This is a genomic window from Thermomonospora sp. CIF 1, from assembly GCF_001896795.1.
Taxonomy (GTDB): domain Bacteria; phylum Actinomycetota; class Actinomycetes; order Streptosporangiales; family Streptosporangiaceae; genus Thermomonospora; species Thermomonospora curvata.
The window spans coordinates 1-57,361 of the sequence record NZ_MOYN02000020.1 but is presented as its reverse complement, the minus strand read 5'-3'; the positions used below and the strand labels follow the sequence as shown (position 1 = coordinate 57,361).

Genomic DNA, 57,361 nt, shown 5'->3' with positions numbered 1-57,361 from the left:
GAGCCCCGGCCGCAATGGAATTTTCGGGCCTGTCGTCTCCCGTGGCCGGAATGCGCGGGAGCGGCGGCGCGGTCTGAGCGCACGCCGCCGGGAAAACCACGTCACAAGCGAGCCGGGCCGTCCGGCGACGGCCTCTTCCACGCCACGGGACGAACCCGGTGACATGGAACCCCACCGCCGTGGGCCGGTACGCGACGCCGTTGGCGCGTACCGGTCCACGGCGGTGCGCAGAGAACCTCCCCCCGAAACGTGCGGGACACCGGGACCTGGTCCGCGTGCGGATCGAAGAGAGGTTCCGTCTCCAGCGCCCCGGCGGCGCGGCTCAGACCACCGCGGGCTGCGGGCCGGTCAGGGCGGGCTGCGGCGCGGTCACCTCCTCCAGCACCTCCGACAGCCGGTCCAGGGAGCGGGCGATCCACGGCAGGCCCGCCGGGTCGGGCGCGTGCAGGGCCTGCAGTCGCTGCTCCTCGCTCTCCCCGTACAGCAGGGAGGTGGCCACGCGCAGCCGCAGCGCGGTGTCCGGCTCGCCGAACGCGCTGCCCGGCAGCGTTCCCACCCCATGGCCCTCTAGCAGCAGCTCGGCCAGCTCGGGGCCGGTGCGCACGCCGCGGTCGGCCAGCGGGCCGGCCAGCGGCGAAAAGTCCGGATACAGGTAGAAGGACGCCTGCGGCTGCGGCACCCGGCAGCCGGCCGCGGCGAAGCGGGCGGCGACCGCGCGGGCCACCGCGGCGTGCAGGCGGCGGCTGCGGTCGACGTGCTCGGTCAGCTCCGGCGGCTCGCTGAAGGCGTAGGCGGCGGCGTGCTGGACGGGCGCCGGCGCGCACGACCAGATCTCGCTGCCGATGCCCAGCAGCTCGGCGCGCAGCCGGTGGCCGAGCGGGCTGTCGGGCAGGCGGGCCACGCCCAGCCGCCAGCCCCCGGCCGCCAGGTGCTTGCTCAGCGCGGTGGTGATCACCGTCCGTTCCGGGGCGAACAGCGCCGGGGAGGACACCGCGACGGCCGGGTCGTGCACCAGGTCGCGGTAGATCTCATCGGAGATGATCAGCAGGTCCAGTTCCCGGGCCGCCCGGCACAGCCGCCGCACGGTCGGCTCCCCGGCCAGCCGTCCGGTGGGGTTGTCCGGCAGGGTCACCACCACCGAGCGGACCCGGCGTCCGGCGCGGCGGGCCCTGGCGACCTCCTCGGCCAGCAGGTCCGGGTCGGGCACTCCGCCCTCGTCGGGCGGGGTGGGCACCGGCAGCGCTCCGGCGCCGGTCAGCGCCGCCTGCGCCGCGTAGCTGACCCAGCTGGGGCACGGCAGCGCCACCTCGCCGCCGAGCGCCAGCAGCAGCCCGAACAAAAGCGCCTTGCTGCCGGGCCCGGCCACCACGAGCTCCGGATCGGTGGGCAGGCCCCGGCGCGTCCAGTAGCCGGCCGCCGCCGCCCGCAGCTCGGGCGAGCCGGCCACCGGCCCGTAGGAGTTGCGGCCGGCGGCCTTCGCCAGCTCCCGCGTCAGCGCGGGGTGCAAGGGCAGGCCGGCCTCGCCGAAGCCCAGCGGCAGCACCGCGACCCCCTCACGCCGCTTGCGCTCGATCGTCTCGTTGACGGCGAGGGTGGCGGAGATCCCGGTGCGCCCGGAAGACGGTTCGGAAGATGCAGATCCCGTGCGATCAGGAAAGGGCATGACTGCTCCAAGGCATGACGGGACGGAGGCTCGGTGCAGGAAGGCCCCCGTCGAACCCATTGCAGCGGGTCCGGGAACCATCGTTCACTCCCGTGGAGCATCATCACAAGCGAGTCTTCTCGAGGGAGAGCATAAGATTTTCTTATGCTCGATCTGCGCAGGCTGCGGCTGCTGTGCGAGTTCTCCCGCCGGGGCAGCATCGCGGCCACCGCCGCCGCCCTGGGCTACACCCCCTCGGCGGTCTCCCAGCAGCTGGCCACCTTGGAACGGGAGGCCGGCACCGCGCTGCTGGACCGCACCGCGCGCAGCGCCGAGCTCACCGACGCCGGCCGCCGCCTGGTGCGGCGCGCCGAGGAGATCTTGAACCTGGTGGAGGCCGCCGAGGCCGAACTGTCGGCCGAGTCCGGCATCCCCTCCGGCCGGGTGGTCATGACCGCCTTCCCCACCGCCGCCGTCGCCTTCGCCCCCGCCATCGCCCGCAGCCTGGCCGACCACTCCCAGCTGACCTTCGTGCTGCGGCAGAGCGGAACCGGCGCGGGCCTGACCCAGGTGCAGTCGGGGGAGGCCGACATCGCACTGGTCGACGACTGGACCGGGACGCTGGTCGACCAGGCCCCGGCCACCTTGCAGTTCTTCCACCTGCGGCACGATCCGCTGGTGCTGGTGCTGCCGCCCTGGCACCCGATGGCCGACCCCGCCGAGCCGCTGGACCTGCAGGAGCTGCGGGACGAGCCGTGGATGGCCGCCCCGCCCGGCGAGCCGTCCCGCCAGGCGGTGGACCGGCTGCTGGAGAGCGTGGGCGGAGCGCCGTCGGTGGCCTGGGAGTTCGAAGGTCTGCACACGCTGGTGAACCTGGTGGCCCGGGGCATCGGCATCGCGGCGATGCCCGCCCTGGCGCTGGTGGGCGTGGGCGCCTCGGTCGGGGTGCGGGAGATCCCCGACTCCTCGCTGGCCCGCCAGGTCTACGCGGTCGCCCGCGCCTCCAGCGTGCGGCGCCCGGCGGTGGCGGTGGCCCTGCGGGCGATCTACGCGGCGGCCCAGGAACCGCTGTCCCGCCCTCGCTGAGCCGACTCGGCCTCGTCCGCCTGGACGAAGCCGGGGCCTGCGGCAGCCGAACCGGCCTTGCCGCTCCCGCGACCGGGGGACGGCGCAGGCGCGCGGGAAACCCTCGCTCGGCGGAGCCGGTGAACCAGGGCACGTCCGCCGCCCGAACCGGCAAGACGGGAGGGCGGCGGTGACGGCGGACTATACGCAGGCGGGAGAAGTGGGCGGATTCGGCGTGAATGGCGAAGATCATCGCGTACGGTGGTGCGGACTCCTCACGCAACCTTCCCGGCCGACTCGGGGACCTGCCGCACCATGCCTGAGACCGATCAGCGGACCGCAAGGCCGACCGTCCGCCCGCCGCACGGCTTCGAACTGCCCCCGCTGACCGTGATGCTGCGGTGCGCGCTGCCGCGTTTCATCGAGGGCGTCATCGCCCCGGTCGCCGTCTTCTACGCCGCGTTCGTCCTGCTCGGGCTGAACGGCGGCCTGGTGGCGGCGGTGCTGTGGGTCTACGGCGGCATCGCCTGGCGCAAGGTCCGCGGACACCCGGTGCCCGGCATGCTGCTGCTGGCCGCCCTCGGCGTGACGGTCCGCGCCGCGCTGGCCGCGGCCACCGGCAGCCCGGTGGTGTACTTCCTGCAGCCCACCTTGGGGACGCTGCTGGTCAGCATGACCTTCCTGGCCTCGGTGCCGCTCAACCGGCCGCTGGCGCAAAAGATCGCCACCGACATGGTGCCGATGCCGGAGGCGTTCTTGCGGCAGGAGCGGGTGCGCCGCTTCTTCCTGCGGATCTCGCTGCTGTGGGCGCTGGTGTTCGCCGCCAACGCCGCGATCAGCCTGTGGGTGCTGTTCCACGAGTCGATCGGCACCTACCTGTGGGTGCGCACCGGGCTGGTGACGGCCCTGGGCGCGGCCGCGGCGGGGGTCTCGATCCTGGGCTTCAACCGCTGCCTGCGGCATGTCGGCGCGGCCCCGGCCGCGCTCTGAGCGGCACGGGCCGTTTCGTCCCGAACCTTCCGCTCGGTCGGGGCGTCTGTACAACCGGGCGAAACTTACCGCCAAGAGCGTGAAGATCGGGACACAAGGGAGAACGAGTGAGCGGCAAGGGCAGGCTCTGGCTGGTCGTGGCCGGGGGCGCGGGCGCGGTGACCATGGCGGTCGCCGGCTGCGGCGGAGGCGGCGTCGCCGGCCTGGGCGAGGCCGAGAACGCCGTGGTGACGATCACTCCCGCCAACGGCACCGGCCAGGTCAAGCCGGACGCGCCGATCGAGGTCAAGGTCACCGACGGCAAGCTGGACGGCGTCACCGTCACCGGCGGGTCCGTTCCCATCACCGGCACGCTCAGCGCGGACCGCACCCACTGGCGGGCGGACCGCACCCTGGTGCCCGGCACCTCCTACACGGTGTCGGTGCGCGTCCGCGACGGCGGCAAGACGACCTCGGCGACCAGCACGTTCACCACGCTCAAGCCTCGGCAGACCTTCGGCATCGCCGACGTCACCCCCAACATCCGCGGGGAGAAGGTCGGCGTGGGCATGCCGATCATCGTCCGGTTCGACCGTCCGGTCACCAACAAGGCCGTGGTGGAGCGGGCATTGGAGGTCACGCCGGAAAAGCCCGTCGAGGGCGCCTGGCGGTGGATCGACTCCCAGCAGGTCATCTACCGGACCAAGACCTACTGGCAGCCGCACCAGAAGGTGCGTTTCACCGCCCGGCTGGCCGGGCTGCAGGGCGCCCCGGGCGTCTACGCCACCGAGGACAAGTCCTACACCATCGAGATCGGCCCCAAGCAGGTCATCACCGGCGACATCAACAAGCACCACGCCACCGTCTACCGGGACGGCAAGAAGCTGCGCACCATGCCGTTCAGCGCCGGCAACGGCACCACCCGCGAGTACACCACCACCAGCGGGGTGCACCTGCTGATGGAGAAGGCCCACCCGGTCAAGATGACCGCCCCGGGCCGCAAGCCCGGCGACCCCGGCTGGTATGAGCAGATGGTCGACTATGCGGTGCGCATCTCCAACAGCGGCGAGTACTTCCACTCGGCGCCCTGGTCGGTGGGCGCGCAGGGCAGGGCCAACGTCAGCCACGGCTGCCTGAACCTGAGCCCGCAGAACGCCAAATGGCTCTTCGGGATCGCCCAGCGCGGCGATGTGGTGAAGCTCACCGGCACCAGCCGGCAGCTCGAGTGGGACAACGGCTGGGGCTACTGGCAGCTGTCCTTTGAGGAGTGGAAGGAGGGCAGCGCGCTCACCTGAGCCCCGGCGGATACGGCTCCGAAAGCCCCCGGATGAAAGATCCGGGGGCTTTCGAACGGATAAGGGGCGATGGGGCCGACGGCAACACTTCGATCTCGACCGGCCGGAATCCCGCCGGTCGGGACATGCTCGTCGAGTTTTGTCGCTAATGTCTGTCCGGTAACCGGCGGGGTCTTGGAGGTTCACGGTGCGACTGCGTGGAATGGGGGCTGCGGGGGTCACGGGAGTCGTGGTGCTGTTCGCCTCGACCGCCTGCTCCGGGGGAGAGGGCAAGGGGACGGGCAGCACCGTCGCCGGCCAGGAGGACGCCGCAGCGCCCGAGGTGACGATCACCCCCGCCACCGGCACCACCCGGGCGGCCCCCGAGGACGGTGTGGTGGTCAAGGCGGCCAACGGGACGTTGGAACAGGTTGCCGTCACCATCAAGGGCAAGCCGGTGGAGGGCCGCATGTCGGCCGACAAGACCGTCTGGAAGTCCCGGACGCTGATCCCCGGCGCCGTCTATGAGGTCTCGGCGGTGGCCCGCAACGACAAGGGCAAGACGACCACGGCCACCAGCCGGTTCAAGACGATCAAGGCCGCCAGCCCGCTGACGATCGTCGACATGATCCCGATGCCGGGGGAGAAGGTCGGCATCGGCATGCCGGTCACGCTGACCTTCAACCGGCCGATCCCCGATCGCGCCAAGAAATATGTGGAGCGGGCGCTGCAGATCCGCTCCACCAAGCCGGCCGTCGGCGCCTGGTTCTGGATCAACGACCGGCAGGTGATCTTCCGGACCAAGAACGGCCAGTACTGGAAGCCCAACCAGACGGTCGCGGTCCGGGCCAACCTGGCCGGCATCAAGATCGGCAACGGTGTTTACGGCATCAGCGACTTCGGCCGCAAGTTCCGCATCGGCGACGCGCACGTCTCGATCGCCAACGCCAAGACCAAGCAGATGGTCGTCAAGGTCAACGGCAAGACCGTCAAGAAGACGCCCATCAGCGCCGGCAAGGGCGGCCGGGTCGTCAACGGCGTCGACACCTACCTGACCACCAGCGGCATCCACCTGACCATGAGCAAGCACCGGGTCGAACGGATGACCTCGGAGTGGATGGGCGTCGACCCCAAGGACAAGGCCAACGGCGGCTATGACCTGCTGCTGCCGCACGCGGTGCGCATCTCCAGCAGCGGCGAGTACGTGCACGCCAGCCCCGACCGCTACTGGGCGTTCGGCCGCGTCAACGCCAGCCACGGCTGCATCAACACCCCGCCGCCCTTCGCCGAGTGGTTCTACAACCTCACCTACCGCGGCGACATCGTCATCGTGACCGGCACCACGCGCCGCCTGCCGTGGAACAACGGCTGGAGCTACTACGAGATGCCCTGGAGCCAGTGGGTCAAGGGCAGCGCCCTGGACCGCGAGGTCAGGACCGGCTGACTCGATTCCGCTCTCATCCGCCCGGCCCTTGCCTTCGAAGGGCTGGGCGTCGCTTTCTTTTCACCGGAATTCTTTGAGCCGGTTGCCGCACTGGGAAATGGGGGTGTGCTCAGCCTTTCAGCGGACGCGGGTTTGCAGGGCGCGGCGGGATGATCAAGGGCGCAGCACGGTGCAGTGGGTCGTGCCGTGGGCCAGGATCTTGCCCCGCTCATCGGTGATGCGGGCCTCGGCGGTCGCGGTGGTCCGTCCGCAGTAGAGCACCCGGCCCTCGGCGAACACCTCACCGCCGCCGATGCGCAGCGGGCGGACGTAGTGGATGTTCAGCTGCAGCGTGGAGCAGAACGCCCCGGCGGGCATTTCGGTGTGCAGGGCGAGCCAGGCGGCGCTGTCGATGAGGGAGGCGGCGAGTCCGCCGTGCACGCCGCCCGTGCCGTTGCCGTGGTATTCGGCGGGTTCGAGCGCCACGACGACCCGGCCTTTTTCCGCCTCGACCCCGCGGATGCCGAGCAGGCGTGACATGGGAGCGGCGGGCAGCTCGCCGGAGAGCATGGCCTTGACCGCGTCGATGCCCTCCATCGACAGCGCCTTCAGCAGCCCGGCGTCCGGATCCTCCCAGGTGACGGTACGGGTTCGGGTTGCGTCGCTCATTCGGCCCTCCTGGCTCGACGGACGATGGGGCGTATCGCGCGCCGATCACTGAACCTTTTCCAACACGACGTTCTCGCAGGCGGGGACGGGGCCTTGGAGCCGGGGACGATGTCGTGACCTGCCACGTCGTGACCTCGGATACCGCCTGAACTCCCGTCTTCGGTGCCTAAGGCCATGTGTTGGCAAAGGTTCACTCGGCCGGCCGGTGACGGACTCTGCCGTCTGCAGGACGCCGGCCGTGCGGACTTGCGGGATGCATCGCCACCGCCCACCTCACTTCACTAGTGAAGTAAGGGTGATCGCCGCCGTGCGCCTCTGTCAAGATCTGCACATGCCCGAGCCCGACGAGCGCCTGTACTTCCTGCTGCAACGCGCCGCCCACCGGCTGCGCACCATCGCCGACCGGCGCTGCCTGGCCGTCGCCGGGATCACCACCGCGCAGCTCGGCGCCCTGCTCGCCGTCCATGACCGGCCCGGCATCACCCAGCAGCAGCTCGCCCGGACCCTGGGCCTGCGCGAATCGGCCGTCACCGCACTGGTCGCCCGCTTGATCGCGGCTGATCTGATCATCCGCGACCCTCATCCGCACGAGCACCGCGCCGTGGCGCTGCACCTGTCCGAACACGGCGCCGCCACGCTCCGCGCCGTCCGTCCGGAGATCGACCGTTTCAACGCCGAGTTGCGCGCCGTCCTCGGCGACACCGCCTTCACCCAGACCGCCATCGCTTTGAACAAGCTCGCTTACGGCGACTCCGACCCCGTTTAAGGGGGCGTGAGAGAACGCCGTGAACCATCGGCCGCCGAACTTGCACTGAACCTTTTCAACACGACGTTCCCGCAGGTGGAGGCGGGGGTCTCGGAGTCAGGGACAATGCCGTGACCTGCAATGTCATGGTCGCGGACGTCGCCGGTGCTCCCGTCTCCGGTACCTAGGATCACGTGTTGAAAAAGGTTCACTGATGGGCGGAGCGGCTGCGGACGAGACGACGGGGAATCCGGCCGACGGCAGGTCGATGAGCTTTTCCTCCACGGTTTCGGACGCCTGTCGCTGCGTCCTTCTCAAAAGGCGGACCAGCGGTCGGAATATCCGTGGGGAAAGGTCTTGCTAGCCGCAGGGCACGAAAAGGCGGCGGTTGAGTTTCGACGGCCCCCGTCACCCCCTATGTAGAGTTACGACATACCTGGTTATAGAGATTGAAGGCAGACCCCTGACCCGGCTGGCCATCGGCATCCGGTTCGCGCTCGGGTTGATCCGTGCGGCGCGTTCGGTTGGACATGCCCGTGCCGGGGGCGGCCCGCAGCAGCAATGACAAGCTCTTTTACACCTACGACGTCCTGGGCCGGAAGACCGCGCTGCGCTCCGGCTCGGCCAACGGCCCCTTGCCGGCGACCTGGGTGTATGACACCGTCCGCAAAGGCGCGCTGACCTCTTCCACCCGTAAGGGCACCGGCCCGGACGGCAACACCTACGACTCCACCATCAAGGTCAACAACTACGACGTCCTCGGCCGTCCCCGTTCGGTCACCTACACCATCCCCAGTGTCGAAGGCGTGGGCACCAGCTACACCTTCGGCACCAACTACCACCTCGACGGCACCGTCCAGTCCCTGGGCATGCCGGCCGCCGGAGGCCTGACCGGTGAGGCGCTGGTCTTCACTTACGACGACTATCGGCGGCCGACCCGGTTGACCAGCAACCTGGCCACCTACGTCAACAACACCCTCTACACCCCCACCGGCAAGCCGCTGCAGTACGAGCTGGGCAACACCACCGGCAAGCGGGTCTGGCTCACCACCACCTGGCAGTACGGCACCCAGCGGCTGGCGTCCTCCCGGGTCGACCGGGAGAACATCACCGGCAGCGACCGCCACGCCGTCTACGACTACGACGACGCCGGCAACATCACCTCCATCACCGACACCGCTCTGGCCGGCACTGAGATCCAGTGCTTCGGCTACGACTACCTGCGCCGCCTCACCGACGCCTGGACCCAGGCCGGTGGCGCCTGCGCCGACGACCCCGCCGACGCCACCATCGGGGGCCCTGCTCCCTACCGGTTCACCTACACCTACGACATCGCCGGCAACCGCACCCAGGAGAAGCAGTACGGCGCCGGTGCCAATGGCGGTGCACTACAGGCCACCCGCACCTACGCCTATGCCGGTGCCAGTGGCGTGGACCCGTCGGTGACCGGCCACATGCTCGGTGCCGTCACCCAGACCGGCACCAGCCCTTACAGCGGGCCCGCAGTCACCGAGACCTACAAGTACGACGCCGTCGGCAACACGGTCGAACGCAAGATCGGCAACCGTACCCAGACCTTCACCTACGGCGCAGAGAACGAGCTCACCAAGGTCGTCGACGCCGGCGCCCCCAACAGTGCCGACGACGGCACCACCACCTTCGTCTACACGGCCGATGGCGAGCGCCTCATCCGCCGTGACCCCACCGGCACCACTCTCTACCTGCCCGGCACCGAGGTGAAGCTGCCCAAGGGCGGCACCACCGCCACCGGCACCCGCTACTACGCCCACGGCGATCAGATCGTCGCCATGCGCACCCCCTCCGGGGTCACCTACCTGGCCCCCGACCACCAGGGAACCAGCCAGGTCACCGTCGACGCGGCCGACCTCACCAAGGTCTCCCGCCGCCACTACACCCCCTATGGCCAGACCCGGGCCACCACCGGCACCTGGCCCGCCTTCTTCGACAAGGGCTTCGTCGGCGGCACCAACGAGACCACCGGTCTCACCCACCTGGGGGCACGCGAATATGACCCCAACACCGGCCGTTTCCTGACCGTCGACCCGCTGCTCAATCTCGAATACCCGCAGAGCTGGAACGGCTACACCTACGCCAACAGCACCCCCGTCACCCAAAGCGATCCCGAAGGACTGGACGGTCCGCTCCGGGGCAACAGGGAGTGCTACTACTCAGGGAAGAACTGTGATGCGCCGGTGCCTGATGGCGGCTGGGACGGCGAACTTCGTAAGTACCCCAAGTACTTCCCCCCGATGCCAACGGGGAAGCAGAGGTACGACGAGTACCGTAGGCGCCTCACTGTCATCAGAGAAGCTCCGTACGACAATCCGGAATCTCTGAAGATGCGCATTGAGGCCGAGCTCGCCTTCTGCACTGAATATCCCGATGACGAACTGTGCGGCGGCGGCAAGGTCGATGTTCACGAAGCCCTTCAAGCGCTCGGCATGGCCGGGATGGACATCGCCGACATCGCCGACGGTCTTCTCTATGCAGCAGAAGGGAGATGGAAGGAAGCGCTCCTCTCCGGGGCGTCCGCCATTCCCTTCCTCGGTTCCCTGGCCACTGCCAGACGACTGGGCCGGGCAAGCAGGTCCTGCAATAGCTTCCTGCCCGGCACTGAGGTCCTCATGGCCGATGGCACCACCAAGCCCATCGAGGAGCTTCAGGTGGGTGACGAAGTGGTCGCCACCGACCCCGAAACCGGTGAGACCAGGGCCAAGAAGGTCCTGGCCACCATCGCCGGCGAAGGACCTGAGGACCTTGTGGAGATCACCGTCGATGTCGACGGCCCTCGTGGAGACAAAACGGGCCTGATCGTCGCCACGGACGAGCACCCCTTCTGGGCCGACGGCTTCATCCGCCGCTGGGTCGACGCCGAGAACCTGCGGCCCGGCATGTGGCTGCGCACCAGTTCGGGCACCTACGTCCAGGTCACGGCGGTCCGCACCCGCACCAGCCCGCACCAGCGCGTCCACAACCTGACCGTCGCCGACACCCATACCTACCATGTGCCGGCCGGCGGCACCTCGGTACTGGTCCACAATGGTGGAAAGGCCGGTCGGGCGAGATTTATCTTTGGCGTGCGGTCACTGCTCCCGAGCTCAGGTACATCATGAAGAATCGATCCTGGAAGAGCCCGAACGGGGTCAAGTACTTCTCCTTTACGGAGCGTGGAGCTGCTGAATATGCGCGGAGGGCTTACCGTGACTTCCCCGAAGGGGGGCCGTATGCCATGATCCGGACCAAGGTTGAACTTGCGGATCTCCCAGAGGGGGCTCGAATGACGTACACGGCCGATGTCATTGACGGTGGCGTTGCTCTCAATGATGAGGAATTGAAGATTCTGGGGAGGCCGTCGATCATGCCGAGCATGAGCATTGATGTGGGTTGCAAATGAAGTATGTGATCGCTTCAGGGCTGGCGAGAAACTTTGAGACGTGCCGAGAGTTCTTGGGGCACATAAAGGGGCTGGAGATCAGATTCGGATCATCTCCGGAAACGGGTTGGGACTGTGATGCCGAGATCGTGTGGTTTCCGATCGCCCACGATCGCTATGGAGGATTTCCAAAAACAGGTGTCGCCCAAGTCCTGGATAACAGCCGCTTCGACGGAGCTCCGGGAATCGTCTTGGCGACGCCTCCCTTGATGAGGGGTTCCGCATCGAATGCTGATCAGGACGCCGAGGACGAGAGGCAAGTGCTGGAAATTCTACGCTCGTGTGTAGCGGCGTTCGTCGACGAGTTCGGTCGCGATGATGAATCAAAGATTCTGATCCATTTTGAGGGCTCCGGCATAGCCCGGCCGAATCTCGAGCCTACGCTGAAGGCTCTCGAAAAGTTCCTCAAAGAGGAGGGGTACGAATAAAAACCGCGTCCAGAGGTTCTCTGAACGGAAGAGTGCGCGGGCAAGTGCCAAAGGACTGAGAGGGCGCCGGATTTCACAAGGGGCGATCAGCCCTAGCCATCGGGCCGTGCCCGTTCGACGTTCTCACTGGTGGGACGGCAAGCCATGTGCCCGATCATGGAAGATGGATCCCAAGTTCACAGAAGGCAGGCAGCGCTTCGCAGGTCTTCATGGGCCGAGCGGTGGTGGCGCAGGAGGCGGCCGACGCCCCGTAGCTGTCCGCTGGCGGGTCGGCGCAGTGAGGTTTTCTCAGCGAAATTGAACGGGACACACCAGGGCAAAACATGCATCAGGGATGTTGAACGTGTTGGAGGGACGCTGCGCCATCGCCCTCTGAAAGCCACAAAGCCCCTGGCAGGAGCTCTCTTTACCACCAGAACGAGCCACTGCCCACAGGCTTTGCGTTGGTTCCCGATCATGCCATGCTCGACGCCTCCCGTCCCGTGGTTGAGCACCAGGCCCGGTTGCCGGCCGCTCGCCGTCGGATCGGCACCCCACGCGGTTCCCGGGGCTTGGGCCCGTTCTGCCAGGCCATGCCGGTGGCGCGTCGGCTTCCGGCATGGCACCGACGTGCCCGCCCCGACCCGCGATGCCGGCATCTGGCAGGCCACCGGCTACCGGCCTCTGCATGAAGGCATCACCGTCTCTCCAGGCGGGTGCCCACCTTGCATCAGGTCTTGGCCCACTGCCGCAAGGCAGGGCTTCGGCCCGTGACCTTGGATGGGATGCTCAGCTTCTGTGACCGGGCCACTGGCACCACCGAGGACGGTAACGACCTGCGATGCCCGGGGCAGGGCCCACCGTTGTGCGGGCAATGCTTCTGTTCCTTGCCGCTCCGGACGGCATCCCATTGAGGGTTTGCGATGTCGAACGCGGCAGCGCACACGATGTGTACACCGCCCGCCTCCACGCTTTGCCGGCGTTGTATCCGGCTGCCGCGGCGGGGCTGGTGGCATTGGCCGGTGTGGGCTATGTGGGGGCCGGGATCGGCATCCGCACTCCACGCCGCCCGCGTCCGACATTTCCAGCTCGTTGAATGCCGGCATTCGTGCTTATAACCGACTGGTGCGCAGTCTGCGCGTCCTGGAGGACCGCGCCGCCACGCGGCTCAAGCAGCGCCGGCGGGCTCTGCGTCATGTCACCTTGAGCCCTGGCCGGATCGGCGTCATCGTACAAGCCGCGCTGGTGCTGAACAACGTCTGGCGGCGACTTTCGTTGAGAAAACCTCATTGCGGCCTGGGATGGACCACGCGCTGGTCATGAAGCCGGACGGGACGATCATGAACGGGAACACCCGGATCGCGGTTCTGTGTCCCGTGGGCACGATGTCGGCTTCTTTCCTCGCATGACCTATGACAAAGGAAATCGATGGCGAATGAAGATTTTTTGGGGCATGGGGCAATGAATGTCAGGGAAAAGTTTCTGGAGATTCTGGGATCAGAGTCCAGGGGGACTTTCTTGGTGTCCTTGGGGAATCATCTCGGAATTTTGATGCGCGATATCCTCAGGGAGGGAGGTTCGGGTGATCTGCGGCAGGCTCGGGCCTGCAATGAAGTAATGATCGCCATTTGGTCTCAGGTGGGGGCGACGATTGGTGGGAGCGCGGCCGGCTATCCGGACTCGGAGTTCCTCTCGATTTTGATCGAGAAGGCGGATATGGGAAATGCGCGGCACCATCTTCGCAATGCGATCGAAGGAGCCCTCCTAGTGGTGGAGAGCGCCGAAGGGGCGCAGTAGGCATCGCTGGACTTGTGGAGTCAAGTGCTGAGGCGGGGCGCTCTCGGTGGGAAGTCCGCCGGTCATGAAGTGGAAGGTGGCCGACTCGGTCGGGAGTGCTCGGCATTCGGTCTGAGCCCGTGTGGCTGAGGCTCTGCTCGCGGCAGCAGGCTGGAACCGGCTGCGAGGTGGGGGCCGAGGACCTGCAGCTATCTGCTGGCGGGTCAGCGCGGTGAAACCGCCGGCCGTAGGGGCGGGGGACGAACCGAGGCGATGCTTAAAGCGGCGGCGTAGCCGAGGGCGCAGGCGGTGACCGCCATCGACCTGGGCCTTGGTAAATACGGAATGCTTTTGCACCAGGCGAGCAGGCGGATGTCGGCGACGGCCGGCTAAGACGGTGTACTGATACTTCGCCGCCTGGCGGGACGAGGGAAGTCCACCGAGCCGAACGGCCTGCTGCGCCGTCTCGCGCTCTGCCGAGGGCCGCAAGCGCGGCATCGCCACCGACGCCCTCGGCCTGCTGCCGGCTATCACCATCACCGCCGCGAGCGTGCAGGACCCCCATTGCCGGCACCCGCCTGTTCGGCCACGTTCGCACGGAGCATCCCACTGCCCGCAAGCCCGGGCCGGTGGCGGCCATCTCTCGCGCTTCATCGAGCACGCCGCCACCCTGGGCATCGACGCCCAGACCGTCCCCTGCGATCTCGCCGCCAAAGGTTTCACCGTGCCGCCCCGACGCCGGGTGGTCGAGCGAACCTTCGGCCATCTCATGCACCATCGCCGACCGGCCCGCGACTACGAAGCCCTGCCCGCCACCTCCGAAGCCATGATCCGCCTCGCCATGACCGGGCACCATGACCCGTCGCCTCACCGGCGAGAACACCTTGAACCGGCATGAAACCTCGCAAGAAGTGACTTGTTGGGTCTCATGAGCTCAAATGCCCATTCAGGCGGCCTGGCCGGGCTCGGGGCGCCCACTGCCGTGCCATCGCAAGTCACGGCCTCTTCTCCGGCCGGGGCGTACCCGTGCCGAGCCGCGGAAAAGGCGCACAGGAAAGGTTCGCTCCGCGTCGTCATCTCTGAAGTGGCCTGCTGTTTCCCACGGCGGCTGGGACTTCACTGCACCACAGGCAGGTGTTCTGGCGAAAATCCGGATCCAAGGCGCTGAGCGGGCGGCTGGAAGAAAGCGCCCGGAACGCCGTTCTGCTCGGGTGCATGGTGCGGCGTGGGCGCGGTGTATGCTCCTGCGGTGAATCGCGTATCGATCTTGGTCGCTTGGCTCGCCCTGTCCTTGTTCTCCCTGATCGGATGCTCCGGGAGTGACTCCTCATCGGGGGAGGCGCGGGCCGGTGCTTCCGCCGCGAAGGCGTCGCCGCGGTCGTCCGCCCCGGTGCAGACCGGCTATGCGCGGCGGACCGTGAAAGACTGCTCCTTCCTGGATGGCCGCCCCGACCTGCTCGCAGCGGTCTCTGCGGCGGATATCCGGCCGAGCGTGAGACGGATGCCGACGCTGAATCATCTCGGCTGTGACTGGAAGCGGGACAACCCCTCGGCCGTTCCCCTGGTAGTGGACGTCTGGGTGTACGCCTCCGCTTCGGAGAGCAGGGAGGCCGATATCGCGCGAGCACGGCGGGCCCACCGGCGGGCTCACGAATCGGCGCCCTGCCTGCCCCCGGTTGAAGGGGCGCTGCGCCCGGAGGGATCGGGCTGGGAGGAGGAGTGCCTCAAGGTATTTGAGCACGAGGGGATGATGTTCGACGTCCGCCGTGGCAACGTCCTCGTCTCTGTGGGGTATCACGGCGACATCACGCCCGATAGGCGGCAAGAAAGGGCATGCCTTCAGATCGCCCAGCTTGTGCTCGAGGCGATCGAGTGGGAAAGTGACGGGGTCCGCGTTTGACGGCTCGCCGGCTCCGGTTGAACAACCGGCCCGCCGTGCATTTTCCGAGAAATGCCGGAGAGTGGCCTGGTGAAGTGCCCGGGGCGCTCTCCGCTGAACCCTGCCGCCCCGTGCCGATGGCGGTGCGGCGACCCTCGGCATCGTCGGCGCCCCTCCGCATCCGCTCGCTGATCTCGCCAGGTGAACTATTTAAATGCACTTGATAAGGGTGCGTGTTGGTGGCGAGGAGTGGTTTTCTCGCCCTTGTTCAAATTCAAGTGTGAAAACGTTGAGATCATCCAAATTTGCCCTGGTTGACGGGGGTGATTGAGGACGCTCTTTGCGCGTATAGATCGCGATAACAGAGGAGCACCGTTCGCTGGCGGAGACCGCTTCTGTGTTTTTGATCAGGCGAATTTCATCCAGGCGACCCGGGTGCTGCCGGATGCGGGCGCCCCGGCGTAGTCGCCGTCGGCGGTGAAGTCGTGCAAGCCCAAAAGGAGGGTTCCGTTCGTACGGTCATGCATCTCCTTCAGCCACGCGATGACGTGGCGCACTCCTCGGCGGAGCCGGCCAGCGGACTTGTTCCCGGGTGATGTCAGACCACGTCGGGGGCCGGCACCTGGCTCAGCGTCCTCCAGTCGCGATGCGCGAGACCGTCGAAGCAGCGGCGGGCGATATGCGTCGTGGCGTTCGTCATGACCAGAACCTGTCGAACGTGTAGGGGCGAAGGGACGGATCCACAATGTGAAGACCGGGCCGTGCTCCAGCGCGTAGAGGTAGAACAGGTGCACTTCGGACAGGTCGAGGGTCTGCTCGCCGCGCCGTGCCCGCACCCGCAGGAGGACCGGCCCATGGTGTTCGTTGGCTTGCAGGCTGTGGACGTGGTAGCGGAGCGTGCCTTCGCTGAGGGTCAGCATCCGATCGAAGCTCTCCGCCATCCCGGCGGGGCCGTGGTAGTCACCGGCCACCTTGCTGCGGCCCAGCACCCGGCCGCAGGCCTCCGGTTCGAAGGCCGCCGCCACCCGGCGGAGATCGCGGCCGTGGACCGCCGTGTAGACATCGGCCGGGAACCGGCGGTTCATCGCGGTCACCGTCGTGTCTCCTTTCGCGTGAGCTCGGCCGGACGGAACAGGAGCGTCAGTGTCAGTCCGCTCACCGCGGCGCAGGCGATGACGAGGTGCGAGGCCAGGGCCTCGGCCAGGGCACCGGCGGCCGCGAATCCCAGCCCCTGCGTCACCACCAGTCCGGCGGTGTTCACGCCGTACACCCGGCCGAGCAGGCGCTCTGGGACGATGTCGAGCAGGACGTGGTCCATTGCGAGCGTGTAGGCCGAGCAGAGGCCGGTGATCATGAGCAGCACGAGCGCAACGGGCAGATCGGGACGCACCGCGAACCCCAGCAGCGGGACGAACCCGGCGGCGGCCAAAAGCCGGGCGGCCGATCGGCGGCGGTGCGGGGCGATCAGCCACACGCCGGCCAGCTCGCCCACCGCCGTTCCGGCCGGCAGAGCGGCCAGCCACCAGCCCGTGTCCGCCGGGGGCCGGCCGAGCGTCTCGACGTACGGTGTGCCCAGGCCCTCCGGCCACACCACGAAGAAGGGCACCAGCCAGAAGAACAGGAGCACGCCGGGCAGCCCTGGGATGCTGAACACCTCGCGTGCGCCGCGCAGCGAGTCGCGCGCCAGGGAGACGGAGGGCCGGCCGCCGCGCCTTGGCCGGTGCCGGAGCCGCCGGCGCAGCAACAACGCCGAGCAGCCGAGGACGGCCGCGCTTCCCAGCAGCGTGCCGCGCGGTGCCAGAGCCGCGACCAGAGCTCCCCCGACGGCGAATCCGGCGATCTGCGATGTGTGAGCGGCCACCCGGAGCAGGGACCGCCCGGCGATGACCCCTTCGCGGGGAAGGAGTTCGGCGACCAGGGCGCCGCGTACTCCCATCGTCAGCGGGACCGGGAGGTTGACGCAGAACAGCGTGGCCAGCAGCGCCCAGGCCGGCATTCCCGGCAAAGCCATGATCGTCACGAGTCCGGCGGGCAGCAGGTCGCCCGCCACGAGGAGGCGGCGTTGGGGGAGGCGGTCGATCAGGCCGGACAGCAGCGACCCCGCGAATAGGTGGGGCAGGAAGGACACCGTGAACGCCAATGCGGACAGCAGCGGTGACCCCGACCCGGTGTAGATGAGGACGTTGATGGCCAGCAGCATGCCGTTCTGGCCGAGCATGGACAGGATCAGGGCCGTGAGCAGCGCCCGGAACTCGGCCACGGCGAGCGCCTGCCGGTACCGGCCCTGGACCGGCGGCGGCTTGAGCGTCGTCATGGGACGACTGTGCGTCGCGGTTCCGGCGGCGGCGAGAGATTCGCTCAGGAGCGAATGATGGCCGTACGGCTGTACTTTGACCGGGCGGATCTGCTGCGGGTGCGCTTTGCCACCTCGCCCCTGCTGGAGACGGTGATCGCGACCCGGGCGCTGGTCACCCCGCAGGCACGGGTCTATCTGCGCCCCTGGTGGCAGGCGGTGCGAAGCCAGAACATAGGCGAAGAGCTGGGGCCGCTGCTGGCGGTCCAGCGACCGTACGGGTACATGCCGGACTTCCTCTGTCCGCCGCCGTCCGGGCCGGCCCCGAGGATCGAAGATCAGCTGGCGGAGGTGCGGGCCACTGCGCCGGCCGCGGTCAAACGGGACCTGGAACGGGCGCTGAGCCGGCAGCCGGACGCCGCGGCGCGCCGGGCCGTCCGAGAGCTGCTGGAGGAGCCGGCCGCGGCCCGGGATCGGCTGGCCGATCTGCTGGAGGTGGCGTGGCGGCGACTGGTGCTGCCCTGGTGGCCTCGCATCAGGGAATTGCTGGCGGCGGACATCGCCCATCGTTCCCGGGCGCTGGCCGAGCACGGGCTGGGCGAGGTGATCAACGATCTTGACGACCGCGTGCGCTGGAAGAGCGACCGGATCGAGGTGCGGGCGTCCGCCGAGCATGAGCGGACGCTCGACGGCGCCGGGCTGGTTCTGATCCCCAGCGCGTTCACCTGGCCGATCATCGCCGTGGTGACCGATCCGCCGTGGCGGCCGGCCCTGGTCTACCCGGCGCGCGGGATCGCCACGCTGTGGCGCGACCGTTCGGCGGAGGCACCGCAGGCGCTGGCACGGCTCGTCGGCAAGACCCGGGCCGCCCTGCTGGTCGCGCTGGACGTCCCGGCCTCGACCGCGACGCTGGCCGAACGTCATGGGCTGAGCCCCAGCGGTGTGTCGGCGCATCTGACCGCTCTCCACCGCGCTGGGCTGCTGACCCGCCGGCGGCATGGGCATGAAGTGCGGTACGGGCGGACGCCCCTGGGCGATCTGCTGGTGGACGCGGCTTCGCCGTGATCGGACCCGGGCCCGGCCACGGCGGCGACAGTCTTTAAAGCGCCGCGCAGAGCAGCCGGTTGTCGCCGCGCTGCCAGAGGACGCCGATTTCGGTGAATCCGGCGGCGCGCAGCGTCGCCAGGTGCGTGGACAGGGGTTCGAGCTCGTGCCCGTAGTGGTCGGCCTCGGTCCGGCGCCGGGCGCGCTCGGCGTTCAGTTCCGTGAACGCCGGTTCTGCGGCGACCGCATCGAGCCGACGGCCCCGGCCTTCTGCCGGCCGCCTGGCAACCGCTTGTCATCGGCCTTCAGCAGGGCGCCGGCCGGCTTGGCGGGGCGTGGCGAGGGCGCCTCGTCCGGACAGAAGTGATCCCCGTTGAACGGCACGCCGCCCGGTTTGAGAACGGTCGCCAGTTCGGCGTGGACGGCGCGCAGCCAGTGGGGCGCGCTGGTGCTCACCGCGACATCGACGGGCCGGTCCAGGCCGCTTCCCGCTGCGGCCCGGCCGTCCCGGCCTGTGCCGGACGGCGCGTCGTTCGGCGTGGTGGGGCGGCCCGCCCGCCGGGGGAGTGCACTCGCCCGGAGACGCCGGGCTCGCTGCGGGTGGTCTCGGTCTGGAAGCGGTCGGGAGCTCATCCGGGCCGATGCCCGGCGATCGCGGGACGCCTGTGCCGCAGGGAGCGGTCGGGTGGCTCGCCGGAGGCGGTGACGGTCCCGGCCGCCTCCTCCGGCTCGGTCACCGAGGAGCCACATGAACTATTTGAGTGTACTTAATATGGACGACTGGACTGATCTGTAAGGGGTTACTGATGAATCCTGGGTGAGTTTAGGGGTAAGAATGTTGATATACCGTGCGTTCGCCCTGGTCAGCGGGGATGATTGAGGATACTCTGCGATCATGTCGATCGCGATAACAGAGGAGCACCGCTCGCTGGCGGAGACCGCCTCCGCGTTCTTGGCCAAGCGGAATGTCATCCAGGCGACCCGGGCGCTGCTGGATGCCGGCGCCCCGGCGCAGTCGCCGCCGGCGTTCTGGGGTGAGCTCGCCGAGCTGGGCTGGCTGGGGCTGCATGTGCCCGAGGAGTACGGCGGCTCCGGCTACGGCCTGGAGGAGCTGGCCGTCGTCGTCGAGGAGATGGGCCGGGTGCTGGCCCCGGGCCCGTTCGCGCCGACGGTGATCGCCAGTGCCGTGCTGGTGGCGGCCGCCGACGAGGAGACCAAGAAGAAGCTCCTGCCCGGCCTGGTGGACGGCTCGGTGATCGGCGCGATCGCACTGGAAGCGGACGTGACGGCCGAAGGAGGCGCCGCGTCCGGCTCGGCCCCGGTCGTGGTGGGCGGCGGCATGGCCCACCTGCTGCTGCTTCCGGCGGGCGACGACGTCGTCGTGGTCGAAGCGGGCGAGCAGGTGTCGGTGCAGGTGCCCGCGAACCTGGACCCGAGCCGGCCGGCGGCCCGCGTCACCCTCGACCGGGCACCCGCCACGGTCCTGCCCGGCGCCCGGCGGGTGCTGGTGGACCTGGCCCGGGTCGTGCTGTCGGCCGAGGCGGTCGGCGTGGCCGCCCGCTGCACCCAGATGGCCGCCGCCTACGCCAGGGAACGCCACCAGTTCGGCCGTCCCATCGGGATGTTCCAGGCGGTCAAGCACCACTGCGCCGACATGGCCGTGGCGACCGAGCTGGCGACCTCTGCGGCCTGGGACGCGGCCAGGGCCGCGCGCAGCGGCGGGGAGCAGCTGACGTACGCCGCCGCGGTCGCCGCGACGCTGGCGGCGCCCGCCGCCGACCTGTGCGCCAACCTCAACACCCAGGTGCACGGCGGCATCGCCATGACCTGGGAGCACGACGCGCACCTGTACATCCGGCGGGCCACCGCCCTGCTCGGCCTGCTGAACGCCGACGAGGCGGCGGCCGAGCTGACCGACCTGACCCGCCGGGGCGTCAGCCGGACCCGGACGGTGGAGCTGCCGCCGGAGGCCGAGGCCATCCGCCAGGAGGTGCGGGCCTTCGTCCGGCAGATCGCCGACCTGCCGGAAGAGCAGCGCAAGGAACGGCTGATCGAGAGCGGCTACGCCGTGCCGCACTGGCCGAAGCCCTACGGCCGGGCCGCCGGGGCCGTCGAGCAGCTGGTCATCGAGCAGGAGTTCGACGCCGCCGGCATCCGGCGCCCCTCCTACGGCATCACCGGCTGGCTGATCTTGACCCTCATCCAGTACGGCACCCCCGAGCAGATCGCCCGCTGGGTCGGCCCCGCCCTGCGCCAGGAGGTCATCTGGTGCCAGCTCTTCAGCGAGCCCGACGCCGGGTCGGACGCGGCCGGGATCAAGACCCGCGCCGTGCGGGTCGAGGGCGGCTGGCGCGTCAACGGGCAGAAGGTCTGGACCTCCGGGGCGCACGTGGCCGGCCTGGGCTTCGCCACCGTGCGCACCAACCCCGACGCCCCCAAGCACAAGGGCATCACCATGATGGTGATCGACATGCACGCCGAGGGCGTGGAGGTCCGGCCGCTGAAGATGCCCACCGGCCACTCGGAGTTCAACGAGGTCTTCCTCAGCGACGTCTTCGTGCCCGACGACCACGTCGTCGGCCCCGTCGATGAGGGCTGGACCGTCGCCCGCGCCACCTTGGGCAACGAGTCGGTCAGCATCGGCGGCGGCCAGGGCGGCCTGACCACCCCCGCCTCCCTGCTCATCGAACGCTACGACGCCCATCCCGGCCGGCTCCCCGGCGGCCGGGAGCGCCTGGGCCGGTACGCCGCGCGGCTGCAGGCGATGAGCCTGCTCAACATGCGTTCGGCGCACCGCGCCGTCGCCGGCGGCGAGCCCGGCCCCGAGGGGGCGATCACCAAGCTGGTGGTCTCCGAGCTCGGCCATGAGGCGGCCGCCGTCTTGACCGCGCTCAGCGGCCCCGAGGCCGCCTACCTGGACGGCCCCGGCGAGATCAGCAACCTGCTGGCGCTCTCGCACCGCGGCCTGTCCATCGCCGGGGGGACCTCCGAGATCAAGCGCAACCAGATCGGCGAGCGCATCCTCGGCCTGCCCCGCGACCCGCTCCTCAAATGACGAGCGGCTGGGTGCTCCCCGCCGCGGGGAGCGCCCAGCCGGCCTCGGCGATGCCCCGGGCGCGTCAGCCGCCGCCCGGGGTGTGGCGGGCCAGCTTGACGGCGGACAGCAGCAGGACGGCGGCCAGCACCGGGATGAGGGCGGCGTCGGGGACCACCCCCAGCAGCAGCCCGCCCGCAAGGGCGCCGGCGACCGAGCCCGCGGTCATGACCGCGGTGAAGCGCAGGTTGGCGCGCAGGACCACGAAGCTGCTGTCGCGGCTGTAGCGGGCGAAGGCCACCAGCATGGTGGGCAGCGACACCAGCAGCGACAGGCTGCCGGCGATTTTGATCTCGACCGCATACAGCAGCACGATGGTCGGGATGAGCAGCTCGCCGCCGGCCACGCCCATGATCGCGGCGACGACGCCGATGCCGAATCCCGCGGCGATCCCGGCGATCGCCTGAGCCGTGCCGGGCAGGTGCAGCGTCCCCGGGGTGGCGGCGTGGGCGGCCACCAGTGCGGCGGCCATGAGCACCAGCAGGGCGGCCAGCACCTTGTGCAGGGTGGATGAGCGCATCCGCACCGTCCAGGCGGCGCCCGCCCATGCGCCGATGAGGCTGCCGGCCAGCAGATTGGCCGCGGCCGCCCAGTGCGCGCTCAGCTCGGCGAGCGGCACGGCGGCCAGCCGGGCCGGTATCGCGGTCAGCACCACGATCAGGCTCATCGCCTTGTTGACGATCACCGCCGACAGCGCGGCGAACCCGAACAGGCCGATCAGCAGCGGCAGCCGGAACTCCGCACCGCCCAGCCCGATCATGCCGCCCAGTGAGCCGACCGCGGCCCCGGCGGAGAACACCAGCCATGAATCCCGCCTCGCCCCGCCCCGCGCGGCGATCTCCTGTCCGCCCACTCCAGCCCGCCTCTTCCGTCCGGCAACCCGTAATACATGCAATACCTACTGTTTGGATAGGTAAAAGGGTATATGGGCGCGTTACGCCGGAACGGGTGCGTCACCGGTGAAAGGTCACCCCCGGCCGCGCAGCAGCGGGTCGGTGATCCCGCCGGGGCAGGCCAGGCCGGCGATGTCCCAGCCGGCCAGGCGGGCGCCGGCCTGGTAGGCGCTCTCATAAAAGGACAGGACGGCGCCGCGCGGGTCGGCTTCGGCGCGGGCGTCGTCGTAGGGCAGGACGGCCAGGTGCCCGCCGCGCTGGGCGATCCACCGCGCGGCGCGGGGACGCAGCGGCTGGTCGGTCAGGCCCGCGGGCTCGGGCGCGGTGTAGGAGTAGAAGGCCGGTGCGGGGAAGACCTCGTCGCCGAACCAGAAGCCGGAGCTGATCACCTCGCGGGAGTAGGCCTCCCGGGTCACCGGGTCGACCTGGGGTCCCTGCTCGATGACGCGGTCGGAGAAACGGGTGCAGGCGATGTCGAGGGTGTGCCAGAAGTGGTGCACCGGGCTGATCTTGCCGCTGTAGCCGGCGGCGAACTCCTCCAGCAGCAGGTTCACCTGGCTGAGGATCTGCCAGTACCGGGTGACCATGGCCGGGTCGTAGGCGGCGTGCTCGGTGTCGTCGGCGAACGGGCGGTCCGCATCCGGCAGGTCGAACGGCCGCGCGACGGCCGGGCGCACCCGGACGCCCAGGGACGCCAGCGCCTGCATCGTCTGGCGGTAGAAAGAGGCGACCGAGCAGCCGGGCAGACGGAAGGAGACCTCCCGGCCGTCCAGGGTCGTGATCACCAGCCGGTGGCCGACGAAGTCGAAGTCGATGGTGAAGATCGGGCCGCCGTCGGCCCGCCCGGTCGGGCGGGTGGTCAGCCCGCGCCCGGTGAGGTGGAAGGGGATGCCCCACCAGTGGTTGCGCCGGATGCCGGCGGCCAGGCGGATCTTGCCGACGATCTGCAGGAAGCGGTGCAGGGTGGACTTGGTGTCCTGCCAGTCGGCCAGCGGCATGGGCGGGAACAGTTCCATGACACCGGCCTTCCCCGCATGCCGGGGATGATGCCGGTCGGCGCGGCGCCCACGGCGCCCGCCGGAAAACCGGCGAAACTCCGTGCGGCGAGCGTAAAGGACGGGCTTTTCGGGTCGCCTGTCTTCTGTTGTTGTTTTCTGAGTCGTTCCACTCCAGGAATATGCGGCGATATGGCCGATTGGTTTCCGTCGAGTCTTTTCTGGCGTGCCGCTTCCATGAGCCGGGGCGGAGTATCGCAGTCAAGAGTGATGCTGTGACCTGCAACGACACGACGTCGGACGCCACAGAGGCCCCCGTCCCCGACCTCCAAGGCCACATGTTGAAAAAGGCTCATCGTTCGGTGGTTCTCAAAGTGTCGTGGCGGGGGATGGGCGGCGGGGCGGCCGCTATGATTTCGAAGCCGGTTGACCGAGGCTCATCGGCATCGTTTGACATGTGAACCACACCTGCTTCCTGGGCCGGCGGCGGGCCGGCCGGAGCATGCCGTTCAGTGTGGGAACGCCACCCCGAGCCCCTCGCCGGGAAATCCGCCAAATCGCCACAATCGGTCGTCGGTGGCCGAAAAGACCGGAAGTCGCTTAGCAATGGTCGATTCCTCCTCGTGCGGTTTAACAGCGCCGCCGCCCCGTTCCGCCCGGCGGCCGAGCAGCGGGGACGTCCGGCCGGCCTGCACTGCGCGGGTCTCCCGCCGGCCGCGCCGAACCGCCGCCGTATGGGCGGTGGCGGTGACGCTGCTGACCGGCCTGCTGATCGGCCTGCTGGACGGCTCCGCCGTCTCCGCCCGGCTCTCGGCGCCGCCCGGAGGCTTGGCGGAGCGGCTGTCTTCGGAGGGAACGCCCCCTGCGAAGCAGAACGCGGCGCCGTGGATCGAGAAGAAGGCGGGAAAACAGGCCGGGCCCGCCGAGGAGAACGTCCACACGGCCCATGCCGGCGAGTCCGACTTCGGTGACTCTTCCGGCACCGAGGACGAGTTCATCGCCGCAGGGACGGCCCGCCTTGGCCCACGCGGCCAAAGCATCGTCCCGGCGACCGGTTTCCCCAGGTCAACCGGCACGAGTCCGGACACGGGCAGCGCGCGCGGTCCGCCGCTGCGCCCCGGACGCCCGCATGCGGGCGTCCAGCGCTCCCGCAGGCTCCGGTCGACCGCGACCGGAGCGGATCCGCCCTGCCCACGTGAGGACTCCGCACATGAGCAACTGCCATTCACCGACCCATGACCGTCCGGCGCTCAAAGCGGCGGACGTCCGATCCGGTTTCCTGGTCTTCCTCATAGCGCTCCCCCTGTGCCTGGGAATCGCGCACGCCAGTGGTTTCCCGCCCGTCGCCGGAGTGGTGACGGCGATCGTCGGCGCCGTCGCCGGCCTGTTCGGCGGCTCCCCGCTGACCGTCAAGGGCCCGGCCGCGGGCCTGATCGTGGTCTCCCTCGGCGCGGTCGCCGAGCTGGGCGGCGGCGATCCGGTCGCCGGGTACCGGCGCGCGCTGGCCGCCGGCGCCGTCGCCGCGGCCCTGCAGATCCTGCTCGCCCTGCGCGGCGTCGCCCGCGCCGGCGTGGCCGTCTCACCGTCGGTCGTGCATGGCATGCTCGCGGCGATCGGCGTCATCATCATCGCCAAGCAGGTGCACGTCGCAGTCGGCGTCCGCCCCGAAGGCGAGCGCACCTTCGACCTGCTCGCCGAGATCCCGCGCAGCCTGGCGCACGCCAACCCCGAGATCGTGCTGCTGGGCGCGACCGCCCTGCTGATCATGGCCGGCATGCCGCTGGTCCGCGCCCGATGGGCCCGCGCGGTGCCGGCGCCCTTGGTCGCGCTCGCCGCGACGGTGCCGCTGGGACTGGCCTTCCACCTGGGCAGCCCGCACGACTACCACTTCCTCGGGCGGATTCACCATCTGGGACCCGAGCACCTCGTCCAGATCCCCGGCACCCTGCTCGGCGCCGTCGCCCTCCCCGACTTCTCGATGGTCCTCACCGCGGCGTCGCTGAAGTACACGGTGATGTTCGCGCTGATCGGCACCATCGAGTCCACCCTGACCGTGCTGGCGGTCGGCTCGATGGACCCCCGCCGCCGGGCCGCGGACCTGGACCGCGACCTGCTCGCCGTCGGCTGCGGCAACCTGGCCGCGGCGCTGCTGGGCGGCCTGCCGATGATCTCTGAGATCGTCCGCAGCAAGGCCAACGTCGACGCCGGGGCCGTCTCGCGCTGGTCCAACTTCTTCCACGGGGCCTTCCTGCTGCTGTTCGTGGCGCTGGCGCCCGGTCTGCTGCAGGCCGTTCCGCTGGCGGTCCTGGCCGCCATGCTGGTCTACACCGGCGCCCGGCTGGCCTCGCCGCGCGAGCTGCTGCGCGTCGGCAGGATCGGCCCCGACCAGCTCGCGCTCTTTGCGATCACGATGCTGGTCACGCTCGCCACCGACCTGCTGATCGGCGTGGCGGCCGGGCTGGCCGCCGAACTGCTGCTGCACCTGCGCCGGGGCGTGCCGGTGGGCGCCTTCCTGCGCCCCCGGGCCGAGGCGCTGCGGGACGGCGGCACGCTGCATGTGCGCATCCCCAGGGCCGCGGTCTTCCCCGCCCTGCTGCCGCTGCACCGGACGGTCAGCGGCGCCGACGGCGTCACCAGGGTCGTCATCGACGTCCGGGACGCGGCCGTGGTCGACCACACCTTCCTGCGCAGGGTCGCCGACCTGTCCGGGCAGTGGCCCATCACCGCCCTCACCTTCCGGGGGCTGGACCGGCTGCGTCCGGTCTCCGCTCACCCGCAGGCCACCCGGCGGCGCAGGAGGCGGTCATGAACCGGCCGGGCCCGATCCTGCACCGGCGGCCGGAGGACGACCCGTCCGGCATCGCGGAACTGGTGGAAGAGGCGGCGAGACTGCTGCCCGAGCAGGCGCCTTTGCAGGCGTTCGTCCACCACAACCCCCTGCACGCCTTCGAGCACCTGCCGTTTGAGGAGGCCGCGGTCCGCGCGGCGCGGCTGTATGGCACCGAGCCCTTCCCGAGCGAGGACTTCTTCGCCCAGTGCCTGGAAGCCGGGCGCATCCGGCCCGAGGACCTCGACGCCGTGGCGGCCGCCGAGGGCCTCGACGATGAGACCCCGATCGTGCCCGGCGGCCCGACCCGCCGGGCGTTCTGCGCGCTGCGGCTGCGGCACCCGTTCGAGATCCCCCAGGGCGCCGCCCTGGAGTGGACGCTGCAGGAGACGGACGCGCTGGAGCGCATCACCGGCCTGGCCGGGCCGAAGCGGCGCGCCGAACTGCTGCGGCAGGCCCAAGGGGACGAGCGGCGCCTGCTGAGACGGCTGTGGGACGACCTGGAGAAGGCCGCCCCGCCTCAGCGGCCCGGCGCCCCCTCGGCCCGGCGGCGCGACCAGATCCTGGCCCTCACCGGCGTGGACACCGACCGCCTCGTCCATCCGGTGCTGATCCGGCTGGTGGGGGCGTTCTTGGACCAAGGGGTCGCCCGCCGGCCGATGCCCGGGCGCCGACTGGGCTTCCTGCGCGCCTTCCGGCGGCTGTACGGCCTGCGCGGCGGGCCGCCCGACCGGTTCCTGCGCGGGCTGGCCGGTGAGCTGAGCCGGCAGGAGGCCGAGGGCTGGACGGCGGAACGGACCGTCGCCTGGGCGCTCGGGCGGCTCGCCGTGCCCGCAGGCGAGCGGGCCGCGGTGATCCGGGACACGCTGCTGTCGCTGCCCGGCTGGGCGGGCATGATGCGCCGCCTGGAACGGCATCCCCAGAGCGCGCCGGTCCGGGCGCCCGCGGCACGGCTGATCGACTACCTGGCCGTGCAGCTCATCTTGGACGTGCAGGCGGCCCGGCATGCGGTCACCGGGCACCTGGGCCCGCACGCTGCGATCGCCGACCTGGATGTGCTCTCGGCGGCGGACGCCTCGGCCGGGCGGCGGCCCGACCGGGAACTGGTGTACGAGGCGTTCGTCCTGGCCCAGGTGATGCCGGTCGATACGGCGGTGCTCGCCGACCGCGCCGCCGCGGCGGCCTGGCTGGCGGCGGTCAGGGCCTGCGACGCGGTCGAACGGCGCCGGCTGCTGCAACTGGCCCATGAGCGAAGGCACCGGATCGAGGTGCTGGACGCGCTCACCGCCCACCAGACGATCGCGGCCAGACCGGTGCCCCCTCCCCGCTTCCAGGCCGTCTTCTGCATCGACGAGCGGGAGGAGGCCCTGCGGCGGCACCTGGAGGAGCACTTCCTGCACGTGGAGACCTTCGGGTACGCCGGTTCCTTCGGCGTCGCCATGCTCTACCGGGGGATGGAGGACGTCCGCGCCCGTCCGCTGTGCCCGGCCGCCGTCACGCCCCGCCACCTGGTCGAAGAGGTCGCCGTCACCGGGACGGCCCGGCGCCCGCAGCGGCTGCGGGACCTGTGGGAGCGGCAGATCGCGGCCGGGACCAGGACGCCGGTGCGGGGCTGGCTGCTGACCCTGCTGCTCGGACTCGCCCATCTCCTCGTCCTGGCCGCCCGCTGCCTGCCGCCGCACCGGCCACGGCGGACCGGACGAGGCGGCACCGGACCCCGTACCCGGCTGGCACTGGAACGGCCTCCCGGACAGGGCGCGGACGGCGAAGACGGGCCGCTGCGGGGATACACGGTGCCGGAGATGACCCGGATCGTGTCGACCGTGCTGCGCACCATCGGCCTGACCGGCGGCCTCGCCCCCCTGGTGCTGATCGTCGGGCACGGCTCGTCCAGCCTGAACAACCCGCACGAGGCCGCGCACGACTGCGGAGCCGCCGGCGGCGGCCGCGGCGGGCCGAACGCCCGCGCGTTCGCCGCCATGGCCGACCATCCCGGCGTCCGGCGCGCCCTGCGGCGCGAGGGCCTGCACATCCCCGACGACACCTGGTTCGTCGGCGCCTGCCACGACACCTGCACCGACACGATCACCTACTACGACGAGGACCTGGTGCCCGAGCGGTGCCGCGGCGCGCTGCGGGCGGCCAAACGGGCCATGGCCAGGGCGTGCACGCTCACCGCGCACGAGCGGTGCCGCCGGTTCGAGTCCGCCCCCGCCGACCTGCCCATCGGCCGGGCCCCGGCCCACGTGGCGGGCCGCGCGGTGGATCTCGGCCAGCCCCGCCCCGAGTACGGGCACGCCACCAACGCCGTCTGCATCGTGGGACGCCGCTCGCGCACCCGGGGCCTGTTCCTGGACCGCCGGGCCTTCCTGGTCTCCTACGACCCCGGCGGCGACCCCACCGGGGAGCTGCTGGCGGACCTGCTGGCGGCGGTCGGGCCGGTGTGCGCCGGGATCAACCTGGAGTACTACTTCAGCCGCATCGACCCGGCCGGCTACGGCTGCGGGACCAAACTCCCGCACAACATCGCCGGCCTGCTGGGCGTGATGGACGGGCACGCCTCCGACCTGCGCACCGGCCTGCCCTGGCAGATGGTGGAGATCCACGAGCCGCTGCGGCTGCTGCTGGTGGTGGAGGCCGCGCCGCAGCGGCTGGAGGCGATCCTGCGCACCCGCCCGGACCTGGGACGCCTGGTGACCAACGGGTGGATCCGCCTGGTGGCCTGGGACCCGGACTCCGCCGCGATGCACGTCCATGACCGCGGCGTCTTCCGGCCCCATGTGCCGCAGGGCGCGGCGCTCCCGGTGGTGCACCGCTCGGTGCAGTTCTACGCGGGCGCCCGCGGCCACCTGGGCTTCGCCCACGTGACCGCCGCGTTCGCGACGGGGGACGGCTTCCTGCCCCTGCCGGGGGCCGCCGGGAGGCGGTCATGAGCGTCCGGCCGCACGAAGTCCTGCTGATCTTGCTGCCGGGGCTTCCGCTCGCGGCGTTCGCCGCGCCGGCGGTCCCCGCCTGGTTCGGGCGGCGGTGGTCTGAACGCCGCGTTTCGGCGGTCACGGTGGGCGCCTTCGCCGGTGCGGCGATCGCGGCCGCCGTCCTGGGCGGGCTGCTGGCCTGCCGGGGCGGGGGGAGACTGACGGCGTCGGCGGGCACCTGGTTCGGCGGCCTGCACCTGGTGCTGGTGGCCGACCGGCTGTCGCTGCCCTTCGCCGGGCTGACCGCCCTCACCGGCTGCCTCATCGCCGTCTTCTCCCGGCGGTATCTGCACAAGGAACCCGGCCATCTGCGCTTCCACCTGCTGCTGGCCCTGTTCGTGGCGGGCGCCGAGCTCCTCGTCCTGGCCGACGCGCTGGAGTTCGTCTTCGCCGGCTGGGAGCTGACCGGCCTGTCCTCCGCCCTGCTGATCGCCTTCTTCCACGAGCGCCGTGCGCCCGCCGAGCACGGCCTGCGCGCGTTCTGGACCTACCGGGTCTGCGACGCCGGGCTGCTCGGCGCCATCGTGTGGCTCCACCACGCCACGGGGACGACCGCCCTGTCGGACCCGGCGGCCGGGACGCCGGGCGCGATCGTGCCGGGGATCCTGCTGCTGTGGGCGGCGCTGGGCAAGGCCGCGCAGGCGCCCCTCGGCGGCTGGCTGCCCCGCGCCATGGAGGGCCCCACCCCCTCCAGCGCGCTGTGCTACGGCGCGATCTCGGTCAGCCTCGGGCCCTACCTGCTGCTGCGGACCGAGCACCTGTGGCAGTCCTCCGCGCAGGTACGGGCCGCGATCATCGTCGTGGGCGCGCTGAGCGCCGTCCACGCCGCCTTGACCGAGCGGGTCCAAACCGACATCAAAAGCGCGCTGGCCTACGCCTCGATGACCCAGGTCTCGCTCGTCATGGTCGAGATAGGCGCAGGGCTGCGGGACTTGGCGCTGGTGCATCTGATCGCGCACGCGATGCTGCGCTGCGCCCAGATCCTGCGGGCGCCGAGCCTGATCCACGACCACCACCGTCTGGAGAGGGCGGCGCACCGGCGGGCGGACACCCTCGGCCTGGAGCGGTTCCTGCCGCCGCGGGCGCGGCGGTGGCTGTACCGGTACTCGCTGGAACGCGGCTACTTCGACGCGTGGCTCACCGACTACGCGGCGGGCGGGTTCCTGCGCCTGCTGCGGCGGTTGGACCGCTTGGACGAGCACTGGGCACGACGGCTGGGCGCGGGTTCCGGCGCCCGGCCGGCCGCTCATTCCGCAGATACCCGCCAGGCCGTGCCCGCGGGGCGAACCGCCGGTGAGGAGGCCGGAAAGCCATGATCATGCCGGTCCCGTCACTGGCGGCGGCGTTGCTGCTGCTGTCGTCGTTCCTCATCGCCCGCACCGCCGACCGCCGCAAGGCCCGTGGTCTGGCGGTGCGGTGGGTGACGGCCGCCGCGGTGCCGCCGGGCCTGGCCGTCCTGGTGGGGGAGGGCGTCCCGGCCGGGCTGCCGCTGCCGGCCTTGCACGATGCGCCGCAGCACGCGGCCGGCGCCGCGGCCGAGGCCGCGGTGATCTGCGCGGCGGGCCTGCCGGCCGTCGCGATGGCCCCGCTCGCCTCCCACCCGCCGGCGACGCTCGCCCGGATCCTGCGGCTGCTGGCGGTCTCCTGCGCCCTGGCGGCCGTCCGGCACGAGGCGGCGGTCCCCGCGCTGTGGGCGGTCGCGGCCTGGCTGGTGTGGTCGGGGATGCGTCCCGGCGGCGACCTGAACGTTCCGCCCGGACTGGGGCGCCTGTTCGCCGTGCACCACGTGCCGGGCGTCCTGCTGCTCGGCGCGGGCACGGCGGTGGCCGCGGCCGGTGCGCAGGAGACGGGCGCGGCCCTGGCCGTGCTCGGGATCATGGTCCGTCTGGCGGTCATCCCCGTGCACGGCTGGTATCCGCGGCTGGCGGAGCACGCCCCGATGGGCGTGGTCGTGGTGTTCGGCACGATCCCGTTGGAGATGCTCACCCGGCTTCAGCCGCTGAGCGGGCGGCTGCCGGTGCCGGTGGCGCATGCGGTCGCCGTGGCCTGCGGGGCCGCCGCGCTGACGGCCGCGGCGCTGGCGCTGGTGCAGGACCGTCCCCGGCGTGCGCTGGCCTTCTTGGCGATGAGCCAGACCGGGCTGATGGCGGGCGGGATCGTCGGCCGGGCCCCGGCCGTGGCCGCGGGGCTCGTGCCGGCCTGGCAGGTCGCCGCCCTCGCGCTGGCGGGCCTGGCCATGGCGCTCGCCGCACTGGAGGCCCGCCGGGGAGCGCTGTCGTCGGCGGTCCCCGCCGGGAACCTCTCCCGCACCCCGCGCCTGGCCGTGGCGTTCCTGCTGTGCGGGCTGGCCGTGGCCGGTTTCCCGTTCTCCTTGGGGTTCGCCGCCGAGCACCTGCTGATCCGGCACTCGGCCGAGGAGTTCGCACCGTCCTGGCCGCTGCTCGTCGCGGCCGTCTGCCTCAACGCGATGACGGTGATGCGCTGTTTCCTCACCCTCTTCGCCGGCGGCCGCGGGCACCGCGGCGAGCGCGATCTCACCCCGGTGGAGACCTACGGCATCACCGTGGTTCTCGCCGCACTGCTGATCGGCGTGGCCCTGCCCGTGTCCTGGTGATCCGCACGGGCTCGCTCCCCGGCCGCATCCGGCCCGCCCTCGCGCCCGCCGCAGCGGCCGGATCCGGCCGCTGCGGCCACGGGCGGGTGGCCGTGTTCGCCGGCGGGCCACGGCAGCGGGACCGTGACCTGCGGGCCGGGCAGCCGGCCGTGGGACCGCCCGACCCACTGCGCGAGCGGGCCGCCACCGCCCGGCCCGAGCCCCGGCTCTTGAAGACGCCCGAACGAACCCGGCCGCACCGCTGCCGCCGCGCCACCGGACAACCGGACGGCGTGGCCGCCGTCGGGCCGCACCCGGAGCCGGCCCCGAGGCCCGCGCCGTGGAGCCGAGCCTGCGCGGCCGGGACTTCCAAGAAGGCATCCGCGTCTTCTGGAACGCCGCGCTTCACCGACGCTGACCGAAGGCGGATCGGGGTCGGCCGGGCCGCAGCGCCACGAACAGGGCCTTCGCTTCCCCGGTCAGGGGGCGCCGTGGTCCATGGCCCGGTCAGCAGGTGCTTGTGTCCCTGCTCCCGCTCGCTCCCGGCCTCCACCCGGATCCTCCTGCCCGATGGGGGTGAGGAGCCGGTAGTCCACGCGCAGGTGGGCCGTGCGCGCCGCCGGCGTTGGCCGTCCGAGCACGTCCTCGAACGTCAGCGGGATGACCCCGCCGTGCACGACCCAGTTACCGCCCAGGTGGTGTCGGCTGAAGGTGCACCGGCCGCGGATGTGGGAGGGACCGTGCTCGTCCACGTGGAAGGCGGGAGTCAGGGCCCGGCCCCGGCCGGAGCGGCCCGGCAGTCTTCCGGCGAGCCGGTCCCGCTCCTGCACGGTGAACGGCTCCAGCGCTCCGGCCCGCTCCTTGAAGGTGCGTGTCCTCTCTTCCAGCAGATGCGCGGACGCGGCGCCGGCGATCTGCTCCCGCAGCAGGCGCAGCGCCTCGATCATCGGTCCGAACTCCGCCGCGCCATTCCGGCCGGGTGCGGGCCGCCGCAAGCGGTCCCGGGGCTCATCGGCCGCTTCGCGTGTCACTTCCGCATCGCACGCCGGGCCTTCCCGCACCGCTGCGGGCGGACGGGAAGGCCGTCGGCTCGGCACCCGCGACTTCTCAAATTCTTATACCTTTAATGTCTGGTTTTGGGGAGAGGGGAGCTGTGCTCGGGTTGGCCGCTCTCAAGTCTTGCTGAGAATTGCGCGGCACTTCAGGAAGATTCTTGATTTGCCTATATGGGGCAGATGGTGTCGCAACGTGCTTGATTGACGACGATGAGCATCCTCTCTAAGAAAAGGAAGCCGCTCGTCTCTCCCGTTCTGATCGCAGCGCACCTATAGTGGGGGATTTCGCCCGATATCGGTTTCAGGTGGGCGAACCGTCCGCCGGCCGATGCCCTCCGCACGCATGTGAAGGACCCTGCGATGAAGCTGCGTCCTGGGCAGCAGGTGGCCGGCGCCGTCGACGGCATGAAGAAGACCTCCTGGTGCGCGCTCCCGGCGAGGACGAGGCGCCGGGAGCACGGCGGTGTGGAACTGGCCGCCCCCGCGCAGGCCGCGGGCCCGCCCAACAGGACGGCGCCTCCTCGGCAGGCGCTACGTCCACGAAGGCCGATGACGGAGTTGCTGTGCGCCAAGTCGGGCACGGCGACCGCCAACGGCGAGTCGCTGTCGCTCAAGGCAGCCAAGCCCTCGTCGGCCTCGGACCAAAACCGGCCTGCGCGATGACCGACCGGAGCGTGCGGTGCACATGACGATGCCGCTGGACATGGCGGCGAGGGCTTGGCGGCCGAGTCGTCGTGGGAGGGCTGCCGGCCAGGCGACCCGCGCGTTCATGCGATCGCCGACGAGGGGCTGGCTGGGGATGCCGGAGCAGGTTGGGCTGAAGGCATGCACCCTGCAGGAGTTCCCGGATACCGCTGTCGGCGGCCCGATAGAGGAGCCCGCCGGGACCGAGAGCGCGGCGGCACTGATCTACACCGGCGGCACTACCTCCGCCCCCCAGGCCCTGTGCTACGGCACCGCGATCTGGTGTCGTACGTGCTGAACTCGGTGAAGTTCATGGCCGCGGGCGAGTACGAGGCGGCGTTGATGTGAGTGCCGCCCTACTACATCGTGGCCGTGTCCAACGCGCTGACCGACCTGTATGCGGCCGCCGCTTCGTCACCTCGCCGGCGTTCTCCCCGTCCGCATGGCCGAAGACCGTGCGGCAGAGGCGATCACCCGGGCGATGGCGGTGCCCACCATGCCGGCCGCATCACGGACGCCCCCGGCCCGGGCCGTGAGGTGGTGACCGGCCCGGCCGCCGGACGGCGGACCGCCTCCCGAACCGAGCCCGCCGCATCCGCATGCGAACGGCACCCTCCCCAAGAAAAGGGCACTCAATGAGGGGGCCGCCTGAAAACCGCCGACACCGCTCCACTAATGTCCGGGTATGCGCTCACTGAATCCTCTTCCGGGCCTCGACCGGGACGAGGAGACCGGCCCGTCCCTCCTGGAACTGCTGGACCTGGAAGAGATCGACCGGGACCTCTACCGGGCCGCCACGGTGTTCGACGACCCGCCCCGCCTCTACGGCGGCCAGGTCGCCGCCCAGGCCCTGCGCGCCGCCGGCGGCACCGTGCCCCAAGGGCGGGTTCCGCACTCCCTGCACGGCTACTACCTGCGCGCGGGGGACGCCGCCCGGCCGACGATCTTCCGGGTCGAACGCGACCGGGACGGACGCAGCTTCTCGGCCCGGCGGGTCGTGGCGCTGCAGGGCGGCGAGGTCATCTTCAACATGTCGGTGTCCTTCCATACGCCCCAGCCCGGCGTCGACCGGCAGGTCCACCCGGCGCCCGAGGCCCCCGCCCCGGAAGGGCTCGCCCCGACGACCCTGCCCCGGCTGCAGTCGGTGGAATGCCGCCTGCCGCCCCGGCCCAGCCCCACGCGCTGGCCGACCCGCTTTTGGGCCCGCTGCACCGACGCCCTGCCCGACGACGACCTGGTGCACGCCTGCGTCCTGACATACCTGTCGGACATCTCCACCGGCCTGGCGGCCATCGAGAGCGACGGCCCCGAAATGCCGGGGGCCAGCCTGGACCACGCGGTGTGGTTCCACCGTCCGGTGCGCATGGACGAATGGGTGCTGATGGATCTGGTCCCGCACACTGTGGCGGGCGGCCGCGGCTGGTACACCGGAACGCTCCACACCGCCAGGGGCGTCCTGGTCGCCAGCCTCGCTCAAGAGGCCCTGTTCCGCGCGCCCCGCTCCCGGTGAGGGCCCGCTCCCCGGTTCCGGCCGGGTGATCTGCGCGGGGCGGGACCGGGGAGCGGAACGCTCAGTGGTACCAGGCGGTCAGCGCCTTCAGGTGGCGGCGCATGCGGTACTGGGCCATGCTCTGGTCGCCGTCCAAGATCGCCTCCAGGATGCGGCGGTGGACCCGTTCGACCTCGGCGGCGGCCTCCAGGCCGGGCGGCGGCTGCTCCTGGGCGGCGGTGTGCCGGGCCCACAGCTCGGTGAGGGTGCGCAGGAACATCACCAGCACCGGGTTGCCGGACAGCTCGGCCAGCTCAGTGTGGAACAGGTCGGCGCCCGCCCGTCCCGGCCCCAGCCACTCGGCCGTGCGCTCCAGCGCGGCGTGCAGCCGTTCGGCGACCTGCGGGTCGCGGTGGCGGGCGGTCACCCGCCGCAGCGTGCCCAGCTCGATGGCGTCGCGGACCACCCGCAGGTCCTCACCGGTGACGCCCTGATAGTCCAGGTACAGGGCCATGGTGTCGATGCCGGCGTCCGGCTCGGGGACGGTGACGACCAGGCCGCCGCCCGGGCCGCGGCGCATCCGCGCCACCCGGTGGTGCTCCAGCAGCCGCACCGCCTCGCGCAGCACCGCCCGGCTGATGCCGTAGCGGACCAGCAGGTCGGTCTCCGAGCCCAGCACCTGCCCGACCGGCCAGCCCGCGGCGGCGATCTGGTCGTGGATGCGGGCGGCGATGACCTCGGCCAGCTTGGCGCCGGGGCCGCCCGGCGGCCGCGGCTCGGCCGGCACCGCGGGGGCGCCCTCCGGCGCGCGGTGCCGGTGCAGCCAGTCGGCGATCTGGTGCAGGTGCTCGGTCAGGTGTGCCTGGGCCAGGCCCGCGTCCCCGGAGACCACCGCGTCGACCAGACGGGCGTGCTCGTGCCGCGAGCCCGCCTTGGCGCGTGCGGCCTCCGCGTTGGAGATGCGGCGGGAGTGGTGGGCATAGCGGGCGGTCAGCCGGGTGAGCACGTCGATGAACAGGTGCAGCGCGGGGTTGCCCGACAGCTCGCCCAGCAGCGTGTGCAGCCGGTCCCGGGGCCACGCGCCGGGCTCTTCGGGCCGCTCCTCTTCTTCGCGCAGCACGCGCCGCAGCCGCTCGATGCCGTCTTCGGTGAGCCGCTCGGCCGCCAGCGCCGCCGCCGGCGGCTCCAGCAGCAGCCGGGCGTCCATCAGGTCATCGACGCTGGTGCCCACGTAGTCCAGGTAGATCACCATGGCGTGGCCGGCCGGCCCGGCGTCGGGGGCGGTCACCAGCAGGCCGCCGCCTGGGCCGCGGCGCATCCGCGCCACCCGGTGGTGCTCCACCAGCCGCACCGCCTCGCGCAGCACCGACCGGCTCACCTGGTAGCGCTCGCGCAGCTCGGCCTCCGAGCCCAGGTTGCGCCCGACCGGCCAGCCGAGCCGGATGATGTCGTCTTCGATCCGCCGGGCGATCTGGGCGGCCAGCTTGCCCGCCGGGGCCCCGTCGGGGTGCCGCCGTCCGCCTGGACCCCGCACTGCAGCCGGCTCCTCCATGTCGGCGACCGGGGCGTTCACGTCGGCTCTCGCCATGGGACGGTCGACTCCTCCACAGGGATCAAAGGATCCTCAGTGTAGTTTCCGTCCGTGTCCCCATGCCGCTGTGATTGCAGTCGCCGTGGCTTTGATAACACTCTTTTCCGTCACCGGGCGGGGGAGGCATGCCCGGCGGCTGCTTGGGCGCCAGACGCTGCCCGCCGTCCGGGTACAGGCGGCGGCCGTTGAGCATCCGGTCGTCGACGATGGCCGGTACCTGGGAGGCCCAGCGGGTCCAGGTCACGGGCCTTGGTCAGGCACATCCCGGCGATGGCGGTTTTGGCCGCGGTGCGGGCGACCTGCCCGATCTGGACTCGAAGGCGGCGATGGAGGAAGTGTTGATGATGACACCGCGCTCGCCGTCCTCGGGTTCGTTGACGTTCATGCGCGCGGCGGCCGGGCGGCTGATGTTGAAGGCGGCCACGGTGTCGAGGCCGAGCACCGCGCCGCGAGCGAAAACCCGTGCTTTGCCACCACGCGCCGCCGTCGGCTCCTGCCCGGAGCGCGCGATCGCCATCCTGTGACCTGCTACGACGGCGCACCCTGCGCCGCCCGGACACCGGGGGCGCACAGCCTTCGGCCGTTCCGGTGACCGACGCCACAGATCCAAGGACGCCTCCCCAACGAGCGTTATGCCCCGCACGGCGGTGCCGAAGAGCGGCGAACCTCGCCAGAGGCGTATCGTCACACAGTGGCCCAAGACCCGCCCTGTACTTGCAACCCGTCGTCTCGGCCTGGTCGTAGCCTGCACCTCCCGGGGAAGCGACCTGGCGCGGTCCGGCGCGCACGAGCCGTCTCGCCCTGGTCATCCGTCGTGAGGCCGCTGCACGGCGGCGGACTTTCGGGAAAGGAGCCCACCGCTCATTGCTCTCGCGGCCGATGGGAAACACGGCCGGCGGGTGGCGCGGCGGCCGTGCGATCACCGGGCCTGAGGGGCCGGCGGTCCACCGGCTTGACCAGGGCATCCGTGCAAATTAATTTGACATCCTAATATCGGATGGCCAATCGACTGGTGTCCGTGCCCTGGAGCAGGCCGGCGGGTGTTCTCCGAGGCGGGCGGTGCCGGGCGGGCCGTGGGATGGACGATGCGACGAGCAGCCGAAGGAGTCTGAGGATGAGTGCCGATTTTCCCGCGTACGCCCCGTCGGAGGAGCATGAGTTGCTGCGGCGGACGGTGCGTGAGCTGGCTGAGACCAAGATCGCTCCGTATGCCGCGCAGGTGGATGAGAGCGGCGCCTTTCCGCAGGAGGCGTTGGATGCGCTGGTGGCGGCGGAGTTGCATGCGGTGCACATCCCGGAGGCTTATGGGGGTGCCGGGGCCGATGCGCTGGCCACGGTGATCGTGATCGAGGAGGTGGCGCGGGTGTGCGCCTCTTCGTCGTTGATCCCGGCGGTCAACAAGCTGGGCACGATGCCGTTGCTGCTGGCCGGTTCTGAGGAGCTGAAGCGGCGGTATCTGGCGCCGGTGGCGCGGGGGGAGGCGATGTTCTCCTATGCGCTGTCGGAGCCGGAGGCCGGGTCGGATGCGGCCTCGATGAAGACCCGGGCGGTGCGTGATGGGGATGCCTGGGTGCTCAACGGGGTGAAGATGTGGATCACCAATGCGGGGGTGTCGCAGTACTACACGGTGATGGCGGTCACCGATCCGGGTAAGGGGGCGCGGGGGATTTCGGCGTTCGTGGTGGACAAGGACGATGAGGGGGTGTCGTTCGGGCCGCCGGAGCGCAAGCTGGGGATCAAGGGGTCGCCCACCCGTCAGGTGATCTTGGAGGATGTGCGGGTGCCGGCCGAGCGGATGATCGGGGCGGAGGGCACCGGGTTCAAGACGGCGTTGGCGACGTTGGATCACACGCGGATCACCATTGCCGCCCAGGCGTTGGGGATTGCGCAGGGGGCGTTGGATTATGCGCTGGGGTATGTGAAGGAGCGTCGTCAGTTCGGCCGGCCGGTCGCTGATTTTCAGGGTGTGCAGTTCATGCTGGCCGATATGGCGATGCAGATCGAGGCGGCGCGGCAGTTGACTTATCATGCGGCGGTCAAGTCTGAGCGGGTGATGCGTGGGGAGAGTGTGCCGGATCTGACCTTTGTGTCCTCGGCGTGTAAGTGTTTGGCGTCGGATGTGGCGATGAAGGTGACCACGGATGCGGTGCAGTTGCTGGGTGGGTATGGGTATACGCGGGATTTCCCGGTGGAGCGGATGATGCGGGATGCGAAGATCACGCAGATTTATGAGGGGACGAATCAGATTCAGCGGATGGTGATGGCCCGCCAACTGCTGAAGAAGTAGCAGCGGACGAAACCCGAAGGCCCGGCCGCGGACCTGCAGCGGCCGGGCCTTCGGCATGCATGCCCGTCTCTTCCGGCGACGGTCGAGCCGCTCCGGCGAGCATGGCCGTATGAACACGACCCGGACACGGCAGGGTGGACGTGAACACCGCCCGCCGATGAGGATTCACCGCTCACGCAGCGGGCACCGGCCGGGTGACGGTGGCTGTACCCGAGATGGTGGTGCTGGCCCCACCCCCGATTGGCAAGGCCGCACCACTGTTTCCGACGACGGGAAAGGGTTTGCTGGCATTGGGCCTTTTCAAGCACGCCGGGGCCGAAAGCCCACAGCTCGGTCGTCGAGGGGAAAACGATGGTGCAGGATGTCATCCCAGCCGGTCATCGACCCGCGGAGAGGTCCTCCGGCCACGGCCCCACCGTGACCCGCCACGGCATCCGGCCATGGCCGGGCCGGGGCGTCGGATGGGCGGCGGCCGGGGTGCTGCTGGCGGCGGGGACGTACTGGGGACTGTCCAACGGCGAGGCCGCCGCCACGGTCCGCGGGGCGGTCGCGGCGCTGGCCGATGCGCACTGGGCGGTGGTGCCGGTGCTGGTGCTGCTCGTGGCGGTGCATTTTTGGCTGGCGGCGGTGGCCCTGGGCGGCGCGGCCGGTCAGCGGCTGCCCCCGCTGCAGGCGACGATGGCGCAGTTCACCGCGGCGACGGCCAACCGGATCACCGGGGGCGGGCTGGGCACCGTGGCGGTCAACGCCCGCTACCTGGCCGGCCGGGGCGTCCCGGCCTCCCGGGCGCTGGCCCTGGCCGGCATGCTGCAGATCGGCGGCGCGCTCGCCGACCTGGCGCTGTTCGCCGTGGTGACCCCGATCGCGGTGGGCACCGGCGGCGGTGTGCTGTCGGCGCAAGTGGGGGAGTGGCTGCGCGGCAAGGCCGGCCCGTTCCTGGCCGTGGCGGCCGTCGCCGTGGCCTGTGGTGCGGTGGCGGCCTGGGCGTTGCGGGGGAGGCTGGGGGAGTGGCTGCGCGGCCCGCTGGCCGCCGGGGCGCAGCTGCTGCGGCGCCCCCGGGATCTGGCGGTCATGCTGGTCGCCTCCGCCGCCACCACGCTGGTCATGGGCGTGGCGTTCGCGCTCAGCGTGCTGGCGGTCCCCGGCACCGCCTCCTGGAGCCGGTTCAGCACCCTGATCGTGGTCTACATGATCGGCGCCGCCGTGGGAGGCGCCGTCCCGGGCCCCGGCGGGCTCGGCTCCACCGAAGCGGCCCTGGTGGCCCTGCTGGCCGCCACCGGCGTGGAGACCGCGGGCGCGATGTCGGGCGTGCTGATCTTCCGCGCCGTCACGCATTGGGCGCCCGTCCCCATCGGCCTGCTCACCGTCGCCGCCGTCGGCGGGCGGGGCTCTTAGGAGCGCGCCTTGCGGCTCGGCCGGCGCAAGGTCGTGGTGGGCAGGGCCATCGACAGCTCGGTGACGTTGCCGATGACCGTTTCCAGGTCGTTCCCCGGCCGGCCGGCGGCCCACTGCGGAAAACCACCCGCTGTTTCTCCCGCCGGGGTCGGCTCCTCCAGGATCAAGGTCCAGTGCGTCTGCCCGGCGAAGTCCGGCCCCTGGCGGTCCGTGTGCCGCGGGTTCTGGTGCCCCGGCCGTCGGCCTCGGGCGCGGCGAGGACGACGGCCGGGCAGGTCGCATATCCGCCCTGTTGCCAGCAGTGTTACTGGTGAGTAAAAAATATAATATTGATTACGGTCACCGCCAAGGGCGCGGCAGCACCAGAAGGGATCGATCATGACGAACGACGTGCTGCGGATCGAAGACCGGGAGCGGGTGCGCACCTTGGTCTTCAACCGGCCCGAGGCGGCCAACGCCTTCAACGAGACCCTCTACCTGGCGGTCGCCGACGCCCTGACCGAGGCCGCCACCGACGATCAGATCTCGGTGGTGCTGCTGACCGGCACCGGCCGCACCTTCACCGCCGGCACCGACCTGAAGGAGATGGCCGACATCGCCCGCGCCCACGCCGCCGGCGAGCCGGTCGGGGACGCCGGCAAGGGCTTCACCACCTTGATGGACGTCCTGGTGGACTTCCCCAAACCGCTGGTGGCCGCCGTCAACGGCACCGGCGTGGGGCTGGGGCTGACCATCCTGGCCCACTGCGACCTGGTGCTGCTGGCCGAAGGCGCCCGTCTGCTGGCCCCCTTCACCACCATGGGCGTCGCCCCGGAGGCCGGCAGCAGCTACCTGCTGCCGCTGCGCATGGGCCACCAGCGGGCCGCCCTGGCCCTGCTGGCCGGCGAGTGGATCACCGCCGAGGAGGCCGTCGCCTCGGGCCTGGCCCTGCGCACCTGCCCCCCGGACACCCTGCTGGATACCGCGCACGAGCTGGCCCGGCAGATCGCCGCCAAGCCGCTGCGCTCCCTGCTGGCCACCAAACGCCTGGTCACCGAGGCCCACCGCGACGGCGTCCGCCGCGCCATGGAACGCGAGAGCGCCGCCTTCGACGCCCTGCTGCGCGACGCCTCGGCCGCCGACAACGTACTGTCCCGCCTGGACTGAGCCTTTTCAACACGCCGTTCCCGCCCGGAGCACTCCCCGTCCCAAGGACCGGAGGTCAGCCGGACCAGTCGGCGCGGTCCTCGCACGGGGGCAGGCGGCCGGTGCGGAACGGGCACAGCGGAGAGCCGGCCAGGAGGATGCACCGCCGGTCGCGGATCAGCGGAGCGGCCCGGTTCAGCAGCCGGGAACGCCTCGCGGCCTCGTCCCGTTCGACCTCGGCCCACTCCTTCCGGGAGGGGATCGCCCACAGCAGGATGCACTCGGCGTCGTTGCGCATGGCGGTGGCGGCCTGGTGCGGCTCGGCGGCGGGGACCACTTCCTGGACCAGGCCGATCTCGCGGGCGCGGTGGGCGCTGAGGCGTTCGTGGGAACCCATCAGCGTCATGCGCATGACCTTGCCGGCGGCATCCGCTGCGGCATCGGCTCCAGCACCGCCGACATGCCTCAGGCGTTGTGCGGCTTGAAGAAGGTGGCGTGCTCGGCGGAGATGATGAACTCCGCCTCCCCCCACCAGGTAGAACGCCCTGTCGCAGGCCATGTCGTCGACCGCGGCGATCACCGGCTTCCGCAGGTCGCCGGCGGTCTTGGGCGGCAGGCGGTCGCCCAGGCGCAGCGGGGTGCGCCAGGGAGGTGGCGTTGCGGTCCGTGAAGGCTTTCTCCCCGGCGCCGGTCAGCACGACGAGGCGGACGCTGTCGTCGTCGCGCAGCGCCTGCCGGCAGTTAGCGATCTCCTCCATCGTCTGCAGGTCGATCGCGTTGGGCGTCACCCGGGCGACGGCGTCGCGCCGCTCATAACTCCGGGTTCTGGCAGTGGAACATGCGGTCTCCGGGCTCAGATGAGTTCCAGGGAGCCCAGCTCGCGGATCGCGGCGCAGGAACGGCGGGTCATGGCCAAGAACATCCGGTCACCGCGCTCGGTGGGGGTGCCGACCGCGCAGCCCAGCACCGTGATCAGGGGGCCTTGCAGCGCGCCGAACCGGTAGTCCTCCCAGCAGGACTGCAGGTCGTAGTCGTCCACCCCGTAACCGGTCAAAGCGGTGTGGTAGGTCTCCACCAGGGCGCGCTCGTGCGCGGAGCGTTCGGCGGGATCCATGGCGGTGCCCAGGAAGAAGGACAGGTCGCGCACCGGGTGGCCGATGCTGAGCGTCTGCCAGTCCACCGCCGTCACCGTCTGCTGCGGCGGGGGAGCAAACAGCAGGTTGTCCAGCCGGTAGTCGCCGTGCACCAGGCCGAACCGCTCGGGGCGGGCCACCGCCCAGGCGGCGATGCGGTCGGCGACGCGGCGCAGCGTGTCGATGTCCTCATCCGATAGCCGGCCGGTGAAGCGCTGGACGAAGGCGTCCACCGCGGGGGCGAAGACCTCGGTGAGGACGGCGGCGTCGTCTTCGGTGACGACGCTCAGCCACGGGATCTCCGTCAGGGTCTTGTCGCACCAGCGCGGCCCGTGCAGCCCGGCCAGGTTGGTCACGGCCGCGGCGGCCTGCTGCGGGGTGCACCCGGCCAGCTGGTCGCCCTGCTCGGCGGGGGCCATGTCCTCCAGCAGCAACACGAACGCGGAGTTGTCGTCGGCGATCGCCTGGTAGTGGCAGCGGGGGGTGCGCACCGCCACGGTCGGGACCACATCCCGGTAGAACAGCACCTCGGTGCGGTAGGCGGAGGCCAGGAACGCCCGGGTGGTGGGGTCCTCGGAGGCCATCTTGGCGACCAGGCGCGCCGGGACCTTCTCCTCGCCTTTCAGGGTGAGCCGGTAGCAGGCGCCGATCTGCCCGGAGCCGACCCGCTCCCAGGACACCGAGGTCACCTCGGCGCCCAGCGCCCGGCTCAGCCATTCGGGGGTCAGCTCGTCGGGGCCGGAGGGCACGTGTGCGTTCATCGTCGTCCAGGGTTCAGGTCGGGGCCGGACGGCATGCCGGCCGGGCGGATCTTGCGGTAGGCCGCCACCACCGGCTCTGCCTCGGCGGGGGTGACGCCGTGCAGGATGACGCCGTCGGCGCCCGCCGAGAACTGCTCCACCACGCGCTCGGCGCAGTTTTCGGGACTGCCGGTCGCCGAGGCGGCCAGCCATTCCTCGGGCAGCAGCGTGGCCACGTGCTCCAGCTGCTCGGTGGTGGCGATCGCATCGAAGGCGCCGGGGAAGCCGCGCACCAGCTCATCGGCCCGGAACCGTTCCAGCACCCGCGGGTCCCAGCCGTTGACCCGTACCAGCAGGTCCCCGTAGCCCTGCAGGTAGGTCGCCAGCCGTCCGACCAGCTTGCGCAGCCGCGCCTCCTCATCCAGGTGGTCGCCGACGGTGGCCAGCACCGACCAGACCCGCACCGACTCGGGGTCCCGGCCGGCCTTTTCGGCGCCGCGCCGCACCGCCGCCACCGACCGGGCCAGCGTCTCGTCGGTGAAGAAGGTGTGCAGCACCACCCCGTCGGCCACCGACCCGGCGAACTCCAGCGTCCGCTCCCCGATGGCGGCCAGCATGATCGGGATGTCCTCGTCGAAGGACGGGTCCTGGCGCAGGTAGGGGAAGCGGCCCGCCGGCCCGTCGTGGCCGGCCACCGCCTCGCCCCGCCACAGCCGCCGCATGATCCCGATGAAGTCCTCCAGCTGGGCCGTGGTGATGCGCGGCAGCCCCATCACATCGAACAGCAGGTCGAAACCGCGTCCCAGGCCCAGGGCGAACCGCCCGCCGGTCAGGCGGTGCATGGTGGTGGCGAACGTGGCGGTCAGCAGCGGGTGGCGGGTGTTGTGGTTGGTGGCCGCGGTGGCGATGCCGATCCGCTCGCTGACCGCCCCGGCCGCCCCCGACAAAGTGGCCGCCTCTTTGGTGGTGAAACGCTCGGACAAGAACACCGCGCCCAGCCCCAGCCGTTCTCCGTCGCGGACCTGGTCCAGCAGGTCGCGCGGGGTGGAGGTGTGACCGGCCAGGCCGTAGAAACCAAGTTCGGGAAGGACGTCCATCAAGCCGCCATTCGGGGGGAGGGGGTGAAACGGACCTTGAAGGTCTCATAACCGGAGACGAAGTTGGCCGGCCGGTGGGGCGGTTCGCCCTCCTCCACCGGCTCGATGTCGGGCAGCCGCGCCAGCAGCTGCTCGAACATCACCTTCATCTCCAGGCGGGCCAGGCTGTTGCCCAGGCAAAAATGCGGGCCGTTGCCGAAGGCGATGTGGTCGTTGGGAGAGCGTTCGATATCGAAACGGAACGGGTCGTCGAAGACCTCCTCGTCCCGATTGGCCGACGGGTACAGCAGCAGCACCTTGTCGCCCTCTCGGATGAGCTGGCCGCGCAACTCGAAGTCACGGGTGGCGGTGCGGTTCATGTTCTTGACGGGGGAAACCCATCGGCACATTTCCTCCACCGCCGCGGGGATCTTCCCGGGATCGTCGAGCAATTTGCGGCGCTGATCGGGATGGATGCACAACTGGTACATTCCGCCGGAAATGACGTGCCGGGTGGTCTCGTCCCCGCCGATGAGAATCAGCAGCGCCTCGTGCACCAGCGAGTCGCGGTCCAGCCGCTCGCCGTCCACCTCGGCGTGGACCAGCACGCTCAGCAGGTCATCGCGCGGGTCGGTGCGGCGCTGCTCGATGGCGCGCGCGGCGTACTCGGTGAACCCCGCGAACGCCTCGGCGGCGTCGGTCAGCAGCCGCGGGTCATCGCCCCCGGTCAGCGCCCGCACCATGTCGTCGGACCACTTCAGCAGCAGCGGCCGGTCCTCGGGGGCGAAGCCGAGGGCGTCGCCGATCACGATCAGCGGCAGCTGGGCGGCGATGTCGGCGACGAAGTCGCACTCGCCGCGCTCGCACACCCCGTCGATGATCTCATCGCACACCCGCCGCAGATAGCCCTCCTGGGCGGCCACCCGGCGCCGGGTGAACCCGGCGCTGACCAGCTTGCGCCGCAGTTTGTGCGCCGGGTCGTCCATGTCGATCATCATCGCCATGGCCGGGGCGTCGGGGCGGATGCCGTGGGCGTTGGAGAACACCTGCGGGGTCCGGGAGATCATCTTCAGGTCGGCGTACTTGGAGATCCCCCAGACCCCGGAGTTCTCGTCGTAGTAGACGGGGGCGTTCTGGCGCATCCAGCGCAGCTCCTCGTGCGGGTTGCGGCCCCAGAACTCCCCGCTGAGCAGGTTGATGGCGTCGTTGACGGGGTGGTCGGGCATCGCCGGTGCTCCCTTCCCGGACGGGGGGTGGAATGGGGGATGGGCGGGCTCACACGGTCGCCGCGGTCCGTTCGATGACCAGCGGCAGGCTGGACAGCCCGCGGACGTTGCTGGAGTAGTGCCGCTGCACGCCGCTTTCGTCGAAGCCGAAGTCGGGGAACCGCTTGAGCAGCTCCTCGAAGGCCACCCGGGTCTCCAGCCGGGCCAGGGAGGCGCCCAGGCACAGGTGGCGGCCGAAGCCGAAGCTGACGTGCCGGTCGATGTCGCGGTGGATGTCGAACAGCTCCGGCTCGGGGTATTTGCGCTCGTCGTGGACGGCCGACCCGGTCAGGAGGATGACGCGCTGGTCGGCCGGGATGGTGACGCCGTGCAGCTCCACCTCGCGCGTGGTCCAGCGGCCCTGGTAGTGCGAGGGCGGATCCCAGCGCAGCATCTCCTCCACCGCGTTGGGGATCAGTGACGGGTCGGCCACCAGCTCGCGGCGCTGGTCGGGGTACCAGGTCAAGGCGATGGCGCCGTTGGGGATGAGCTTGGCGACCGTCTCGTGCCCGGCGAAGGCCAGCTCCAGGAAACGGAAGGCCAGCTCCTCATCGCTCAGCGAGCGCATCCGGCCGTCCTCGTCCTCCACCTGGGTGTTCATCAGCAGCGTGATCACGTCGTCGCCGGGGTCGCGGCGGCGTTCCCGGACCAGCCCGGCCAGCAGCTCCCACAGCTCGGCGCCGGCCCGGTAGGCGTCCTCGGGGGTGCCCTCCTCGGTGCGCGCGGCGATCCGGTCGCTGAGCTCGTGGACGCGTTCGCGCAGCGACACCGGGATGCCGATCAGCTCGCTGATGACCTCCAGCGGCAGCCGGAAGGAGAAGTCCTGCACCAGGTCGAACCGGTCGGCATCGCGCACCCGGTCCAGCAGCTCGGCGGCGGTGGCGCGCACGAACGGCTCCAGCCGGGCGATGCGGCGGGGGGTGAACATCCGCGCCACGATCTTGCGGTGCAGGGTGTGCTCGGGCGGGTCCTTGACGATCAGGAACGGGGCGCCCCGGTCGACGCCCTCGATGGTGACGCCGTGCGCGCTGGAGAAGGTGTCGGTGTCCAGGTGGGCGGCGATGACGTCCTCATAGCGCGACAACGCCCAGAACCCGATCTCGGGGTTGTGGTAGACGGGCGCCTCATCGCGCAGCCGTTTATAGACGGGGAAGGGGTTGTGCACGATCTCCCGGTTGAACGGGTTGTACTCAACCATGGGCGGCTCCTTGCTCGGGGGTGGCGGCCTGCGCCGGCGGCAGACCCGGGGGGCTGTCGAAGGGGCCGGTGGCCGGGGACGGCGAGCGCAGGGCGAGGTGGCCGAACCCGGCGCCGGGGCGGGCCGGCCGCGGTGGCGATCACTCCGGGGAGCGGGCGGCCGATGCCGGCGGCGGCCCCGGCGGTCACCGGCCGCCCGCCCGCCAGAGATCTGCTGTTCATCGGGTACCCGGCCTTTCCGCAGCCCCAGGGCCGGTCAGAGGCGCTCGGCGATGGCCTTGATCTCCAGGTACTCCTCGAACCCGGCCACGCCGCTCTCCCGGCCCACCCCGCTTTGCCGGTAGCCGCCGAAGGGGACGTCGGGCCCGTAGAACAGGCCGCCGTTGACCGAGATCGTCCCGGTGCGGACCCGGTCGGCGACCGCGCGGGCGCGCTCGGCCGAGGCGCTGATCACCATGCCCGACAGGCCGTAGCGGGAGTTGTTGGCGATCCGCACCGCATCGTCGTCCCCGTCGTGCGCCAGCACGCACAGCACCGGGCCGAAGATCTCCTCCTGGGCGACGGTGGCGTTCTCGTCCACCTCCGCCAGCACGGTCGGCTCCACGTAGTAGCCGGTGGGCAGGTGCTTGGGGACGCCGCCGCCGAGCACCAGGCGGGCGCCCTCGGCGACGCCCTTGTCGATGTAGCCCAGCACCCGCTCCCGCTGCCGCTCGTTGATCAGCGGCCCCATGAGGGTGCCCGGGTCGGCCGGGTCGCCATAGGGCCACTCGCGCAGCGTCTCCACCAGCATCTCCAGGCCCTCGGCGTAGCGGGAGCGCGGCAGCACCAGCCGGGTGAGGATGGCGCAGCCCTGCCCGGCGTGGGTGGTGATCTGGAAGGCGGCGTTGCCGACCACCGCGCGCATGTCGGCGTCGTCCAGCGCCAGCAGCGCCGACTTGCCGCCCAGCTCCAGGAAGACCTTCTTGATGGTGGCGGCTCCGGCGGCCATCACCGAGCGGCCCACCGCGGTGGAGCCGGTGAAGGAGATCATGTCCACCCGCGGGTCCTCGGCCAGCAGGGCGCCCAGCTCGTGCCGGGAGGAGGGCACCACGTTGAGCACCCCCGGCGGCAGGTCGGTCTCCTCGGCGGCCAGCCGGCCCAGCAGCGTGGCCGTCCACGGGGTGTCGGGGGCGGGCTTGAGCACCACGGTGTTGCCGGCGGCCAGGGCGGGACCGATCTTGGCGAGGTTGATCTGCATGGGGAAGTTCCACGGCGTGATCGCCCCGACCACGCCGATCGGCTCGCGCCGCAGCAGCCGGCGCGAGCGGATGCCGTACGGCTCGGCGACCCCCAGGTCGGTGGTCCACGCGTAGTTTTCGGCCAGGTCGGCGACCCAGCCGAGCCCTTCGATGGGGGAGTCGAGCTGGGCGCCGTGGGTCAGCGTCACCGGTGAGCCGGCCTCGGCGACGATGGTGGCGCGCAGCCGTTCGGCGTGCTTGGTCAGCGCCTGCTGCAGCTGGCGCAGGCAGTGGACGCGAAAGCGCACATCGCGCGGCCAGTCGGTTTCGTCGAAGGCGCGGCGGGCGGCGGCGATCGCGGCGTCCATGTCGGCGGCGGTGCCGTCGGCGGTGACGCCGATCTCCTCCTCGGTGGCGGGGTTGACGTTGGGGAAGACGCCTCCGTCGCGGGCCTCCACCAGCCGTCCGCCGATCAGCATCCGCTCTTCGCGCGCGATGTCTGCCTGCCCGTCCGCCATCGCGGCCCCTTCCGGTCGACGCGGCACCGCCGGCCCGATTTGAAAACTTAATGATATATATTATCGGCAAAATTCAGGGCCGCCAATGGCGCGAGAGTGCGGGTCCGTCCCGGCCACCGAGGAGGCGTCGATGCGCTTCGCAGACAGAGTCGCCATCGTCACCGGCGCGGGTCAAGGCATAGGCGAGGCGTACGCCAAGGCCCTGGCCGCCGAGGGCGCCAAGGTCGTGGTCGCCGACCTCAACGGCGAGCAGGCCGAGCGGGTCGCCAAGGAGATCGCCGCCACCGGCGGCACCGCCCGTGCCGTCGTCGTGGACGTGGCCGACCCCGCCAGCGCCCAGGCCATGGCCGACGCCGCCGTCGCCGCGTACGGGGGCATCGACTACCTGGTCAACAACGCCGCCATCTACGGCGGCATGCAGATCGAGTCCCTGATGAAGGTGGACCTGGGCTACTACCGCCGCTTCATGGCGGTCAACATGGACGGCGCGCTGCACTGCACCCGCGCCGTTCACAAGGCGATGCGCGAACGCGGCGGCGGCGCGATCGTCAACCAGTCCTCCACCGCCGCCTGGATGGCCGGCGGCTTCTACTCCATCGCCAAGGCCGCCCTCAACAGCCTGACCGTCAACCTGGCCGCCGAGCTGGGCTGGATGGGCATCCGCGTCAACGCCATCGCCCCCGGCCCCACCGACACCGCCGCCACCCGCCGGGTGGTGCCCGCCGAGCTCATCGACCCCATGGTCCAGGGCCTGATGATCAAACGCATGGGCACCCCCGCCGACCACGTGGGCGCGCTGAAGTTCCTGCTGTCGGACGAGGCGAGCTGGGTGACCGGCCAGATCATCGCCGTCGACGGCGGCCACATCGTCCGCCTCTGAAACACCCCCTCGTCCTTCCCGCCCGCCTACGCTGACAGAGGGCGCGGCGCACGGAGCGAGCCGAGGAGAAGAAAGGCATGGGCGATCACTCTCACCACCACGGCCACGGCAAGGACCTCGACTGGAACGCCATGGGCGAGTCCATCGAACTCCGCGCCGAGGTCTACCGTCCGCTGTATGCGCAGATCATCGACGCCGTGCGCGAGCGCATGCCCGACCCGTCCCTGGTCATCGACGCCGGCAGCGGACCCGGCGTGGTCAGCTGCGCCCTGGCCGAAGCCTTCCCCCGCGCCGAGGTCGTCGCCCTCGACAACGCCCCGGCGCTGCTGGAACGCGCGCAGCGGCGCGCTGATGCGGCGGACCTGCGCGTCCGCACCCTGCTCGGCCAGATCCCCGACGCCTTCGCCGGCTTGGCGGGGGCCGATGTGGTCTGGTTCGGCCACTCCCTGCACCACGTGGGCGACCAGAAGGCCGCCCTGGCCGCCGCGGCGCGCGCCATGGCCGCCGGCGGTCTGCTCGTCCTGCTGGAAGGCGGCCTGCCCGCCCGCTGGCTGCCGCGCGACATCGGCATCGGCCGTCCCGGCCTGCAGGCCCGGCTGGAGGCCGCCCGGGAGGAGTGGTTCGCCGCGATGCGCTCGGCGCTGCCCGATGCCCGGCACGAGGTGGAGGACTGGCCCGCCCTGCTGGCCGCCGCCGGCCTGAAACCCGCCGGCACCCGCAGCTTCCTGCTCGACCTGCCGGCCCCCGTCCCGCCGAAGGTCCGCGACCACCTGATCGCCATGCTGGAACGCGAACGGGAGGCCACCGCCGAGCACCTGCCGGCCGAGGACCTGGCCACCCTCGACCGCCTGCTGGATCCCGACGACCCGGCGGGACTGCGCCGCCGCCCCGATGTGTTCCTGCTGGACGCGCAAACCGTCCATTTCGCGGTCAAGGAGTGACCCACCGCCCGGGACGGCCGCCCGGCCGCGGGGGACCTTCCGCCACGGCCCGCCCTCCCGTGGGCCGGGTTCCCTGGACGGGCCGGGCACCCGTTCGGCCAGGATGTTCTCATCGACTGCGCTGGGGCCGCTCAGGGGCGTCCGCTCGATCACCCCGCCCAGGTCTGGCGCTTCCGCGACAAGTTCGGCGTGGTGATCCTCAACGCTTGCGGGCGGACCGGCCCGGCGGGCTGTGGGGCCACCCCGACCAGACCGAAGGCCCGGCCGTCTTCGCCGGAAAACGCGAGCCCCGCCGGACGGTGGACTGAGCCTCTCCCGGGCCGCAGCCGGGGCCGAGGGACGTCCCGGAGTCAGGGTTTGACGGCGATCCGGCCGGTGTCGATGCGGATGAGCAGCAGGCGCTCGCCGGTGCGCTCGAGGAACTCGTCGGTGGCCTTGCGCGCGCCCTTCCAGTACCCGTAGTCGTCGATGATGAGCACGCCCCCGGAGACCAGGCGCGGATACAGGTGCTCCAGCTCGTGCTTGGTCGAGGCATACCAGTCGGTGTCCAGCCGCAGCAGCGCGATCTGCTCGGGCGCTTTGGCGGGGACGGTCTCCTCCACCGGGCCCTGCACATAGTGGATCCGCTCGGCCGGGTAGGGCACCTGGGCGAACCCCTCCTGGACGTCCTCCAGTGAGGCGTAGGCCCACACGCCGGCGGTGCGGTCGGAGGCGGCCAGCAGGTGGGCGGCGGAGCGGCCGTCGTGCCGCAGGTCGTGCCCGGACGGCGGAGGCATGCCCTCGAAGGTGTCGAACAGGTACAGGTCCCGGGAGTGGTCGCCGGCCATGTCCAGCGTCCGCGCCACGGCGTGCATGCTGCCGCCCCGCCACACCCCGCACTCGACGATCGCGCCGGGCACCGCATGGTCGTGGATGTAGCGGGTCGCGGTGATCAGGGCGTGCAGCTTGGCGTTGCCCGTCATCGTGTACGGGCGGACGGCTTTGATGATGGCGCGGTAGTCCTCATCGAAGTCGGCCGGGAACTTGTCTTTTCCGGCCTTCGGACGCTTCTTCTCCGCCTTCGGAGGCCGCTGCGGAGCCGCGGCCTTGGTCAGCCGGTATCCGGTGACCGAGGCCAGTATCCGGTTCGTCCGCCTCCTCCATCCGCTCACCTCCACATGACATCACGGGGAAGGCCCGTCGCACGGGGACGGAGGAGTAAAGGCACGTCCGGATCTTGTTCCTGGTCTGTTTGCCGGCGCCCCGCCCGGCCGGACTCACCGGCCGCCGAGGCCGGGGGAGCGGCGCTCGGCGAAGGCGCCCATGTCCTCCCGGAATCCGGGGCTGTGCGAGCCGAGCTCCATCGCATGCGCCTCGTCGGCCAGGTGGCGGTGCAGGTCGTTGCCGGGCGCGGTGCTCAGCGGCGCCTGGCCCACGTGCACACCCTCGCGAGGTGCTGTGCGTCCTGGGGCTGCGGGCCGCGCTGAACCGGGGACGGCCGCCCGGCCCCGAAGGTTCGATCATGAGGCTGCTCATGGCCCGCCGCGCCCGGGCCGCCGCCGGGCTCGCCCTGGCCATCGAATGCTCTTGAGCCTGCTGGCCGGCCTGACGCCCTCGAGCGCGGTGCCTGGCGGCAGCGGCCGCGGCACCGGCGAAACCCGGCGCCTCGCCATCGCTGAATGGATCTTGGGACTGCCCCGAGAACGATCGCCCGGCCGTGACGTACCGTTCCGGGAACTGATCACCCGACGAGCCGAGGGGGAGTGATCACATGCCCATCCCCGAGGGGCAGCCGATCATCGACACGATGATCGGGTTCCCGATGCGGGACCCGAAGCAGGCCTACGCCCACATCACCCGGCAGACCAAGGACGCCGAGTCCAGGGAACGGCTGAAGATGCCGGCCGGCTACATGTTCAAGGACATTCCCGACCACGAGGGACTGCAAGAGGACCCGGTCGCGGTGACGCTGGCGGAGATGGACAAACACGGCATCGCCGTCGGCCTGGTCGGCCTCCGCAGCGAAGAGGGCAGACGCGCGGTGCGCGAGCACCCCGACCGGTTCGTCGGCTGCCTGAGCGTCGATCCCAACAAGGGCATGGACGCCGTCCGCGAGATCGTCGCCATGCACGCCGAGTACGGCATCCGCGCCGTGGACGTCTTCCCCGCCGGGACGTTCCCGCAGGTCGCCATCAACGACAAGAAGATGTACCCGATCTACGCCAAGTGCGTGGAGCTGGACCTGCCCATCTTCGTGTGCGCCGGGGTGCCCGGCCCCCGGGTGCGGATGGAACCGCAGAAGGTGGAGTACCTGGACGAGGTCATGTACGACTTCCCCGAGCTGACCCTCGTCACCCGCCACGGCTGCGAGCCCTGGACCGACCTGGCCGTCAAGCTCATGCTCAAGTGGCCGGGCCTGCACTACTCCACCAGCGCCTTCGCCCCCAAGCACTACCCGCGCGAGATCATCGACTACGCCAACACCCGCGGCGCCGACAAGGTCCTTTACGCCGGCTACTTCCCCATGGGCCTGACGCTGGACCGCATCATGCGCGAGCTGCCCGCCGTCCCCTTCAAAGACTCGGTGTGGCCGAAGTTCCTGTACGACAACGCCGCCCGCATCCTCAAGCTCACCTGAAGTCACCCGGGCGGGAGGCCGCCCCGCGGGGGACGGCCTCCCGCCCGGGCGGTCAGCCGGCCGGCAGGGTCAGGCGGGCGTTGGTCATCTTGACCGTGCCGGGGACGGTGGCGTCCCAGTACAGGGGGTCCTTGGTGTCGACGACCAGCATGATGCGGTGGCCGCGCGGGACGTCGTAGGCGGTGGCCTGCAACGGCAGGGAGAGGCGGTGGGTGCGGCCCGGCTTGGATGAGCGCAGGGTCGTCGCGTTGTGGGTGATGAGCCGTCCGGTGCCCTTGGCGTCCACGTCGTACAGGTAGGCGATGAGGGTGACGCTCTTGCCGCTGGGGGTGACGGACGCCTGCAGGCGGGGGATGCCGCGCAGGCGGACGGTCTTCTTGCGGGCCGGCAGCGTCCACACCGCGGCGTCGCGGCGGGAGATGCGCTTGGTGGGGGCGGTGATGGGCACGCCGAAGGTCTGCCCGCCACCGCTGAGCAGGGCGATGCCGCCGTTGGCCACGGTGTCCTGACCGGCCCGGAAGGAGCGCTTGGCCAGGGCGGTGGTCACCGGGGCGCGGCGGTAGGACTCCCAGGAGCGGGCGCGTTCGACCTTGCGGCTCCAGGCGACCTCGGAGTGGAGCGAGGGTTCCTTGTCGATGCCGTTGCGGACTCCGCGCAGGTGGCGGTCGAACCAGCGGTGGGCGTCCCGCCAGCCGGCGTTCGGCAGCCCCAGGACGCCGGTGAGGCTGGTGGAGGCGTGGTCCCCGATGCCCAGGCGCAGCCGCTTGGGGCCCTTCAGGCGGCCGAAGTAGTCCAGCAGCTGGTTGGGCGGGAAGAGGCTCTCCCCGTAGGCGTTGAGGATGTAGACCGGCACCTTGCGCTTGTTGATGCCCTGCAGGTAGGTGCGGGGGGAGCGCTCCTTGCCCCACCGGATGACCTGCGGGATGTTGCGGTTGGCCTCGTAGTCGGCCATGACGCGGGCGGTCTGCGGACTGTAGCGCCCCGTCAGCCGTCCCGAGGCGAACAGCAGGTAGTAGATCTGGGAGTGCCGGGTCTGCCCGGCATACAGCGACTCCACCATGTCGCCCCAGGTGTCCATCGCGACGACCGCCGACACCCGCGGGTCCTTGCTCGCCAGCATCAGGCTGATCCCCGACCCGTAGGAGATCCCGCCGAAGCCGATGCGCCGCCGGTCCACCGGCGTGTTCGCGATCAGCCAGTCGATGGCCTTGGACCCGTCGGCGATGTCCAGCGGCCCGGCCACATCGATCCCGCCGCCGGAGTTGAAGAACCCCCGGGCGGTGTAGCTGAGCACGATGTAACCGCGCTCGGCGAACTTCACCGCCTGTGCGATGTACTCGTGGTCCTCCAGCGACCAGCTGGAGATGAACACGATCGCCGGGTGCGGCCCCTTGCCCTTGGGGACGAACACGTTCCCGTCCAGCTTCACCCCGCCCGCCCCGGGGATCGTCACCTCCCGGTAGGAGTACCCCTCGGCGGCCGAGGCCGGTGCGGGCGCGCCGACCATGAGCGCCCCCAGCACCGTCCCCGTCCCGAGCAGCGACATCGCTTTGCGGAATCCACTCAACCCGGCACTCCGATCTCTGCAAGTACCTAGTTACTGATCAATAGGCGCATTTAGTGTGACATAGGTCGCACGGCGGTAGATACGGGGCGGGTGGTGGATGCCGGGCTCCCGCGCACGCCCAACGCTCAGTGACCGCGCGCGGCGACCCGCCGTTTGCGCACGAGCGCAGGCAGCAGGGCCAGCGCCGCCAGGGCGAGCACCAGGTTGCCGGCCAGCGCGACGGTGAAGGCCCCGGCATGGACGTTCGGGTCCGCGGCGGCCTCGTGATCGCCGCCGAGCGCGGCGGAGAAGACCAGGCCGAGGACGGTGACGCCGAGCGACATGCCGATCTGCACGGCCGTCTCGAGCACCCCGCCGGCCGCACCGGCGTCCTCGGCCGGCACGCCGCGCAGCGCGGTGCCGATCAGGAGGCTGACCCCGAGCCCTTCGCCGAAGCCGATCACGGCCAGCGCCGGCAACAGGAGCCGGCCGGTCAGGCCGCTCCCGGCGCTCCAGGCGGTGAGCAGCAGGGCCAGGGTGCCCGCGGCGTTGGCGGCGTACCCGACGGTGAGCACGTGATGGCCGATCCGGGCCTCCAGACGCGGCCCCAGCAGTGAGGCCAGCGCGAAGGCCGCCGCGAGCGGGAGGAAGGTCAGGCCGGCGGCGATCGGCGAATGCCCCATACCGTTCTGCAGCTGCAGCGTCAGAACGAAGAACAGGCCCGCGTTGCCCGCGAAGAAGACCACCGCGAGCGCGTTGCCGGCGGCGAACGCCCGCCGCCGAAACAGCGCGGGATCGACCAGCGGGTCACCGCCGCGCGCGGCCAGAGCGCGCTCCCAGGCCAGGAAGGCGACGGCGGCCGGCGCCGCGGCGATCAGCGAGATCCGGGTCCAGGCCGGCCAGCCGGCCTGATGGCCGAACGTGAGCGGCACCGACAGCAGGAGCAGCGCGGTGCTCAGCAGCGCGACACCGGCCGGATCCAGGCGCGCCCTCCGCCCGGCGGCGCGTCCGGCGGGGAGGACACGGGCGGCGCCGGCCAGGGTGAGCAGCCCGAGCGGGACGTTGACCAGGAACACGTTGCGCCAGCCCAGCCCGAACAGATCCAGGTGGATCAGCAGCCCGCCGATCACCTGGCCGGCGATGGAGGCCAGCCCGATGGTGGCGCCGAAGACGGCGAACGCGATGGCACGGGCCCGTCCGGTGAAAGACGTCTGCAGGAGGGCCAGCACTTGCGGGTAGAACATCGCCGCCCCCACGGCCTGCAGCGCCCGGAAGGCGATCAGCGCCGCCGGGCCGCCGGCGAGCCCGGCGGCCAGCGAGGCCAGCGTGAAGACGGCCGTCCCGGTCAAAAACAGCCTCCGGGCGCCGAACAGGTCGCCCAGGCGGCCGCCGGTGACCAGCAGCAGCCCATACACCAGCACATAGCCGCTGACGGCCAGCTCGACCTGCGCGAACGTGGCGTTCAGCGAGGCCTGGACGGACGGCACCGCCACGTTCACGATGAACGAGTCCATGATCGCCATGAAGGTGCCGGCCATGGCCACCAGCAGTGCCCACAGGCTCTGCCCGCGGATCCGTTCCGTCCCCGGCCCGGGGAGCGGCTCGCCGCCGGCCGCGTTCTGCTCGATGCCCCTTTCCGCCGGGACCTCGGTCGGTGAGCTCATCTTGAGTCCGCTTCCTTTCCGCTGCTTCGGACCCTCAGCACCGTCGTCCCTGCGGCGGGCCGGAACAATGGCGAAGCGGATCACAGCGGATAAGCGAGAGTTATCGATGCTGGAGCGGCACGAGATCGACAGTTTCCTGGTGCTGGCCGAAGAGCTGCACTTCGGACGCACCGCCGAGCGTCTGCGGCTGTCCCAGGCCCGGGTCAGCCAGATCATCGGGAAACTGGAACGCAAGATCGGCGCGCCGCTGTTCGAACGCACCAGCCGCCGGGTGAGCCTCACCCCGCTGGGCGCGAGACTCCATGCCGAGCTGGAGCCGCTCGTCCGGCGGATGGACGCGGCGGTGAAGCGGGCCATCGCAGAGGCGAAGGGGGTCGAGGGCCTCCTCCGCGTGGGATTCCTCGGCTCGGGCGCCGGCGAGCTCACCCAAAAGATCATGGACACGTTCCGGTCCCGGCATCCCGGCTGCGAGATCCGGATGCGGGAGACGCACTTCGCCGACCCGCTCGGCCCCCTCCGCGACGGGGAGGTCGATGTGCTGCTGACCCGCCTGCCGGTCGAGGAGCCCGACCTGACGGTGGGGCCCGTGGTGCTGGCGGAGCCGCGCGTCCTGGCCGTCCCCGCCCGCCATCCGTTCGCCCGCCGCCGGAGCGTCCGCCTGGAGGACCTGGCCCGCGGCACGGTCTTCGGCGTGACCGGGCCGGCACCGCGGTACTGGTGGGACTTCCACGTGCCCCCCAAGACGCCCAGCGGCCGGCCCATCCCCCGCGGACAGTCGGTGGCCACCTTCCAGGAACTGCTCGCACTCATCGCGGCCGGCCAGGGCATCTCCCCGGTCGCCGCCTCCGTGGAGCGCTACTACGCCCGCCCCGACATCACGTTCATCCCGATCGAGGACGCCCCGCCCACCGAGGTCGCCGTGGT

At 71.0% G+C, this 57,361-nt stretch carries 49 protein-coding genes; 29 read left to right on the top strand and 20 right to left on the bottom strand.

The features are described from left to right. Window positions 1–322: 322 nt before the first annotated feature. Window positions 323–1,663 (bottom strand): pyridoxal phosphate-dependent aminotransferase, encoded by a 1,341-nt coding sequence (locus BUE48_RS12970; RefSeq protein ID WP_012852955.1) that lies wholly within the window; start codon window positions 1,661–1,663, stop codon window positions 323–325. Window positions 1,664–1,807: 144 nt separating this feature from the next. On the opposite strand from BUE48_RS12970, the gene BUE48_RS12965 reads away from it, so the two are divergent. The 4 genes from BUE48_RS12965 to BUE48_RS12950 all read left to right on the top strand — a co-directional run bounded on the left by BUE48_RS12965 (window position 1,808) and on the right by BUE48_RS12950 (window position 6,394). Beyond that, window positions 1,808–2,728 (top strand): LysR family transcriptional regulator, encoded by a 921-nt coding sequence (locus BUE48_RS12965; RefSeq protein WP_012852954.1) that lies wholly within the window; start codon window positions 1,808–1,810, stop codon window positions 2,726–2,728. 294 nt (window positions 2,729–3,022) lie between these two features. Further along, complete coding sequence (locus tag BUE48_RS12960; RefSeq protein WP_012852953.1) at window positions 3,023–3,697, top strand: VC0807 family protein; 675 nt, start codon at window positions 3,023–3,025, stop codon at window positions 3,695–3,697. A gap of 107 nt (window positions 3,698–3,804) precedes the next feature. Beyond that, window positions 3,805–4,971, top strand: coding sequence for a L,D-transpeptidase (locus BUE48_RS12955; protein WP_012852952.1), 1,167 nt, complete (start codon window positions 3,805–3,807; stop codon window positions 4,969–4,971). Between the two features lie 187 nt (window positions 4,972–5,158). Beyond that, window positions 5,159–6,394: a L,D-transpeptidase gene (locus tag BUE48_RS12950; RefSeq protein ID WP_012852951.1), complete on the top strand. Its 1,236-nt coding sequence runs from the start codon at window positions 5,159–5,161 to the stop codon at window positions 6,392–6,394. Window positions 6,395–6,547: 153 nt separating this feature from the next. On the opposite strand, the gene BUE48_RS12945 is transcribed toward BUE48_RS12950, so the two are convergent. Next, complete coding sequence (locus tag BUE48_RS12945) at window positions 6,548–7,042, bottom strand: PaaI family thioesterase (protein WP_012852950.1); 495 nt, start codon at window positions 7,040–7,042, stop codon at window positions 6,548–6,550. Between the two features lie 331 nt (window positions 7,043–7,373). Between BUE48_RS12945 and BUE48_RS12940 the strand changes: the two genes are divergently transcribed. The 7 genes from BUE48_RS12940 (at window position 7,374) to BUE48_RS12910 (ending at window position 15,324) form a co-directional block, all read left to right on the top strand. Then, window positions 7,374–7,808 (top strand): MarR family winged helix-turn-helix transcriptional regulator, encoded by a 435-nt coding sequence (locus BUE48_RS12940; protein ID WP_286989951.1) that lies wholly within the window; start codon window positions 7,374–7,376, stop codon window positions 7,806–7,808. 488 nt (window positions 7,809–8,296) lie between these two features. Beyond that, window positions 8,297–10,921 (top strand): polymorphic toxin-type HINT domain-containing protein, encoded by a 2,625-nt coding sequence (locus BUE48_RS12935; RefSeq protein WP_286989950.1) that lies wholly within the window; start codon window positions 8,297–8,299, stop codon window positions 10,919–10,921. A 277-nt stretch (window positions 10,922–11,198) separates the two neighbouring features. Beyond that, window positions 11,199–11,669 (top strand): hypothetical protein, encoded by a 471-nt coding sequence (locus tag BUE48_RS12930; protein WP_286989949.1) that lies wholly within the window; start codon window positions 11,199–11,201, stop codon window positions 11,667–11,669. Window positions 11,670–12,773: 1,104 nt separating this feature from the next. Continuing rightward, window positions 12,774–12,971, top strand: a complete 198-nt coding sequence (locus tag BUE48_RS12925; RefSeq protein WP_286989948.1) for a hypothetical protein — start codon at window positions 12,774–12,776, stop codon at window positions 12,969–12,971. 105 nt (window positions 12,972–13,076) lie between these two features. Next, window positions 13,077–13,445 (top strand): hypothetical protein, encoded by a 369-nt coding sequence (locus BUE48_RS12920; protein WP_286989947.1) that lies wholly within the window; start codon window positions 13,077–13,079, stop codon window positions 13,443–13,445. A gap of 529 nt (window positions 13,446–13,974) precedes the next feature. After that, window positions 13,975–14,322 carry a transposase gene (locus BUE48_RS24605; RefSeq protein ID WP_169313026.1) on the top strand — a complete coding sequence of 116 codons (348 nt, stop codon included), beginning with the start codon at window positions 13,975–13,977 and terminating at the stop codon, window positions 14,320–14,322. Window positions 14,323–14,673: 351 nt separating this feature from the next. Next, window positions 14,674–15,324, top strand: coding sequence for a hypothetical protein (locus tag BUE48_RS12910; RefSeq protein ID WP_286989946.1), 651 nt, complete (start codon window positions 14,674–14,676; stop codon window positions 15,322–15,324). 386 nt (window positions 15,325–15,710) lie between these two features. On the opposite strand, the gene BUE48_RS12905 is transcribed toward BUE48_RS12910, so the two are convergent. Both BUE48_RS12905 and BUE48_RS12900 read right to left on the bottom strand, forming a co-directional pair. Beyond that, window positions 15,711–16,397: a hypothetical protein gene (locus tag BUE48_RS12905; RefSeq protein ID WP_012852945.1), complete on the bottom strand. Its 687-nt coding sequence runs from the start codon at window positions 16,395–16,397 to the stop codon at window positions 15,711–15,713. Beyond that, complete coding sequence (locus BUE48_RS12900) at window positions 16,394–17,617, bottom strand: MFS transporter (protein ID WP_286989944.1); 1,224 nt, start codon at window positions 17,615–17,617, stop codon at window positions 16,394–16,396. The genes BUE48_RS12905 and BUE48_RS12900 overlap by 4 nt, the downstream gene beginning before the upstream one ends. Window positions 17,618–17,674: 57 nt before the next feature. Between BUE48_RS12900 and BUE48_RS12895 the strand changes: the two genes are divergently transcribed. After that, the gene (locus BUE48_RS12895; RefSeq protein WP_286989943.1) at window positions 17,675–18,661 is read left to right on the top strand and encodes an ArsR/SmtB family transcription factor; all 987 of its coding nucleotides are present in this window, start codon (window positions 17,675–17,677) and stop codon (window positions 18,659–18,661) included. Between the two features lie 192 nt (window positions 18,662–18,853). On the opposite strand, the gene BUE48_RS12890 is transcribed toward BUE48_RS12895, so the two are convergent. Continuing rightward, window positions 18,854–19,096: a hypothetical protein gene (locus tag BUE48_RS12890; protein WP_286989942.1), complete on the bottom strand. Its 243-nt coding sequence runs from the start codon at window positions 19,094–19,096 to the stop codon at window positions 18,854–18,856. Between the two features lie 439 nt (window positions 19,097–19,535). Between BUE48_RS12890 and BUE48_RS12885 the strand changes: the two genes are divergently transcribed. Next, window positions 19,536–21,695: an acyl-CoA dehydrogenase family protein gene (locus BUE48_RS12885; RefSeq protein WP_012852942.1), complete on the top strand. Its 2,160-nt coding sequence runs from the start codon at window positions 19,536–19,538 to the stop codon at window positions 21,693–21,695. A gap of 64 nt (window positions 21,696–21,759) precedes the next feature. Here BUE48_RS12885 and BUE48_RS12880 read toward each other — a convergent pair whose 3' ends face one another. Next, window positions 21,760–22,587 (bottom strand): sulfite exporter TauE/SafE family protein, encoded by an 828-nt coding sequence (locus BUE48_RS12880; protein ID WP_286989941.1) that lies wholly within the window; start codon window positions 22,585–22,587, stop codon window positions 21,760–21,762. 114 nt (window positions 22,588–22,701) lie between these two features. Then, entirely contained in the window at window positions 22,702–23,643 is a 942-nt protein-coding gene (locus BUE48_RS12875) for a DUF5996 family protein (protein WP_012852940.1), read from the bottom strand. Between the two features lie 726 nt (window positions 23,644–24,369). Here BUE48_RS12875 and BUE48_RS12870 point away from each other — a divergent pair. Genes BUE48_RS12870 through BUE48_RS12850 form a run of 5 tightly spaced genes read left to right on the top strand, consistent with a single transcriptional unit; the run spans window position 24,370 to window position 32,038 of the window. Then, window positions 24,370–24,861 (top strand): hypothetical protein, encoded by a 492-nt coding sequence (locus tag BUE48_RS12870; protein WP_286989939.1) that lies wholly within the window; start codon window positions 24,370–24,372, stop codon window positions 24,859–24,861. Further along, entirely contained in the window at window positions 24,833–26,431 is a 1,599-nt protein-coding gene (locus BUE48_RS12865) for a SulP family inorganic anion transporter (protein WP_286989938.1), read from the top strand. Before BUE48_RS12870 ends, BUE48_RS12865 begins: the two co-directional genes overlap by 29 nt. Then, window positions 26,428–29,382 carry a YbcC family protein gene (locus BUE48_RS12860; RefSeq protein WP_286989937.1) on the top strand — a complete coding sequence of 985 codons (2,955 nt, stop codon included), beginning with the start codon at window positions 26,428–26,430 and terminating at the stop codon, window positions 29,380–29,382. Before BUE48_RS12865 ends, BUE48_RS12860 begins: the two co-directional genes overlap by 4 nt. Further along, entirely contained in the window at window positions 29,379–30,740 is a 1,362-nt protein-coding gene (locus BUE48_RS12855) for a proton-conducting transporter transmembrane domain-containing protein (protein WP_012852936.1), read from the top strand. Before BUE48_RS12860 ends, BUE48_RS12855 begins: the two co-directional genes overlap by 4 nt. Further along, the gene (locus tag BUE48_RS12850; RefSeq protein ID WP_286989936.1) at window positions 30,737–32,038 is read left to right on the top strand and encodes a proton-conducting transporter transmembrane domain-containing protein; all 1,302 of its coding nucleotides are present in this window, start codon (window positions 30,737–30,739) and stop codon (window positions 32,036–32,038) included. Before BUE48_RS12855 ends, BUE48_RS12850 begins: the two co-directional genes overlap by 4 nt. A gap of 458 nt (window positions 32,039–32,496) precedes the next feature. Here the strand turns inward: BUE48_RS12850 and BUE48_RS12845 are convergent, their stop codons facing one another. Then, window positions 32,497–32,964 carry a hotdog family protein gene (locus BUE48_RS12845; protein WP_286989935.1) on the bottom strand — a complete coding sequence of 156 codons (468 nt, stop codon included), beginning with the start codon at window positions 32,962–32,964 and terminating at the stop codon, window positions 32,497–32,499. Window positions 32,965–33,432: 468 nt separating this feature from the next. On the opposite strand from BUE48_RS12845, the gene BUE48_RS12840 reads away from it, so the two are divergent. Next, window positions 33,433–33,735 carry a hypothetical protein gene (locus BUE48_RS12840; protein WP_286989934.1) on the top strand — a complete coding sequence of 101 codons (303 nt, stop codon included), beginning with the start codon at window positions 33,433–33,435 and terminating at the stop codon, window positions 33,733–33,735. 706 nt (window positions 33,736–34,441) lie between these two features. Then, window positions 34,442–35,266, top strand: a complete 825-nt coding sequence (locus BUE48_RS12835) for an acyl-CoA thioesterase (RefSeq protein ID WP_286989933.1) — start codon at window positions 34,442–34,444, stop codon at window positions 35,264–35,266. Window positions 35,267–35,327: 61 nt separating this feature from the next. On the opposite strand, the gene BUE48_RS12830 is transcribed toward BUE48_RS12835, so the two are convergent. After that, entirely contained in the window at window positions 35,328–36,833 is a 1,506-nt protein-coding gene (locus BUE48_RS12830) for a FadR/GntR family transcriptional regulator (RefSeq protein WP_012852931.1), read from the bottom strand. A gap of 209 nt (window positions 36,834–37,042) precedes the next feature. Between BUE48_RS12830 and BUE48_RS12825 the strand changes: the two genes are divergently transcribed. From BUE48_RS12825 to BUE48_RS12815, 3 genes are all read left to right on the top strand, one after another. Beyond that, on the top strand, window positions 37,043–37,360 hold the full coding sequence (locus tag BUE48_RS12825; protein WP_041439649.1) for a hypothetical protein: 318 nt from the start codon (window positions 37,043–37,045) through the stop codon (window positions 37,358–37,360). Between the two features lie 590 nt (window positions 37,361–37,950). Continuing rightward, window positions 37,951–39,123, top strand: coding sequence for an acyl-CoA dehydrogenase (locus BUE48_RS12820; protein WP_012852930.1), 1,173 nt, complete (start codon window positions 37,951–37,953; stop codon window positions 39,121–39,123). 417 nt (window positions 39,124–39,540) lie between these two features. After that, window positions 39,541–40,518, top strand: coding sequence for a lysylphosphatidylglycerol synthase domain-containing protein (locus BUE48_RS12815; RefSeq protein WP_041439646.1), 978 nt, complete (start codon window positions 39,541–39,543; stop codon window positions 40,516–40,518). Here BUE48_RS12815 and BUE48_RS12810 read toward each other — a convergent pair. Beyond that, window positions 40,515–40,685: a hypothetical protein gene (locus tag BUE48_RS12810; protein WP_286989929.1), complete on the bottom strand. Its 171-nt coding sequence runs from the start codon at window positions 40,683–40,685 to the stop codon at window positions 40,515–40,517. The genes BUE48_RS12815 and BUE48_RS12810 overlap by 4 nt on opposite strands. Window positions 40,686–40,896: 211 nt before the next feature. Between BUE48_RS12810 and BUE48_RS12805 the strand changes: the two genes are divergently transcribed. Continuing rightward, window positions 40,897–41,664 carry an enoyl-CoA hydratase/isomerase family protein gene (locus BUE48_RS12805; RefSeq protein ID WP_286989927.1) on the top strand — a complete coding sequence of 256 codons (768 nt, stop codon included), beginning with the start codon at window positions 40,897–40,899 and terminating at the stop codon, window positions 41,662–41,664. A gap of 55 nt (window positions 41,665–41,719) precedes the next feature. On the opposite strand, the gene BUE48_RS12800 is transcribed toward BUE48_RS12805, so the two are convergent. The 6 genes from BUE48_RS12800 to BUE48_RS12775 form a co-directional block, all read right to left on the bottom strand. Continuing rightward, a complete protein-coding gene (locus BUE48_RS12800; protein ID WP_286989925.1) occupies window positions 41,720–42,049 on the bottom strand; it encodes a hypothetical protein in 330 nt (109 codons plus the stop codon). A gap of 447 nt (window positions 42,050–42,496) precedes the next feature. After that, window positions 42,497–43,537: a phosphotransferase family protein gene (locus BUE48_RS12795; protein ID WP_012852927.1), complete on the bottom strand. Its 1,041-nt coding sequence runs from the start codon at window positions 43,535–43,537 to the stop codon at window positions 42,497–42,499. Beyond that, a complete protein-coding gene (locus tag BUE48_RS12790) occupies window positions 43,534–44,613 on the bottom strand; it encodes a TIGR03857 family LLM class F420-dependent oxidoreductase (RefSeq protein WP_286989923.1) in 1,080 nt (359 codons plus the stop codon). Before BUE48_RS12790 ends, BUE48_RS12795 begins: the two co-directional genes overlap by 4 nt. After that, window positions 44,613–45,818, bottom strand: coding sequence for a cytochrome P450 (locus BUE48_RS12785; protein WP_012852925.1), 1,206 nt, complete (start codon window positions 45,816–45,818; stop codon window positions 44,613–44,615). The genes BUE48_RS12790 and BUE48_RS12785 overlap by 1 nt, the downstream gene beginning before the upstream one ends. 49 nt (window positions 45,819–45,867) lie before the next feature. Next, complete coding sequence (locus tag BUE48_RS12780) at window positions 45,868–47,055, bottom strand: cytochrome P450 (protein ID WP_012852924.1); 1,188 nt, start codon at window positions 47,053–47,055, stop codon at window positions 45,868–45,870. Between the two features lie 255 nt (window positions 47,056–47,310). Beyond that, entirely contained in the window at window positions 47,311–48,789 is a 1,479-nt protein-coding gene (locus BUE48_RS12775; protein WP_012852922.1) for an aldehyde dehydrogenase, read from the bottom strand. A 130-nt stretch (window positions 48,790–48,919) separates the two neighbouring features. Here BUE48_RS12775 and BUE48_RS12770 point away from each other — a divergent pair, with 130 nt between their 5' ends. Next, on the top strand, window positions 48,920–49,669 hold the full coding sequence (locus tag BUE48_RS12770; protein ID WP_012852921.1) for an SDR family oxidoreductase: 750 nt from the start codon (window positions 48,920–48,922) through the stop codon (window positions 49,667–49,669). A gap of 77 nt (window positions 49,670–49,746) precedes the next feature. Next, window positions 49,747–50,610 carry a class I SAM-dependent methyltransferase gene (locus BUE48_RS12765; RefSeq protein WP_286989922.1) on the top strand — a complete coding sequence of 288 codons (864 nt, stop codon included), beginning with the start codon at window positions 49,747–49,749 and terminating at the stop codon, window positions 50,608–50,610. Between the two features lie 350 nt (window positions 50,611–50,960). Here BUE48_RS12765 and BUE48_RS12760 read toward each other — a convergent pair whose 3' ends face one another. Both BUE48_RS12760 and BUE48_RS12755 read right to left on the bottom strand, forming a co-directional pair. Next, on the bottom strand, window positions 50,961–51,761 hold the full coding sequence (locus tag BUE48_RS12760) for a TylF/MycF/NovP-related O-methyltransferase (RefSeq protein ID WP_148233009.1): 801 nt from the start codon (window positions 51,759–51,761) through the stop codon (window positions 50,961–50,963). A gap of 105 nt (window positions 51,762–51,866) precedes the next feature. Continuing rightward, window positions 51,867–52,025, bottom strand: a complete 159-nt coding sequence (locus BUE48_RS12755) for a hypothetical protein (protein WP_012852918.1) — start codon at window positions 52,023–52,025, stop codon at window positions 51,867–51,869. A 17-nt stretch (window positions 52,026–52,042) separates the two neighbouring features. Here BUE48_RS12755 and BUE48_RS12750 point away from each other — a divergent pair, with 17 nt between their 5' ends. Both BUE48_RS12750 and BUE48_RS12745 read left to right on the top strand, forming a co-directional pair. Continuing rightward, entirely contained in the window at window positions 52,043–52,180 is a 138-nt protein-coding gene (locus tag BUE48_RS12750; RefSeq protein ID WP_286989920.1) for a hypothetical protein, read from the top strand. 180 nt (window positions 52,181–52,360) lie between these two features. Continuing rightward, a complete protein-coding gene (locus BUE48_RS12745; protein WP_012852917.1) occupies window positions 52,361–53,227 on the top strand; it encodes an amidohydrolase family protein in 867 nt (288 codons plus the stop codon). A gap of 52 nt (window positions 53,228–53,279) precedes the next feature. On the opposite strand, the gene BUE48_RS12740 is transcribed toward BUE48_RS12745, so the two are convergent. Continuing rightward, window positions 53,280–54,773, bottom strand: coding sequence for a CocE/NonD family hydrolase (locus BUE48_RS12740; protein WP_286989918.1), 1,494 nt, complete (start codon window positions 54,771–54,773; stop codon window positions 53,280–53,282). Window positions 54,774–54,919: 146 nt separating this feature from the next. After that, window positions 54,920–56,437 (bottom strand): MFS transporter, encoded by a 1,518-nt coding sequence (locus BUE48_RS12735; RefSeq protein WP_286989916.1) that lies wholly within the window; start codon window positions 56,435–56,437, stop codon window positions 54,920–54,922. A 106-nt stretch (window positions 56,438–56,543) separates the two neighbouring features. Between BUE48_RS12735 and BUE48_RS12730 the strand changes: the two genes are divergently transcribed. Beyond that, window positions 56,544–57,361: LysR family transcriptional regulator (locus tag BUE48_RS12730; RefSeq protein WP_286989915.1), on the top strand; the 818-nt coding region annotated here is incomplete at its 3' end.

Bases quoted from the DNA above. Each gene is read 5' to 3' on its own strand.
- BUE48_RS12970 (WP_012852955.1), bottom strand. From the start codon at position 1,663: ATGCCCTTTCCTGATCGCACGGGATCTGCATCTTCCGAACCGTCTTCC.
- BUE48_RS12965 (WP_012852954.1), top strand. From the start codon at position 1,808: ATGCTCGATCTGCGCAGGCTGCGGCTGCTGTGCGAGTTCTCCCGCCGG.
- BUE48_RS12960 (WP_012852953.1), top strand. From the start codon at position 3,023: ATGCCTGAGACCGATCAGCGGACCGCAAGGCCGACCGTCCGCCCGCCG.
- BUE48_RS12945 (WP_012852950.1), bottom strand. From the start codon at position 7,042: ATGAGCGACGCAACCCGAACCCGTACCGTCACCTGGGAGGATCCGGAC.
- BUE48_RS12940 (WP_286989951.1), top strand. From the start codon at position 7,374: ATGCCCGAGCCCGACGAGCGCCTGTACTTCCTGCTGCAACGCGCCGCC.
- BUE48_RS12930 (WP_286989949.1), top strand. From the start codon at position 11,199: ATGAAGTATGTGATCGCTTCAGGGCTGGCGAGAAACTTTGAGACGTGC.
- BUE48_RS12920 (WP_286989947.1), top strand. From the start codon at position 13,077: ATGGCGAATGAAGATTTTTTGGGGCATGGGGCAATGAATGTCAGGGAA.
- BUE48_RS12900 (WP_286989944.1), bottom strand. From the start codon at position 17,617: ATGACGACGCTCAAGCCGCCGCCGGTCCAGGGCCGGTACCGGCAGGCG.
- BUE48_RS12895 (WP_286989943.1), top strand. From the start codon at position 17,675: ATGGCCGTACGGCTGTACTTTGACCGGGCGGATCTGCTGCGGGTGCGC.
- BUE48_RS12885 (WP_012852942.1), top strand. From the start codon at position 19,536: ATGTCGATCGCGATAACAGAGGAGCACCGCTCGCTGGCGGAGACCGCC.
- BUE48_RS12875 (WP_012852940.1), bottom strand. From the start codon at position 23,643: ATGGAACTGTTCCCGCCCATGCCGCTGGCCGACTGGCAGGACACCAAG.
- BUE48_RS12865 (WP_286989938.1), top strand. From the start codon at position 24,833: ATGAGCAACTGCCATTCACCGACCCATGACCGTCCGGCGCTCAAAGCG.
- BUE48_RS12860 (WP_286989937.1), top strand. From the start codon at position 26,428: ATGAACCGGCCGGGCCCGATCCTGCACCGGCGGCCGGAGGACGACCCG.
- BUE48_RS12855 (WP_012852936.1), top strand. From the start codon at position 29,379: ATGAGCGTCCGGCCGCACGAAGTCCTGCTGATCTTGCTGCCGGGGCTT.
- BUE48_RS12850 (WP_286989936.1), top strand. From the start codon at position 30,737: ATGATCATGCCGGTCCCGTCACTGGCGGCGGCGTTGCTGCTGCTGTCG.
- BUE48_RS12845 (WP_286989935.1), bottom strand. From the start codon at position 32,964: ATGATCGAGGCGCTGCGCCTGCTGCGGGAGCAGATCGCCGGCGCCGCG.
- BUE48_RS12840 (WP_286989934.1), top strand. From the start codon at position 33,433: ATGAAGCTGCGTCCTGGGCAGCAGGTGGCCGGCGCCGTCGACGGCATG.
- BUE48_RS12835 (WP_286989933.1), top strand. From the start codon at position 34,442: ATGCGCTCACTGAATCCTCTTCCGGGCCTCGACCGGGACGAGGAGACC.
- BUE48_RS12830 (WP_012852931.1), bottom strand. From the start codon at position 36,833: ATGGCGAGAGCCGACGTGAACGCCCCGGTCGCCGACATGGAGGAGCCG.
- BUE48_RS12825 (WP_041439649.1), top strand. From the start codon at position 37,043: ATGGCCGGTACCTGGGAGGCCCAGCGGGTCCAGGTCACGGGCCTTGGT.
- BUE48_RS12820 (WP_012852930.1), top strand. From the start codon at position 37,951: ATGAGTGCCGATTTTCCCGCGTACGCCCCGTCGGAGGAGCATGAGTTG.
- BUE48_RS12805 (WP_286989927.1), top strand. From the start codon at position 40,897: ATGACGAACGACGTGCTGCGGATCGAAGACCGGGAGCGGGTGCGCACC.
- BUE48_RS12800 (WP_286989925.1), bottom strand. From the start codon at position 42,049: ATGACGCTGATGGGTTCCCACGAACGCCTCAGCGCCCACCGCGCCCGC.
- BUE48_RS12795 (WP_012852927.1), bottom strand. From the start codon at position 43,537: ATGAACGCACACGTGCCCTCCGGCCCCGACGAGCTGACCCCCGAATGG.
- BUE48_RS12790 (WP_286989923.1), bottom strand. From the start codon at position 44,613: ATGGACGTCCTTCCCGAACTTGGTTTCTACGGCCTGGCCGGTCACACC.
- BUE48_RS12785 (WP_012852925.1), bottom strand. From the start codon at position 45,818: ATGCCCGACCACCCCGTCAACGACGCCATCAACCTGCTCAGCGGGGAG.
- BUE48_RS12780 (WP_012852924.1), bottom strand. From the start codon at position 47,055: ATGGTTGAGTACAACCCGTTCAACCGGGAGATCGTGCACAACCCCTTC.
- BUE48_RS12775 (WP_012852922.1), bottom strand. From the start codon at position 48,789: ATGGCGGACGGGCAGGCAGACATCGCGCGCGAAGAGCGGATGCTGATC.
- BUE48_RS12770 (WP_012852921.1), top strand. From the start codon at position 48,920: ATGCGCTTCGCAGACAGAGTCGCCATCGTCACCGGCGCGGGTCAAGGC.
- BUE48_RS12765 (WP_286989922.1), top strand. From the start codon at position 49,747: ATGGGCGATCACTCTCACCACCACGGCCACGGCAAGGACCTCGACTGG.
- BUE48_RS12745 (WP_012852917.1), top strand. From the start codon at position 52,361: ATGCCCATCCCCGAGGGGCAGCCGATCATCGACACGATGATCGGGTTC.
- BUE48_RS12740 (WP_286989918.1), bottom strand. From the start codon at position 54,773: ATGTCGCTGCTCGGGACGGGGACGGTGCTGGGGGCGCTCATGGTCGGC.
- BUE48_RS12735 (WP_286989916.1), bottom strand. From the start codon at position 56,437: ATGAGCTCACCGACCGAGGTCCCGGCGGAAAGGGGCATCGAGCAGAAC.